This window comes from Ramlibacter montanisoli, from assembly GCF_013087525.1.
Classification (GTDB): domain Bacteria; phylum Pseudomonadota; class Gammaproteobacteria; order Burkholderiales; family Burkholderiaceae_C; genus Ramlibacter; species Ramlibacter montanisoli.
Window position 1 is genome coordinate 1,341,883 of record NZ_JABFCS010000001.1, and the last position, 57,671, is coordinate 1,399,553.

Sequence of the window (57,671 nt, forward strand, 5' to 3'; positions counted from 1 at the left end):
GCTGTTGCTCGTCCTGAACACGCTCTTCTGGTGCTTCCCCCTGCTGGTGGGAGCGCTGGTCAAACTCCTGCTGCCCTTCGAGCCCGTGCGCCGCCGCATCGACCCGCTGCTCAACGCGCTGGCCAACGGCTGGGTCGCCTGCAACAGCGGCTGGATGCGCCTCACGCAGCCCACCGTGTGGGACGTGGAAGGCGCCGAGGAACTGCGCCGCAGCGACTGGTACATGGTGAACTGCAACCACCAGTCCTGGGTGGACATCTTCGTGCTGCAGCACGTGCTGCGCGGCCGCATCCCGCTGCTGAAGTTCTTCCTGAAGCAGCAGCTGATCTACGTGCCGGTGATCGGCCTGGCCTGGTGGGCGCTCGACTTCCCGTTCATGCGCCGGCACGGCAAGGAGGCGCTGCGCCGCAATCCCGAGCTGCGAGCGCAGGACCATGAGGCGACGCTGCGCGCCTGCCGCAAGTTCCTGCAGATGCCCACCAGCGTGATGAACTTTGCCGAAGGCACCCGCTTCACGCCCGACAAGCACGACGCGCAGGGCTCGCCCTACCGCCACCTGCTCAAGCCCAAGGCCGGCGCGATGGCGCTCACGCTCAATGCCATGGGCGACCGCTTCCGCTCGCTGGTCGACGCGACCATCGTGTACCCGGCCGGCGCCCCCTCGTTCTGGGACTTCCTGTGCGGCCGCGTGCCGCGCATCGCGGTGCGGCTGCGGCAGCTGCCGATTCCCGAAGGATTCGCCACCAGCGACTACGCCAAGGACCCGGCCTTCCGCCGCGCGTTCACGCGCTGGCTCGCGGCGCTGTGGGAAGAGAAGGACCGGCAGGTCGAGGAAGTGCTGCAGTCGGCGGGCGTTGTCCCCAACCGGGCGGAAACCGCGGCAGCGGGCTAGGAGCCTGCAGCTTCCTGGGTCCCCATCGTGTGGATCGGCAGGTCCTTCTCGATCGCCAGGAAGTCGAGCTCGGCACGTGACTGTCCGGCGAAGAAGGCGGCGATCGCCGCATGCGTTTCACGCCGGAACATCGCCTTGATGTCGCTGCCCTGCACGCCGGCGGCTTCGCACAGGCGGGCGGCGAAATGCGGCTCCAGTGCGGCCACCGCAACGCGCCCATCCTTGCACGGGTAGACGCGGTAGCCCGCGTGCGCGCCGCCCACGGAGCCGGTGGGCTGCGTGAGGCCCCAGCGGCGCGGCATCGCGAGGTAGGCGGCGGCGTCGGACAGCGCCACTTCCAGGTACAGCCCTTCGGGATGCGGATCGCCGCCGCCGGCATAGCGTTCCTGCTTGCGCAGGGCGGCCTGCAGCACGGCCTCGGACGCCATCAGCGAGCCGCTCATGTCCGCGTACAGCGTGGCGGGCAGTTCCATTCCCGGCACCAGCCCGTTGTCGGCGAGGTAGGTGAGGTCGTGTCCCGGCTCCTCGGCACGGGCGCCGGGCGCGCCGACGATCGCGACCTGGCTCAATGAGGGGTAGCGGCCGTGCAGCTCCTTCCAGCCCAGTCCCAGTTTCTGCAGCGCGGAAGGACGGAAGGACGTGAGCAGCACGTCGGTGCGCGCGAGTTCCCGGTGCACCAGTTCCTGTCCCTGCGCCGTCTTCAGGTCGCCTTGCAGCACCCTGACGCCCTCGTGCATTTCGGCATAGGCCGGCGCGTTGTAGTGGCCCATGGGATCGCCCGAGGGCGGCTCCAGCTTGGTGCAGGTGGCACCCATGCGTCGGCAGCGCATCAGCGCCGCGGGGCCGGGCAGGTTGAGCGCGAGGCTGAGGATGCGCAGTCCGTGGAGAGGGGCGTGGGAGCGGCTCATGGAGCAAGGCTAGCAGACGCCGCGAACACGGCGGTGGCTCGCGCTGGGGTACTCCCCGATGCTGGACCGCGTGCGGGCGGCTACGCTCGCGGTCAATGCCGGCGCCCCTTCCGGCAGCCCCTCACAGGAGAGATAACGATGCAGTTCAAGCACTCGATGATCGCGCTGCTGGGTCTTGCGACCGCGGCGTTCGCGCAGGCGCAAGCCTGGCCCGCCAAGCCCGTGGCACTGGTGGTGCCCTTCGCCGCCGGCGGCCCGACCGACGTCGTCGCCCGCACCCTGGCCGCTTCCATGACCAAGTCTCTGGGCCAGACGGTGCTGGTGGAAAACAAGCTCGGTGCCGGCGGCAACGTGGCGGCGGCCTACGTCGCCAAGGCGCCCGCGGACGGCTACACCTTCTTCATCCACCACAACGGCATGGCGACCTCCACGGCGCTGTACCGCAAGCTGAATTACGACGCGATGAAGGACTTCGAGTTCGTCAGCCAGGCGGTCGAAGTGCCGATGACGCTGCTCGCGCGCAAGGACTTCCCGGCCAACAACTTCCAGGAGATGGTCAGCTACATCCGCGCGAACAAGGACAAGATCAACCTGGCCACCGCCGGCCTCGGCGCCGTGTCGCAGCTGTGCGGGATGATGTTCCAGCGCGCCATCGGCGTGCAGCTGACCGAAGTGCCCTTCCAGGGCACCGCGCCCGCGATGAACGCGCTGCTGGGCGGCCAGGTCGACGTGATGTGCGACCAGACCACGCAGACCGTGCCGCAGATCAAGGCCGGCACCGTGAAGCTCTATGGCGTGACCACCAAGAGCCGCGTGAAGGTGCTGCCGAACGCGCCGACGCTGCACGAGCAGGGCCTGAAGGACTTCGAGGTGGTGGTGTGGCACGGCATCTATGCCCCCAAGGGCACGCCGCGCCCCATCATCGACCGCATGAACCAGGCCGTGCGTGCCGCGCTGAAGGATCCCGACGTGGTCAAGCGCATGGACGACCTCGGCGCGGAGATCGTCGAGGACCGCACCAACACGCCGGACGCGCTGCAGGCGCACCTGAAGTCGGAGATCGACAAGTGGGGGCCGGTGATCCGCGCGGGCGGGAAGTTCGCCGACTGACCGGGAAGCGTCATCCCCGCGCAGGCGGGGACTCAAGGCGTTGAAGAAAAGCGGCCCTCGGCCGCTTTTTCATTTCACAGCGGCAAGCCCACGTAGTTCTCCGCCAGCGCCGTCGAAGCCGCCTGCGAATGCACCAGGTAGTCCAGCTCGGCCTCCTGCAGCTTCTGCCCGATCGGCCCTTCGCCCGGGAACTTGTGCATCAGCTGGGTGAACCACCAGGAGAAGCGCTCGGCCTTCCACACGCGCCGCAGCGCGCGGTCGGAGTAGTGGTCCAGGCCCGCGCTGCTGCGTTCGCGGTAGTGCTCGATGATCCCGGAGGACAGGTACTTCACGTCCGAGGCCGCGAGGTTCAGCCCCTTGGCGCCGGTCGGCGGCACGATGTGCGCGGCATCGCCGGCCAGGAACAGGCGGCCGAAGCGCATCGGCTCCGCGACGAAGCTGCGCAGCGGCGCGATGCTCTTTTCCAGCGAGGCGCCGGTCACCAGCCGGTCGCGCGCCTCCGGGTCCAGGCGCAGGCGCAGTTCCTTCCAGAAGGCCTCGTCCGACCACTCCTCCACCTTGTCCGTCAGCGGCACCTGCACGTAGTAGCGGCTGCGGGTCGGGCTGCGCATGGAGCACAGCGCGAAGCCGCGATCGGTGTTGGCGTAGATCAGTTCGTGGAACACCGGCGGCACGTCCGCCAGCAGGCCCAGCCAGCCGAAGGGATAGACCTTCTCGTATTCGCGGATCGCGCCCTTCGGCACGCTGGCGCGGCTGACGCCGTGGTAGCCGTCGCAACCGGCGATGAAGTCGCAGGCGAGCTCGTGTTGCTGGCCGTCCTTGCGGTAGCGCACCACCGGGCTGCTGCCGTCGAAGCCATTCAGGCCGACGCTGTCGCCCACCTCGTACACCGTCGGCAGGCCGGCGGCGGAGCGCGCCGCCATCAGGTCGCGCGTGACCTCGGTCTGGCCGTAGACCATCACGGTCTTGCCGCCGGTGAGGCCGGGGAAGTCGATGCGGTGCCGCTCGCCCTTGAACAGCAGCTCGATGCCGCGGTGCACCAGTCCCTCCTTGTGCATGCGTTCGCCGACACCGCACTCGTCCATCAGGTCCACGGCGATCTGTTCCAGCACGCCGGCGCGGATGCGGCCGAGCACGTAGTCCGGGCTCTGCCGCTCGATGATCACGTTGGCGATGCCGGCCTTGTGCAGCAGCTGGCCCAACAGAAGGCCCGAAGGGCCGGCGCCGATGATGGCGACCTGGGTACGCGTGGTCATGATGTCGTCTCCTGTCACCGCAGCTTAGGCCGCGCGGGCGGGTCCGAACAGGGGGAGGGCGCAGCCGCTGTGCGATGATTGCGCACGGTGCGCGATGATCGCGCAGGGAGCCGGGGCATGGCGATCGCGCGCGTGGATTTCATCGCCGGCATGGCCAAGGGGCTGGCCGTGCTGGAGAGCTTCGACACCCAGCGCCAGCGGCTGAACGCGACGCTGGCCGCCGAGCGCGCCGGCCTGACGCGCGCGGCGGCCCGCCGCCACCTGCTGACCCTGGCGCACCTGGGCTACCTGGAGACCGACGGCAGCTGGTTCTGGCTCGCGCCCAAGGTGCTGCGCTTTTCCGGCAGCTACCTGGCGTCCTCGCGGCTGCCGCGGGCGATCCAGCCGACGCTCAACCGGCTGGCGGGCCCGACGGGAGAGTCCTTCTCCGCCGTCGTGCTGGACGGCGACCACGTGGTGATCGTCGCGCGCAGCGGCTCGGCCCAGCTCGCCTACGGCCTGCACCTGGGCGCCCGGCTGCCGGCCCACGCCACGTCCACGGGCCGCGTGTTGCTGGCGGCCAAGCCGCGCAGCGAGTTCAGCGCCTGGCTCAAGGGGCGCGAGCTGCCGCGGCTGACCGGCCACACGACCACGGAGCCGCGGGCCTTCCGCGCCCTGATCGAGCAGGTCCGGCAGCAGGACTGGTGCGTGGCGAGCGAGGAGCACGAGCTCGGCGTGCACGCGCTGGCCGTACCCCTGCGCGACATGGACGGCCGCACCGTGGCGGCGCTCAACGTGGTCAGCACCCGGCAGCGGCTGGACGCCCGGGCGCTGCACAAGGAGTTCCTGCCTGTGCTGCAGGAGGCCGCGCGGGAGCTCCGGGCCCTGTTGTGATGGCTTCATATGCCATTCGGGCCATAAATTAACAACGAGATATTCGTTGGAGCTTTAAGGGGCCGTCCCCACAATGGTTCATCCTATGAACCAATTCAAGCTCCTCCTGGCCTCCGTGGCCCTGGCCGCCAGCGGCCTGGCCTCCGCGCAGCAGACGCTGCTGAACGTCTCCTATGACGTGGCGCGCGAGTTCTACAAGGACGTCAACGCCGCCTTCGTGCCCTGGTACAAGAAGACGGCGGGCAAGGACGTGAAGGTCGAACAGGCGCACGGCGGCTCCAGCGCGCAGGCGCGTGCCGTCGCCGACGGCCTGGACGCCGACGTGGTGACCATGAACACCACGACCGACATCGAGTTCCTCGCCGAAAAGGGCGTGGTCGCCAAGGACTGGGCCAAGCGCTTCCCGCACAACGCGGCGCCGACCACCTCCACCATGCTGTTCCTGGTGCGCAACGGCAACCCCAAGGGCATCAAGGACTGGGACGACCTGCTCAAGCCCGACGTGAAGGTCGTGGTGGTCAACCCGAAGACCGGCGGCAACGGCCGCTATGCCTACCTGGCCGCCTGGGGCTACGTGAAGAAGAAGGGCGGCACCGACGCGCAGGCGGCCGACTTCGTCGCCAAGCTGTACAAGAACGTGCCGGTGCTGGCGCGCGGCGGCCGCGACGCGACCACCGCCTTCCTGCAGCGCAACATCGGCGACGCGCTGGTCACCTTCGAGTCCGAAGTGGAGTCGGTCAACCGCGAGTTCGGCGACGCCAAGGTGGACGTGGTGTACCCGTCGACCAGCATCGTGGCCGAGAACCCGGTGGCCGTGGTCGAGCGCACGGTGGCCAAGAAGGGCACGGCGGACCTCGCCAAGGCCTACCTGGATTTCCTGTACACCCCCGAGGGCCAGGAGATCGCCGCGAAGCACAACATCCGCCCGACCGATCCCGCGGTGCTGAAGAAGCACACGAAGTTCAAGCCGATCAAGCTGTTCACCGTGCAGGAACTGTTCGGTTCGCTGTCGGAAGCGCAGAAGGTGCACTTCAACGACGGCGGGCAGTTCGACAAGATCTACACCGTCAAGTAAGAGTGACATGAGTGGCGCACTCGCGGCGCCGCTGCCGGTGACGGCGGCGGCGCCTTCCTCATCCTCGCGCGGCGGCAGCCGCAAGGTCCTGCCCGGGTTCAACCTGACCCTGGGCTACACGGTCTTCTATCTCTGCCTGATCGTGCTGATCCCGCTGTCGGCGCTGGTCCTGAAGACCTTCACGATGTCCTGGGACCAGTTCTGGGCGGCCGTGAGCTCGCCGCGCGTGCTGGCCTCGTACAAGCTGACCTTCGGCGCATCCTTCCTGGCCGCGCTGGTCAACGTGGTGTTCGGCCTGCTGGTCGCCTGGGTGCTGGTGCGCTACACCTTTCCCGGCAAGCGCATCGTCGACGCGCTGGTGGACCTGCCGTTCGCGCTGCCCACGGCCGTCGCCGGCATCTCGCTCACCGCCCTGCTGGCCGGCAACGGCTGGATCGGCCAGTACCTGGAGCCGCTGGGCATCCAGCTGGCCTTCAACCCGAACGGCGTGGTGATCGCGCTGATCTTCATCGGCCTGCCTTTCGTGGTGCGCACGGTGCAGCCCGTGCTGGAGGAGTCGGAGAAGGAACTGGAGGAGGCCGCGATGTGCCTCGGTGCCACCCGGCTGCAGACCTTCACCAAGGTGATCTTTCCCTCGATCGCGCCGGCGCTGCTGACCGGCTTCGCCATGGCCTTCGCGCGGGCGATCGGCGAGTACGGTTCGGTGATCTTCATCGCCGGCAACATGCCGATGGTTTCGGAGATCACGCCGCTGATCATCATCGGCAAGCTGGAACAGTACGACTACGCGGGCGCGACCGCCGTCGCCTCGGTGATGCTGCTGTTCTCCTTCGTCATGCTGCTGGTGATCAATGCCCTGCAGTCCTGGCAGCGCAAGCGCTCGGGAGGCCCGTGATGGCGGCCACCGACCTCACCCGCAAGCGCGTCAGCACCACGGAAGCACCGTGGGTGCGCTGGACGCTGATCGGCATCGCGCTGGCCTTCATCCTGCTGTTCCTGGTGCTGCCGCTGGCCGCCGTGGCCACCGAGGCACTGCGCAAGGGCTTCGGGGCCTACTTCGAGGCGCTGAAGGAGCCGGATGCCTGGTCGGCGATCCGCCTGACCCTGATCACCGCCGCCATCGCCGTGCCGCTGAACCTGGTGTTCGGCGTCGCCGCCGCCTGGGCGATCGCCAAGTACGACTTCCGCGGCAAGGCCTTCCTCACCACGCTGGTGGACCTGCCGTTCTCGGTCTCGCCGGTGGTCGCCGGCCTGATCTACGTGCTGGTGTTCGGGGCCCAGGGCTGGTTCGGCCCCTGGCTCGCGGAGCACGACATCAAGGTCGTGTTCGCGGTGCCGGGCATCGTGCTGGCGACCATCTTCGTCACCTTCCCCTTCATCGCGCGCGAGCTGATCCCGCTGATGCAGGCGCAGGGCAACGACGAGGAACAGGCCGCCATCGTGCTGGGCGCCAGCGGCTGGCAGACCTTCCGCCACGTGACGCTGCCCAACATCAAGTGGGGCCTGATCTACGGCGTGATCCTGTGCAATGCGCGGGCCATGGGCGAGTTCGGCGCGGTCTCGGTGGTCTCCGGCCACATCCGCGGCCAGACCAACACCATGCCGCTGCACGTGGAGATCCTCTACAACGAATACCAGTCGGTGGCCGCCTTCGCGGTGGCCTCGCTGCTGGCTCTGCTGGCCGTGGTCACGCTGGTGATCAAGTCGGTGGCCGAGTGGCAGCAGGAACGCGAGATGAAGGCGGCGGCGCAGGTGCCGCCGGAGCGACCGCTGGCGCTGCAAGGAAAGGCATCATGAGCATCGAGATCCGCAACGTCAGCAAGAACTTCGGCGACTTCCGTGCGTTGAAGGACGTCTCCCTGAACATCGATTCCGGCGAGCTGGTCGCGCTGCTGGGCCCGTCGGGCTGCGGCAAGACCACGCTGCTGCGCATCATCGCGGGACTGGAGACCGCCGACGCCGGCAGCATCCTGTTCGCCGGCGAGGACACCACCGAGGTGCACGTGCGCGAGCGCCAGGTCGGCTTCGTGTTCCAGCACTACGCGCTGTTCCGCCACATGACGGTGTTCGAGAACGTGGCCTTCGGCCTGCGCGTGAAGCCGCGCGGCCAGCGGCCCTCGGAGGCGCAGATCAAGCAGAAGGTGCACGACCTGCTGAACCTGGTGCAGCTGGACTGGCTGGCCGACCGCTTCCCCTCACAGCTGTCCGGCGGGCAGCGGCAGCGGATCGCGCTGGCGCGCGCGCTGGCGGTCGAACCCAAGGTGCTGCTGCTCGACGAGCCGTTCGGCGCATTGGATGCGAAGGTGCGCAAGCGAGCTGCGCCGCTGGCTGCGCCGCCTGCACGACGACCTGCACGTGACCTCGATCTTCGTCACGCACGACCAGGAGGAAGCGCTGGAAGTGGCCGACCGCGTGGTGCTGATGAACGCCGGCAACATCGAGCAGGTCGGTTCGCCGCAGGAGGTCTGGGACCACCCGGCCAGCCCCTTCGTGTACGGCTTCCTGGGCGACGTGAACCTGTTCCACGGCCGCGCCCACGAGGGCGAGGTGCACTTCGAGGGCATGCAGATGGCGTCGCCGGAACTGGGCGCCGCGCAGAACGAGAAGGCGTCCGCCTACGTCCGGCCGCACGACCTGGACGTGCAGCGTTACGTGCCCGGGGCCAGCGGTATCCCGGTCAGGCTGTCGCGGGCCATCGTGGTGGGCCCGATCGCGCGGCTGGAACTTCTGCCGCTGGACGGGGCCAAACAGGCGGACAATGCGGGTTCCGATCCCCTGATCGAAGCGCAGATCCCCGCGCAGCAGTTCCGGGAGATGGGATTCCGCGAGGGCGATACGCTGGTGGCGACACCGCGCCGCGCCCGTGTGTTTCTGGAGAGCGGCGCCGGCATCTGATCGCCCGGCGCCCCTGGGGGCGTAGAACGATGAGTGTCTTGACCGGGAATGTGCTGAACTGGTTCGACAGGGCGCCGCGCAGCGTGCTGGGCGCGGTGGCCGGGGTCTCCGTGGCCTTGCTGGCTTTCGGGCTGGTCCTGCAGCACGTGGTGGGGCTGGAGCCTTGCCCGATGTGCATCGTGCAGCGCTACGCGCTGGTGCTGATCGCGGTGGTGGCCGCCGCCGGTGCCGCGACGCGCTCCACGCGGGCGCACGTGGCCAGTTCCGCGCTGATGGTGCTGCTGGCGGGCTTCGGTGCCTTCGTGGCGGCCCGCCAGAGCTGGCTGCAGTGGAATCCGCCGGAGATCTCCGCCTGCGGCCGCGACTTCTACGGGATGATCGAAACCTTCCCGCTGCAGCGCGCCATCCCCATGATCTTCCGCGGCAGCGGCGACTGCGCCAAGATCGACTGGACCTTCCTGGGCGGCTCGATCGCGAACTGGTCCTTCGTCTGGTTCCTGGTCTTCGGCATCGTCGGCCTGGTGCTGCTGGCGCGCCAGCTGCGCCGCCGGCGCGAGGACCGCGGGGTCAGCGCGCCGATGGCCGCCTGACTTCCGGCGCCCCCTCAGAGTTCCGAGGGGTAGGTCTCCGCCGGCTCGCCGGCATGCCACGCCGGCTCCGCCACCAGCGGCTGCACGGCGCGCGTCTCGTCGATGTGGATCATCGCGTCGAACTGCGCCGGCAGCCGGGTGTGGAAGTAGTGGCTCGTGCGCTCCGATTGCGGCAGGTAGATGACGCCGATCGCGCGCTGCAGGCGCTTCTCCTTCAGCAAGTCCGCCAGCGCCGCGTTGCCGCGCAGGGGCAGCCAGAAGCGTTCCTCGCCGGCCTGGTGGAACAGCTCCTCGTAGCTGCCGGCCAGGCCGGGGCGCACCCGCTTGCGCTCCGCCGCCGCGGCCCATTCCGACGCTGCCGTGACCGTGCCGTGGTGCGTGCTGAAGCCCACCAGCATCGCCTGGTCGCCCCAGCGGTCGCGCGCGAGCTGGCCGACGTTCCATTCGCCGATGTCGCCCATTTCGGTGGCGCTGGCGTCGCCCAGGTGCGAGTTGTGCGCCCAGACCACCATCTTCGCCTTGCCGCCCAGGCCTTCCAGGTGCTTCTCCAGCGCCTGCAGCGTCTCGACCATGTGGCTGTCCCGCAGGTTCCATGAGGACACCCGCCCGTGGAACATGGTCCGGTAGTACTCCTCCGCGTTGCGCACCAGGCGCGCGTTCTGCTGCGCGTAGAACAGGTCGACGCGCTCCTCGGTGGAGCCGGCCAGGAAGTCGGCGGCGCGGCGGTTCATGTCGCGAAGCTGCTGGATCACCTCGTCCTCGCAGCTCGACTTCATGCCGAAGCTGGCCGCGTAGCCGTAGGCCTGGCTGTCCTCGCCGAAATGGTCGAAGCAGGCGTAGCGGCTGCGCGCGCGCTGGGCTGCCTCGGGGTCGGCGCGGTCCAGGTATTCGAGCACGGCGGCCATCGAGCTGTAGAGGCTGTACAGGTCCATGCCGTAGAAGCCCACCTGCTGCGACGCGGCCCGGCCGCGGTTGTGCTCGCGCAGCCACTCGACGAAGTCGCGCACCACGGTGTTGCGCCACATCCATGTGGGGAAGCGCTCGAAGCCGGAAAGCGCGTCTTCCGCGCTGCGGTCTTCCGCGCCGCCGCGGATGTAGCGGTTCACGCGCCAGGCGTCGGGCCAGTCGGCCTCCACCACGATGGCGTTGCAGCCATGCTCGCGGACCAGCCGCTGGGTCAAGGCCAGGCGCTCTGCGTAGAACTCGTGCGTGCCGTGGGAAGCCTCGCCCAGCAGTGCGAGCTTCGCGCGGGACAGCTGCTGGACCAGGAACTCGTCCGCGGCGGCGTCACCGGGCAGGGCGCGCAACTGCTGCCGCAAGCCTTGCAACAGCGGCTCGTTGCGCAGCGAGGACGGGGTCATGCGGAATCTCCTGATGCGAGGCGCTCACGCGGCCTGCGCGGCCGGCTGCAGGTGGCGTGTGAACCAGTCCGCCGCCAGGTCGCCCACGAGCTGCAGCGCGCCCCGCTCCTCGAACAGGTGGCCGGCACCGGGCACGATCTCCAGCCGGTGCGGGCAGCGCAGGTGGGGCAGGGCCTGTTCGTGGTGGCCGATCACGGCCTGGTCCGCCCCGCCGACGATCAGCAGCGTGGGGGCCCGGACGGCCGCCAGCGCCACCGGGCCGGCGAGGTCCGGCCGGCCGCCGCGCGACACGACGGCGCTCACCCGCCCGCCCAGCTGGGCGGCCGCGATCAGCGCGGCGGCGCTTCCCGTGCTGGCCCCGAACAGGCCCAGCGGCAAGTCGCGCAGGCGCGGCTCGGTGCGCGTCCATTCGGCCGCGGCCTCCACCCGGCGTGTGAGCAGCGCGATGTCGAAGCGGTGTTCGCTGGTGCGCAGGTCCACCTGTTCCTCTGCCAGCGTGAGCAGGTCGAACAGCAGGGTCGCGAGGCCGGCCTCCTGCAGCCGGCGCGCGACCTGGCGGTTGCGCGCGCTGTGCCGGCCGCTGCCGCTGCCGTGCGCGAACAGCACCAGCCCGCTCGCGTGCGCGGGCACGGCCAGGTCACCATGGAGCCAGGTGTGCCCGATCGGGATGCGGACTTCCTGCGGGACGGGAGTGGGGGTCGCCTCGGTCATCGCTGCCTCCTTGCGGAAGCCAGACGATAGGCCGCCCGGGCCGGCCTGTCACGCCTTTCAGGGCAGTTTCTTGACGAACACCATGCTGCGGCGGTCCCAGTTGTACTTGCGCTTGCGGGCTTCCGGCAGCCAGTCGGCGTCCACCTGCACGAAGCCGCGCTTGAGGAACCAGTGCATGGTGCGGGTCGTCAGCACGAAGATGCTCTCCAGGCCCATCGCCCGCGCCCGCTGCTCGATGCGGCGCAGCACCTTCTCGCCGTCGCCCTGGCCCTGGCTCTGCGGCGAGACGGTCAGCGCGGCCATTTCGCCGGTGCGCGCTTCCGGATAGGGGTAGAGCGCCGCGCAGGCGAAGATCACGCCGTCGTGGTCGATGATCGTGTAGTTGGCGATGTCGCGCTCGATTTCCGTGCGGTCGCGCTTGACCAGCGTGCCGTCCTTCTCGAAGGGCTCGATCAGCTGCAGGATGCCCCCGACGTCGTCGGCGGTCGCCTCGCGCAGCTCCTCCAGCTTCTCGTCCACGACCATGGTGCCGATGCCGTCATGCACGTAGACCTCCAGCAGCAGCGAGCCGTCCACCGCGAAGGGGATGATGTGGCTGCGCTCGACGCCGGCCTTGCACGCCTTGACGCAGTGCTGCAGGTAGAAGGCGGTGTCGCTCGGGTTCTGCGCCGGCGGCAGGCTGGCCAGCAGCTGCTCGGCGGCGGCCAGCGGCAGTTCGGTGTCGATCGGGTTGTCCTCGCCCTCGGGCTCCAGCGGCTTGATGCGCACGCCGGGGATCTCGGTCAGGAAGATCAGCTTGTCCGCCTGCAGCGCGATCGCCACGCTGGTGGCGACTTCCTCCATGGTGAGGTTGAAGGCCTCGCCGGTCGGCGAGAAGCCGAAGGGCGACAGCAGCACCATTGCGCCGAAATCGAGCGTGCGCTTGATGCCCGCCACGTCCACCTTGCGCACCAGCCCGGAATGCCGGAAGTCCACGCCGTCGACGATGCCCACCGGGCGCGCCGTGATGAAATTGCCCGAGATCATGCGCACCGTGGAGCCCGCCATCGGCGTGTTGGGCAGGCCCTGGCTGAAGGCGGCCTCGATCTCGTAGCGCAGCTGGCCGGCGGCTTCCTGCGCGGAATCCAGCGCCACTTCGTCGGTGATGCGCATGCCGTGCGAGTAGCGGGCCGCGTGCCCCTTGGCCTGGAGCTGCTCGTTCACCTGCGGCCGGAAACCGTGCACCAGCACCACCTTCACGCCCATGCTCTGGATCAGCGCCAGGTCCTGCGCGATGTGCTGCAGCTTGCCGGCGGCCACCGCCTCGCCCGCCATCCCGACCACGAAGGTCTTGCCCCGGTGCATGTGGATGTAGGGCGCCACCGAGCGGAACCAGGGCACGAAGGTGAAGTTGAAGATGGCGGACATTCGGCAGCGGGGCGGCTCGGTGAGGTATCAGCGCGACAGTGTAAGGGAGCGCCCTGGGGGAATGGGCGCCACATGCGCTATCGTTGCGCGCCATGGACCCACTCGCCGCCGGCTTCTGGGGCGCCTTTTTCGGAACGGCCGCCCTGATGTTCGCGATCTCGCTGGCCGCCTTCTTCCGCGCGCGCCGCCGCGTGGCGCTGCTGGCCGCGCTGTCGGCGGTGGTGTCGGCCGCCTTCGTCGTCGCCTACCTGGGCTGGCTGCCGGTCGAGGGGGCGCCCGAAGCGCGCCTGCTGGCGCACGTCGCCATCCTGGCGGCGGCCATCCTGGCGCCGCTCCTGCTCTCGCTCCTGGGCCTGCTGCGCGAGCGTTCCATCGTGGTGCGCACGGTCTGGCTGTTCACGGCGATCGCCGTGCTGGTGATCGGGGTCGGCTGGATCCTCGAGCCCACCGAGGCCCTGGTCGTCAGCTGGATCAGCACCTTCTCCATCGGCACGGTCATGATGGTGATCGCGCTGCGCGCCACCGCGCGCGGCAACCGGCTGGCCCGCACCACCGTCGCCGGCATGTCGCTGATGCTGCTGGCGCTGGGCGGCCTGAGCTGGATCGCGCTGGAGCGCTCCGGGTCCTGGCCGGTCCACGCGTTGAGCGCGCTGGCAGGGATGGGGTTCCTGAGCGTGATGGCCTATGCGACCTGGGAGCGCTTCTCCTACCTGCTGGAGCTGTCGGAGGTGATGGCGCACGGGCCCAGCTACGACCCGGTCACGCGCATGCGTTCGCACAGCGAGACCGGGCAGATGGTGGGCGACATCTTCTTCCACCGCGACGCGGAGGAGCGTCCGGTGGGCGTGCTGGCAGTGTGCATCGGCAACCTGTACGCGCTGGAGAACCTGCACGGTCGCGCCGCGTTCAACCACGCCCTGTTCATCTGCGCGGGCCGGCTGCGCCGCTGCGTGCCGCAGACCGTGGAGATGGGCCGCCTGGGCGAGGACGGCTTCCTGCTGCTCACGCGCAGCATGGAAGACCTGCGCGGCCTGGAGCAGCTGGCCCGCGACCTGCGCGACCAGCTCACGCGGCCGGTGAACCTCAGCATCGGACGCTCCCCGGGCCGGATCGATGCGCGCGCCACCGGCTGGGTCGCCGACGTCGGCATCGGCGTGCTCTCGACCACCACCAAGGTGCGGCCCGCGCAGGCCGTGGGCACGGTGCGCGCGATGGCCCGCACGGCGTGGACCTACGCGACGCGCATCGCCTTCTTCGACGACAAGGCGGGACAGATCGCCGAGCTCCCGGTGGAAGCGCCGCTGCGCGTGGCGTAAAGACAGCTGCCGCGTTTCTTATGGCGGTCAGCTCCGCCGTTTGTTATCGTGGCCCCATGGACACGGTGGCCGCGGGCTTCTGGGGGCATTCTTCTGCACGGCGGCGCTGATGCTGGTGATCTCCATGGTCGCCTTCCTGCGCTCGCACCGCCGCGTGGCGCTGATGGCCGGCCTGACGTCCGTGTTCTCCGCCGCCTTCGTGGTCGCCTACCTGGGCTGGCTGCCGCTCTCGTCGCGCGTGGAGGCCCGCGTGCTGGCGCACGTCGCCGTGCTCACCGCGGTCACGCTGGCCCTGATGCTGATGTCCACCATGGGCATGCTGCGCCAGACTTCCCTCGGCCGGCCGGCCGTGGCCTCGCTGGTCGGGTCCGGCGCCGTGGTGCTGGTGGCCGGCTGGCTGCTGGACCCGGCGGACGCGCTCGCGCTCAGCTCGCTGATGGCCTTCGGCGTCGGCAGCGCGATGCTGGTCGTGGCCACCCGTGGGGCGCTGCGCGGCGACCGGGCGGGCTGGACCGCCGTGTGCGGCATCCTGTGCATGCTGGTGGCCATCGGCGGCCTGAGCTGGATCGCGCTGAGCGGCACCAGGTCCTGGCCGGTGCACGCCGTGAGCGCCATGGCCGGCGTCGCCTACCTGTGCGTGATCGCGACGGTGCTCTGGGCGCGCTACTCCTACCTGCTGGAGCTGTCGGAGGTGCTGGCGCACGGCCCGAGCTACGACCCGGTGACGCGCATGCGTTCGCACAGCGAAACGGGGCAGATGATCGGCGACGTGTTCTTCCGCCGCGATGCCGAGGCGCGGCCGATCGGCGTGCTGGCCGTGTGCGTGGCCAACCTGTACGCACTGGAGAACCTGCACGGCCGCGCCGCCTTCAACCACGCCCTGTTCGTCTGCGCCGGGCGCCTGCGCCGCTGCGTGCCGCAGAACGTGGAAATGGGCCGCCTGGGCGAGGACGGTTTCCTGCTCCTCGTGCCCAATGCGCCGGACGTCGAGCGGCTGGAAGTGCTGGCGCGGCAGATCCGCGACCGGCTTGCGCGACCGGTGGCCCTGAGCACCAGCCGCGACCCGGCGGGACTGGAGGCGGCGGGGACGGCCTGGGTCGCCGACGTGGGCATCGGCGTGCTGGGCACCAGCACGCAGGTGCGGCCTTCGCAGGCGGTGTCCACCGCGCGCGCCATGGCACGCACCGCATGGAGCTACGGCAGCCGCATGGCCTTCTTCGACCAGAAGGCGGGCCAGATCGCGGAGCTCGGCGGGGGCAGCCGCGGGCTGCCCGCGAGCGTCGCGACCGCCTGAGCCCGGCCGGCCACCGATAATCACGGGTTTTGCCCCCGTGCCGTCTTGCCCGCTCCGCTGAACATCACATTCCCCGACAACCTGCCGGTCTCCGCCAAGCGCGAGGAGATCATGGCCGCGATCGCGGCCCACCAGGTGGTGATCGTCTGCGGCGAAACCGGCTCGGGCAAGACCACGCAGTTGCCGAAGATCGCCCTCGCCATGGGGCGCGGTCAGCGCCCCGTTTCCGATGACGGGCGGGGCAGGCCGAACGCGCCAGCGGGCAGGGGCCGCCTGATCGGCCACACCCAGCCGCGGCGCATCGCCGCGACCAGCGTCGCCAAGCGCATCGCGCAGGAGCTGGACACGCCGCTGGGCGAGGTGGTCGGCTACAAGGTGCGCTTCCAGGACCGGCTGGCGAAGGACGCTTCCGTCAAGCTGATGACCGACGGCATCCTGCTGGCGGAGACGCAATCCGATCCGCTGCTCAAGGCCTACGACACCATCATCATCGACGAGGCGCACGAGCGCAGCCTCAACATCGACTTCCTCCTGGGCTACCTGCGCCAGCTGCTGCCGCGCCGCCCGGACCTGAAGGTGGTGGTGACCTCGGCGACCATCGACGCCGAGCGCTTCGCGCAGCACTTCGCTTCGGCCCAGGGGCCGGCGCCAGTGATCTACGTCTCGGGGCGCACCTTCCCGGTGGAGCAGCGCTGGCACCCCTTCGAGGAATCGCGCGATTTCGACCTGAACGACGCGATCGCCGACGCGGTGGACGAGCTCTGGCGCGGCAACGCGCCCGGCGACATCCTGGTGTTCCTCCCGGGCGAACGCGAGATCCGCGAGGCGGCCGACCACCTGCGCAAGCACCTGGCGCACGATGTGCTCACGCGCAATGCGGAAGTGCTGCCGCTGTTCGCGCGCCTGTCGCAGGCGGAGCAGGACCGCGTGTTCGACTCCCACCCGGGCCGGCGCATCGTGCTGGCCACCAACGTGGCCGAGACCTCGCTCACCGTTCCGGGCATACGGTACGTCGTGGACACAGGAACGGCGCGGGTCAAGCGCTACAGTTTCCGAAGCAAGGTGGAGCAGCTGCTGGTCGAGCCGGTCAGCCAGGCCGCCGCCAACCAGCGCGCCGGCCGCTGCGGCCGCGTGGCCAACGGCATCTGCATCCGCCTGTACGGCGAGCAGGACTTCAGCGGCCGGCCGCGCTTCACCGATCCGGAAATCCTGCGCTCCTCGCTGGCCGGCGTGATCCTGCGCATGAAGTCGCTGCACCTGGGCGCGGTGGAGGAATTCCCCTTCATCGACCGGCCTTCCAGCCGCGCGATCTCCGACGGCTACCAGCTGCTCAACGAACTCGGGGCGGTGGACGACAACAACGAGCTCACGCCCATGGGCGCCGAGCTGGCACGGCTGCCGCTCGACCCGCGCGTGGGCCGCATGATCCTGGAGGCGCGCCAGCGCGGCGCGCTGCAGGAGGTGCTGGTGATCGCCTCGGCCCTGTCGCTGCAGGACGTGCGCGACCGGCCGATGGAGATGCAGGCGCAGGCCGACCAGCAGCATGCCAAGTTCGACGACGAGAAGAGCGAGTTCTCGGGCTACCTGCGGCTTTGGCAGTGGCTGGACGAGAGCCGGGGCGGCCACGGCAAGGACCACAAGCTGTCCAACCGCCAGTACGAGCAGCTGCTGCGGCAGAACTTCATCAACGTGCGGCGGGTGCGCGAATGGCGCGACGTGCACAGCCAGCTGCTGACGGTGGTGACCGAGCACAAGTGGCGCCTGAACGACCAGCCCGCGAGCTACGAGCAGTTGCACAAGGCCATGCTCTCCGGCCTGCTGGGCAACATCGGCTTCAAGCTGGAGGACGACGAGGCCTACCTCGGAGCACGCGGCATCAAGTTCTATCGCCATCCCGGCGCGCACCTGAAGAAGCGGCCCGGCCGCTGGGTCGTGGTGGCCGAACTGGTGGAGACCACCCGCCTGTTCGGCCGCGGCATCGCCAACATCGAGCCGCAGTGGGTGGAGGAGGTGGCGGGCCACCTGCTGAAGAAGCAGTTGCTCGATCCGCACTGGGAGAAGAAGGCGGCGGAAGTGCTGGCGCTGGAACGCGCCACGCTGTACGGGCTGGTGATCTACAGCGGCCGCCGCGTGCCTTTCGCCCGCGCCGACCTGCAGGGCGCGCGCGAGATCTTCATCCGCGAAGGCCTGGTCGACGGGCAGTGGGAAACGCGCCTGCCTTTCCTGGCGGCCAACCAGAAACTGGTCAAGCAGGTCGAGGAGCTGGAACACAAGTCGCGCCGGCAGGACGTGCTGGTGGACGAGGAGCTGATCTACGCCTTCTACGACCAGCAGGTCCCGAAGGACGTGTACAGCGGAGCGACCTTCGAAGGCTGGTACCGGACGGCGAGCCGCGGCCAGCCCGAGCTGCTGAAGCTCACGCGCGACGAGCTGATGCGGCACGAGGCCGCCGGCATCACCAGCAATGCCTTCCCCAAGGTCGTAAAGCTGGGCGGCGTGGACTGCTCGGCGAGCTACCTGCACGAACCCGGCGATCCGCGCGACGGCGTCACCGTCAGCGTGCCGCTGTTCGTGCTGAACCAGGTGAACGAGGACCGCGCCGAATGGCTGGTGCCCGGCATGCTGAAGGACAAGGTCCAGGCCCTGCTGAAAAGCCTGCCGCAGAAACCGCGCTCGCGCTTCGTGCCGCTGCCGGAGTCGGCCACGCGCCTGGCGGAAGTGCTGTCCGCGCCGGAGCGCTACGCGAACGGCAGCCTGACCGACGCACTGCTGAAACAGGTGCGCGACCAGACCAGCCTGGACGTGAAGCGCACCGACTTCAAGCTCGACATGGTGCCAGCCCACCTGTTCATGAACTTCCGCATCGTCGACGAACACGGGCGGCAGCTCGGGATGGGGCGCAACCTGGGTGCGCTGAAGGCGGAACTGGGGGCGAAGGCGCGCGGTGCATTTCAGGCACTGGCAGGCCTGAAGGTCGCGGCTGCTCCGGCTGTTCCTCCCTCCCCCTCCGGGGGAGGGAGGGGTGGGGGCGCTGGCGTCGGCGCAGCAAGGGCGAGCCCCCTCCCGACCTCCCCGGAGGGGGAGGGGAAAGAAGGTACACCGCCTGGACCTTCGGCGAACTGCCGGAACTCATGGAGATCCGCAAGGGCGGCACCAGCCTGGTCGGCTTCCCCGCGCTGGTCGACAGGCAGGACGCCGTCGTGATCGAGGTGTTCGACGAACCCGAGGTCGCGGCCGCGAAGCACCGCGGCGGCCTGCGTCGCCTGTTCGCGCTGCAGCTGCGAGACGCACTGAAGTACCTGGAAAAGAACATCCCCGACCTGCAGAAGATGGCGGTGGCGTACATGCCGCTGGGCACGCACGAGGAACTGCGCGCGCAGGTCATCGAGGTCGCGCTGGACCGCGCGCTGCTGCAGGACCCGCTGCCCACCGATGCCGCCGCGTTCCAGCGGCGCCTGGAAGAGGGGCGCGGGCGCCTGACGCTGATCGCCAACGAGGTCGCGCGCCTGGCCGCCACCATCCTGGCCGAGTACGCCGCGGCCGCACGCAAGATCAAGGACACGAAGATCCAGCCGGAAGCCACCGCCGATGCCGCCCAGCAGCTGCAACGGCTGGTACCCAAACGTTTCCTGGCCGCAACGCCCTGGGCGCGGCTGCAGCACCTTCCGCGTTACCTGAAGGGAATCGTGCTGCGGCTGGACAAGCTGCGGGCCGACCCCGAGCGCGACGCCGCCCGGCTGGCCGAGCTGCGGCCGCAGGAGCAGCGCTACTGGCGCCTCGTGGCCGAGCGCAAGGGCGCCACCGACGAGCGCATGGAGGATTTCCGCTGGCTGCTGGAGGAGCTGCGCGTCAGCTTCTTCGCGCAGGAACTGCGCACCCCAGCCCGTCAGCATCAAGCGATTGGAGAAAGTCTGGAGCCAGCTGAATAGTTGACGCCTGGAAACCGCGGTACGCGGTAGAACCCCCATAGGCGGCCGGGGCGCACCCGGCACACTCTGGCGAACTCACGGGGTCTTGCCCATGGATCGACGCAGCTTCATCGGGACGTGCACGGCGGGCGCCGCTGGCCTGTCCGCCGCCGCCACCTTCGCCGCCCTGGCCGCCAACGCGCGGCCCAAGGAGTACGCGAAGGCGCTGCTGGTGAACGAGAGGGGCGACGCGCTGAAGGCGTCCGAGCTCAAGGTGCAGGCGAACTACGTCTTCCACTATCCCTTCGAGGCCACGCCGGTCTTCCTGCTGGACCTGGGCAAGGCGGTGGCGCCCAACACCTTGAGCACGCAGGACCGGAATGCCTACAGCTGGCCGGGCGGGGTGGGGCGCAACCGCAGCATCGTGGCCTTCTCGGCGATCTGCGCCCACCAGCTGGTGTACCCCACGCGCGACGTGAGCTTCATCAGCTTTCGCAAGACGCGCGCAGCGCGGCGTGCAGGACGGCCTGATCCACTGCTGCGCGGAGCACAGCCAGTACGATCCCGCGCGCGGCGCGGAGGTGCTCGGGCCCGGCCAAGCAGCCGCTGTGCGCGGTGCTGCTGTCGCACGATGCGAAGGCGGACACGCTGACGGCCTACGCCACGCTGGGCGGCGAGATGTTCGACGAGTTCTTCCGCAAATACGAGATGAAGCTCAGCCTGGACGTGGGCCCCAAGGCGAAAAACGCCGTGGCGGGCCAGAGCATAGTGCGCGAGCTGGAACGGTTCTGCAAGAACCCCATCCAGTGCTGAGGGTGCTGGGGTTCGCTGCGCTCACCGCCAGCCTACGATTTCCGTCGGGGTAGGCTGGCGGTGAGGCGCAGCCGAACCCCAGCGCTTCAAAGCTTCGCCAGCCGCTCCAGCGCCGCCTTCAGGGTCTCGTCCTTCTTTGCGAAGCAGAACCGAACCACCCGCTGGTCGAAGCCGTTGCCGTAGAACGCCGACAGCGGGATGGCCGCCACGCCGATCTCGCTGGTGAGCCACTTGCAGAACTCGTCTTCCTTCAGCGCGCTGACCTTGGAGATCTCCACGCACTGGAAGTACGTGCCTTCGCTGGGCAACAGCTGGAAGCGCGTGCGCGCCAGGCCTTCGCGGAACAGGTCGCGCTTGCGCTGGTAGAAGGCCGGCAGCTGCAGGTAGGGCTCGGGCGAGGCCATGTAGCTGGCCAGGCCGAACTGCATCGGCGTGTTCACCGTGAACACGTTGAACTGGTGCACCTTGCGGAACTCGGCGGAGAGCACGGCCGGTGCCGCCACGTAGCCGACCTTCCAGCCGGTGACGTGGTAGGTCTTGCCGAAGCTGGAGACGATCAGCGAGCGCGCGGCCAGGCCGGGGAAGCGCGCCGCGCTCTGGTGCAGCTGGCCGTCGAACACCATGTGCTCGTAGACCTCGTCGCTGATCACGAAGACGTCGGTGGGCGCCAGCAGGTCCTGCAGCTGCAGCATCTCCGCGCGCGTCCACACCGTGCCGCTCGGGTTGTGCGGCGAGTTGATCATGATCGCGCGCGTCTTCGGCGACAACGCGGCCGCGATCTTGACGAAGTCCGGCCGGAAGGTGCCGGGGGTAAGCGGCACGCGCACCACGGTGCCGCCGGCCAGCTCGATGTTGGGCACGTAGCTGTCGTAGCAGGGCTCCAGCACGATCACCTCGTCGCCCGGCTTCACGATGGCCAGCACCGCCGTGATGATCGCCTGCGTCGCGCCGGCGGTGATGGTGATCTCGCTGGCCGAGTCGTACTTGCGGCCGTAGAGCGCCTCCACCTTGGACGCCACCGCCTCGCGCAGCGGCGCGATGCCGGTCATCGGCGGGTACTGGTTCAGCCCCTTCTTCATGGCCTCGGTGACCGCGTCGACCAGCTTCGGGTCGCACTCGAAGTCGGGGAAGCCCTGGCCCAAATTCACGGCGCCCTTCTCGGTCGCCAGCGCGGACATCACCGTGAAGATGGTGGTGCCCATGGTCGGGAACTTGGTCTGGATCGGCGGGGTGCGTTCGGTGACAGGAGCCATGGTCATCAAAGTTCGTAGTCGTTGCCGTGGCCGCTCATGGCCTTCGCGATCAGGTTGCGGTCCAGGCGGTCGGAAAGCAGTTCGGCGAAGCGGTAGACGAAGTTTCGCAGGTATGCGCCGCGCTTGAACGCCACGCGGGCGACGTTCTGCCCGAACAGGTGGCCCAGGGGGCGGGCGGCGAGGTCGGAGTTGGTGCTGCCGACGTCGTCGCGCACCGCCATCTCGGCGACGATGCCGATGCCCAGGCCGAGGCGCACGTAGGTCTTGATCACGTCGGAGTCGATCGCCTCCAGGGCGATGCGCGGCGGCTGCTTCTTCTGCGCGAAGGCGCTGTCGATGCGGGTGCGGCCGGTGAAGCTGGGGTGGTAGGTGACCAGCGGCTCGGCGGCGATGTCCTCCAGCGACACCCGTTCCTTCTTCGCCAGGGGTGCCCCTGTGGCAGCACCAGCACGTGCTGCCACTCGTAGCAGGGCATGGTGACCAGCTCCGGGTATTCGCCCAGCGATTCCGTCGCGATGCCGATCTCCGCCACTTCGTCCAGCACCATGCGCGCCACCTGGTCGGGCGAGCCCTGGTGCAGGCTGACGCTCACCTTGGGATAGGCCTCGCGCAGCTTCGCCACCGGGATGGGCAGCACGTAGCGCGCCTGCGTGTGGGTGGTGGCGATCGAGAGCGTGCCGCTGTCCTGGGCGCTGAACTGCTCGCCGATGCGCTTGAGGTTGCTCACCTCGCGCATGATCAGCTCGATGCTCTTGAGCACGTGCTGGCCGGGTTCGGTGACGCGCTTGAGGCGCTTGCCGTGGCGCGCGAAGATCTCGACGCCCAGCTCTTCTTCCAGCTCGATGATGGCCTTGGACACGCCCGGCTGGGAGGTGTGCAGGGCCTTGGCCGCTTCCGTCAGGTTCAGGTTGCGCCGCACCGCTTCCTGGACGAAGCGAAACTGATGCAGGTTCATGCCGATTTTCTTCTAAGAGAGACAGGCATTATGCCTGCAGCCCTTATTCCAACGCAATCTGAGCGAGCAGTTCGACGACCCGGCCGTCCTCCCCACGGGCTTCTGCAGCACGAAGGCAACAGAGGGGAAACGGGCGCGCAGGCCGTCCACCAGCAGCGGCAGGTCCTCGCGGGCGTGCCGCCCGGTGCCGAGAAACATGGGGACGATCGTGACCTGGCCGGCGCCGGCGGCCACCAGTTCGGCCGCGGCATCCGGCAGGCCCGGGGTGTCCAGCTCAGGAAGGCGCACCGCACCGGGGTGTCGGGCGTCATGGCGCGCAGCCGCGCCGCCACCGTTTCCATGGACAGGCGCCACAGCGGGTCGCGCGAGCCGTGGCCGAACAGGACGATCGCCTTGCCCATGTCAGCGCCGCAGCACCAGCCAGCTGAAGGCCGCCAGCGAGAAGAAGGTGTAGATGATGCCCGGCGCCCCCGCCGCCACCCAGGGCACCCAGTTCTGCAGGTTGCCGATGTAGCCGAACACGTTGTTCAGCAGGAAGAAGCTGATGCCGATCAGCACGCCACCGAACACGTAGCTGGTGATTCCGCCCGAGCGGAAGTGCAGGTAGGCAAAGGGCAGGGCCAGCACCACCATCACCATGCAGGACAGCGGATAGAACACCTTGCGCCAGAACTCGATCTCGTAGCGCTGCGATGTCTGCGAGTTCGCCTCCAGGTGCCGGATGTACTGGAACAGGGCGATGGTGCTCATGCGCTCGGGCTTCAGGAGCGCCACCGACACCATCTCCTGCGTGATCTCGCTGGGCCAGCGCATCGTCGGCAGCTTCAGGCGCTCCACGCGCGAGGCGCCTTCGTTGGTGTTGAACTCGGTGCGTTCCACGTCCCTCAGGGTCCAGGCGCCTTCGCCGAAGCTGGCCTGGCCGGCCTGCGTGATCGACACCAGGAAGCCGCGCGAATCGGCCTCGAAGATCCGCACCTTCTCCATCTGGCCCTCGGGCGTGAGGCGGAACACGTTCACGTTGTACGAGAGGTAGCGCTGCCGCTCCTTCAGCCAGGCGCCGGTGGTGCCGATCGACAGGCCGCCGCCCAGCCGCGACTTGAGCAGCTGCGCCGTGCGGTCCGACAGCGGCGCCAGGTAGTCGCCGGTGGCGAAGGTCAGGATGGTGAAGGCCAGGCCCAGGCCGAACAGCGCCCGCAGCGCGCGCCAGGGACCGAGGCCGCTGGTGCGCAGGATGGTGTATTCGGAGCTTTGCGCCAGCCGCGCCATCACGAAGATGGTTCCGATCAGCACGGCGATCGGCAGCAGCTCGTACAGGTGGCTGGGCATGCGCAGCGCCACGTAGATCAGCGCCTGCGTCAGCCGGTAGGGCTGCATGCCGCGGCCCAGGTTGCCCAGCTCGTCGACGAAGTCGAAGAAGAAGAACAGGGCCAGAAAGCCGACGCTCACGAAGGCGACGGCATACAGGACCTCGACGTAGATCAGGCGGCGGATCGTCCTCACGCGGCCTTCCCCCCGCGCGCAGCAGCAGCGGCCGGACCGTCCAGTTGTTGTGCTGCTTGGCCAGCCAGAGCGAGGCCGCCGTGAAGGTGCCGCCGTGCACGATCAGCAGGAAGGCCAGGAAGCCGGCGCGCTCGCGCGAGATCCAGTTCTGCCCCAGGTTCAGCAGGTTGAAATACACGACGAAGGCGAACAGCGCGAACACCAGGTTGCCGCTGCGGCCCACGCGCGGGTTGACGCTGGAGACTGTGACCGCCAGCAGCACGAAGTTGATGCCGGCCAGCGCCAGACCCAGGCGCCAGGCCAGCTCGCCCTTGTTCGCCGGGGTCGGGTTGAGCACCAGGTCGAGGGTCGAACGCGCCTTGGCCGGGCTTTCGTCGCCGCCGATCAGGTTGTTCTCGCGCACGCGGGTGCCATGCTGCTCGAACTCGCTGATGCGCAGGCCCTCGCCCTTGAGCGACGTCTCCAGCCGCTGGCCGTTGGACAGCAGCAGGAACTGCTCGTCGCCGATGGTTTCCACCCGGCCGCTGCGCGCGGAGGTGACCGTCTCCTTGTCCTTCTCCACGGTGGAAATGAAGATGTTGCGGCCCGACTTGTTGTCCGGCGTGTCCTTGTCCAGGAAGAACACGCGCCGGCCGCTGGCCGACTCCTGGAACTGCCCGGGCGCGACCCGCTCGAGGTCGCCGCGGCGGCCATACCGGTCCTTCAGCTCCTGCGTCTGCTGGTTCGCCCAGGGCCAGATCACCAGGGCCAGCAGGGCGATCACCAGCAGCACCGGCCAGGAGAAACCGAACAGCGGCCGCACCAGCGAGGACAGGCCGCGGCCCGCCGAGAACCAGATCACCATCTCGCTGTCGCGGTACATGCGCGAGAGCGTGCCGACGATGGCGATGAACAGCGACAGCGTGAGGATGGTGGGCAGGTAGCCCAGGACGGTGTAGCCCATCACCATCATCACTTCCTCGGGGTTGATGCTGCCGCGGCTGGCAAGGCTCAGGGTACGGATCAGGGTCATCGTCATCACGATGGTGACCAGCACCACGAGCGAGGCCCCGAAACTGCGGGCCAGCTCCTTGCGAACGGTTGAATGGAATAACATCGGCGGGCGCATCCGGCGCTATGAACAACAAGGGATTATGGACTTCGAACTCAAGACCCTCGACCTTGCAGGTGCGGCCAACGAGAAGACCGACGTGCTGCTGGTGCTGGTCACGGAAGGTTTCCAGGCGGGCAAGGATCCCGTCTCCAGGCTGGTCGCCGCCGCGCTCGCCGCGCGCGACCTCGAACCCAAGCCCGGCAAGATGCTGCACGCCTACCGGGCCGAGGGGATCGCCGCCTCCCGGGTGATCCTGGCCGGTGCCGGCGACGGCTCGGGCAAGAAGCTGCACGCCGCGGTGCAGGCCGCCACCGGCGCGCTGCGCTCCACCACCGCGCGCAAGCTCACCATCGTGCTGCCGCGCCGCAGCGGCGCCGAGGCGGTGCGCGCGGCCGTCTGCGGCACGGCGGAAAGCAGCTACGTGTACGTGGCCACCAAGTCCAAGCCGGAAGCGCGCGAGCTGAAGAAGGTCGTGGTCGGCGTCGACGACGCCGGTGCCCACAAGGCTGCCTTCCTGCGCGCCAAGGCCACCGCCATCGGCATCGAGTTCGCGCGCGAGCTGGGCAACCTGCCGCCGAACTACGCGACGCCCACGCGCCTGGGCGAGGAGGCCGCCCGCCTGGGCAAGGCCCACGGCTTCCCGGTGGAAGTGATGGGGCCCAAGGAGGTCGCGCGCGTCGGCATGGGGTCCTTCATGAGCGTGGCCAAGGGTTCGGCCGAGCCGCTGCGCTTCATCGTCCTGCGCTACGAAGGCGCGGGCAAGGGGCGGCGCCGGTGGTGCTGGTGGGCAAGGGCATCACCTTCGACACCGGCGGCATCTCCATCAAGCCCTCGGCCGAGATGGACGAGATGAAGTACGACATGGGTGGCGCGGCCAGCGTTCTGGGCACCTTCCGCGCGCTCGCGGAACTCAAGCCGAAGCTGAACGTGGTCGGCCTGATTCCCGCCTGCGAGAACATGCCCGATGGCGCCTCCTACAAGCCGGGCGACATCCTCACCAGCATGAGCGGCCAGACCATCGAGGTGCTGAACACCGATGCGGAAGGCCGCCTGATCCTGTGCGACGCGCTGACCTATGCCGAGCGCTTCAAGCCGCGCGCCGTGATCGACATCGCCACCCTCACGGGGGCCTGCGTGGTGGCGCTGGGCGGGGTGCGCAGCGGCCTGTTCGCCACCGACGACGAACTGGCGCAGCAGCTGCTGGACGCCGGCGAGGCCGCGCTCGATCCATGCTGGCGCCTGCCGCTGGACGACGAATACGCCGAAGGGCTGAAGACGAATTTCGCCGACGTGGCGAACGTCGCCGGACGCGCGGGCGGCGCCGTGGTGGCGGCGAAGTTCCTGCATCGCTTCACGCAGAACTATCCCTGGGCGCACCTGGACATCGCCGGCACCGCCTGGAAGGGCGGCGCGTCCAAGGGTTCCACCGGGCGGCCGGTGGGCCTGCTGCTGGAATACCTGCTGACGCAAGAGGCTGCGGGCTCCGGCGGCAAGCGCGCCCCGGCGGCCAAGGGCAAGCCCGCCCCGGCGAAGCCCAGGCGGCGCGCCGCCGCCTGACCGCGACGATGACCGAGGTCGCCTTCCACTTCAACGTGCCGGACAAGCTGGGCTACGCCTGCCGGCTGCTGCGCAAGGCCGCCGGCAGCGGCGCGAAGGTGGTGGTGACCGGCGAAGCGGACCTGCTGCGGGCGCTGGACACCGAGCTGTGGACCTTCTCGGCGCTGGAGTTCCTGCCCCACTGCCATGCCGCGTCGGCCGACGCGCAGGTGCTGGCCGCGTCGCCGATCGTGCTGGCCGACGCGCCGCGCGCCACGCCGCACCAGGAGGTGCTGGTGAACCTGGGCACGCGCGTCCCCGACGGCTTCGAGCGCTTCGAGCGCCTGATCGAGGTGGTGACGCAGGACGACGAGGACCGGCAGCAGGCGCGCACGCGCTGGAAGCACTACGCCGACCGGGGCTATGCGATCAAGCGGCACGACCTGGCCGCCAAGGAGGGCACCTGATGGCCACACGCACACCGCCGCGTTTCGTGCCGACCCTGACCGAAGTGGTGCAGTCCGGGCCGGTGCCCCTGGCGGCGGCGCCCGGGCTGTCCGCCGACCAGCTCGCCCAGCGCGTGCTGCAGCGCGTGGACCTCGCCCTGGACCGGCGGCTGCGCGAAGCCATCGCCACGGTGGTGCTGGAACAGAGCAGCGCGATGGTGCCGCTGTTGCGCGAGCGCCTCGAAAGCGTGATCCACGAACTGGTGGCCGAAGCTGTCGCCGAAGAGATGCAGGCGCGTCAACGCGCCGACGCCGGGGACGTTTGACACCCGGCAACGAAGTTCGCGTTTCGCTGACGACCCCGGCCTAACCCTATGGTTCGGGTCCGGAAATTGCGCTAACGTGCCGCCCGTTGAGCAAGAACAACGGACTCAACCCATTTCCCAACCCGGAGGTTTCTACATGCAATTCCAACTGAAATTGACGGCCGCCATGGCCATCGCCGCCGCTTGCGGCGTTGCGGGCGCCCAGGAGCAGGTCGTCAAGATCGGTCACGTCGCGCCGCTGTCCGGCGCGCAGGCCCACTACGGCAAGGACAACGAGAACGGCGTCCGCATGGCCATCGAGGACCTGAACGCGCAGAAGATCAAGATCGGCGGCAAGACGATCAAGTTCGAGATCCAGGCCGAAGACGACGCCGCCGACCCGAAGCAGGGCACGGCCGCCGCCCAGAAGCTGTGCGACGCCAAGGTTTCCGGCGTCGTGGGGCACCTGAACTCCGGCACGACCATCCCCGCTTCCAAGGTCTACAACGACTGCGGCATCCCGCACGTCACGGGCGCGGCCACCAACCCCAACCTGACCAAGCCGGCCTACAAGACCACCTACCGCATCATCGCCAACGACAACGCCCTGGGCGCTGCGCTGGCCCTGCATGCCGCGGACAAGCTGAAGCTGAAGAAGGTCGCGATCATCGACGACCGCACCGCCTACGGCCAGGGCGTCGCCGAAGTGTTCAAGAAGACCGCCGTGTCCAAGGGCATGACGGTCGTCGACGAGCAGTTCACCAACGACAAGGCCACCGACTTCATGGCCATCCTGACCGCCATCAAGGCCAAGAATCCCGACGCCATCTTCTTCGGCGGCATGGATCCCCAGGCCGGCCCGATGCTGCGCCAGATGGAGCAGCTGGGCATGGGCAACGTCAAGTACTTCGGCGGCGACGGCATCTGCACGGCGGAAATCGCCAAGCTGTCGGCCGGCGCCAAGACGCTGGGCAACGTGGTCTGCGCCGAAGGCGGTGCCTCGCTGGCCAAGATGCCCGGCGGCACGGCCTGGAAGGACAAGTACGACAAGAAGTACCCCAACCAGTTCCAGGTCTACAGCCCGTACACCTACGACGCGACCTTCGTGCTGGTCGACGCGATGAAGCGCGCCAACTCCGTGGACCCCAAGGTCTACACCAAGGAACTCGCCAAGACCAACTACAAGGGCGTGACCTCCACGATCGCCTTCGAAGCCAACGGCGAGCTGAAGAACGCGGCGACGACCCTGTACACGTACAAGGAAGGCAAGAAGACGCCGATGTGATCAGCTGATCCACGGTAACTCCGTGTATCCGAAGGCCGCCCACGGGCGGCCTTCTTCGTTTTCGCCTCGTGCCGGCAGCCCCGTTGCAGGCTTGCTGCGTCACTGTAGTCTCGGGGAGCTTTTGACGTGGGAGCCTTCCTACAGTCCGCGCCAGTACTGGCTTTGCAGCCCATTCCGGGTTCCTGTCGTGTTGAAGGGTGATGCGTAAGCCGGTACCCTCCTCCTTCCTGTTGGCGTGCCAACAGTTGCTTACCAATGGGGGATCACATGGAAGTTCTGGCGAAACTGCCTGCCGCTGAGCATCGAGACGGGGACTTGAAGTTGGTGCTGAAGGCCCTGTCGGCCTTCCGACGCGGCGAGCAAGGCGTGACGCTGCCCACGGAGTGGGATGGTCTGTTCGGGAAGATCGCCGCGGAATTCAACGAGCTGTCGTCGCAGACCGGCCGCACCTGCACGCGGCTGAAGTCGGTCGCGGCCGGCCCCCATACCGGCGCCAAGGCGGGCCGCCGGGTGTCCGACGACAAGCTCACCGGTTTCTGGCAGGAGAACGTCGCCAGCGTCAACAGCCTGCTGGACGAAGTGGAACTCACCGGCGAGCGCACGCGCACGCTGCTGGGCGGACTCACCGAACTGAAGAAGGGCAACTCGGGCGCGGAACTGCCGCACGACTGGACCGGCCTGTTCGGCAAGGTGGCCGACGCCTTCAACGACGTCGTGGCGCAGAACGTGCGCATGTCGCAGGAGCTTTCGCGCCTGTCGCGCGTGGTCGGCAAGGAGGGCAAGCTGAAGGAGCGGGCGAGCATGCCCAGCACCGACGGCTTCTGGCGGGACTCCGCCGAATCGATCAACTCCCTGATCTCCGACCTGGTGCACCCGACGTCCGAAGTGGCGCGGGTGATCGGTGCGGTGGCCCAGGGCGACCTGTCCAAGTCCATGGCCCTGGAGGCCGACGGGCGCGCGCTGGAAGGCGAATTCCTGCGCACCGCCATGACCATCAACAAGATGGTGCAGCAGCTGGGCACCTTCTCCGCCGAAGTGACGCGGGTGGCGCGCGAAGTGGGTACCGAAGGGAAGCTGGGTGGACAGGCGGAAGTGCAGGGCGTGGCCGGAACCTGGAAGGACCTGACCGACTCCGTGAACTCCATGGCCGGCAACCTGACGGCCCAGGTTCGGAACATCGCGGAAGTGACCAAGGCCGTGGCGGCCGGTGACCTGTCCAAGAAGATCACGGTGGACGTGAAAGGCGAGATCCTGGAACTGAAGAACACCATCAACACGATGGTGGACCAGCTGCGAAGCTTCGCTTCGGAAGTGACGCGCGTGGCGCGCGAAGTGGGCACCGAAGGCAAGCTGGGCGGCCAGGCCGACGTGCAGGGCGTGGCCGGGACCTGGAAGGACCTGACCGAGTCGGTGAACTTCATGGCCGGCAACCTGACCTCGCAGGTGCGCAACATCGCCGACGTGACCAAGGCGGTGGCGGCCGGCGACCTGTCCAAGAAGATCACGGTGGACGTGAAGGGCGAGATCCTGGAGCTGAAGAACACCATCAACACCATGGTGGACCAGCTGCGATCCTTCGCCTCGGAAGTGACGCGGGTGGCGCGCGAGGTGGGTACCGAAGGCAAGCTGGGCGGCCAGGCCGACGTGCAGGGCGTGGCCGGTACCTGGAAGGACCTGACCGACTCGGTGAACTCCATGGCCGGCAACCTGACGGCCCAGGTGCGCAACATCGCGGACGTGACCAAGGCGGTGGCGGCCGGCGACCTGTCCAAGAAGATCACCGTGGACGTGAAGGGCGAGATCCTGGAGCTGAAGAACACCATCAACACCATGGTGGACCAGCTGCGATCCTTCGCCTCGGAAGTGACGCGGGTGGCGCGCGAGGTGGGTACCGAAGGCAAGCTGGGCGGCCAGGCCGACGTGCAGGGCGTGGCCGGCACCTGGAAGGACCTGACCGACTCCGTGAACTCGATGGCCGGCAACCTCACGGCCCAGGTGCGGAACATCGCGGAAGTGACGACCGCCGTGGCAGCCGGTGACCTGTCCAAGAAGATCACGGTGGACGTGAAGGGCGAGATCCTGAGCTGAAGAACACCATCAACACGATGGTGGACCAGCTCTCCTCCTTCGCTTCGGAAGTGACCCGCGTGGCGCGCGAAGTGGGTACCGAAGGAAAACTGGGAGGGCAGGCCGACGTGCAGGGCGTGGCCGGTACCTGGAAGGACCTGACCGAGTCGGTGAACTTCATGGCCGGCAACCTGACCTCGCAGGTGCGCAACATCGCGGACGTGACCAAGGCGGTGGCGGCCGGCGACCTGTCCAAGAAGATCACCGTGGACGTGAAGGGCGAGATCCTGGAGCTGAAGAACACCATCAACACCATGGTGGACCAGCTCTCCTCGTTCGCGTCGGAAGTGACGCGGGTGGCGCGGGAGGTGGGTACCGAAGGCAAGCTGGGTGGCCAGGCCGACGTGCAGGGCGTGGCCGGTACCTGGAAGGACCTGACCGATTCGGTGAACTCGATGGCCGGCAACCTGACGGCCCAGGTGCGCAACATCGCCGACGTGACCAAGGCGGTGGCGGCCGGCGACCTGTCCAAGAAGATCACGGTGGACGTGAAGGGCGAGATCCTGGAGCTGAAGAACACCATCAACACCATGGTGGACCAGCTGCGATCCTTCGCCTCGGAAGTGACGCGGGTGGCGCGCGAGGTGGGTACCGAAGGCAAGCTGGGCGGCCAGGCGGAAGTGCAGGGCGTGGCCGGCACCTGGAAAGACCTGACCGACAACGTGAACTCCATGGCCGGCAACCTGACGGCCCAGGTGCGCAACATCGCCGACGTGACCAAGGCGGTGGCGGCCGGCGACCTGTCCAAGAAGATCACCGTGGACGTGAAGGGCGAGATCCTGGAGCTGAAGAACACCATCAACACCATGGTGGACCAGCTGCGTTCCTTCGCCTCGGAAGTGACCCGGGTGGCGCGGGAAGTGGGTACCGAAGGCAAGCTGGGCGGCCAGGCCGACGTGCAGGGCGTGGCCGGCACCTGGAAGGACCTGACCGATTCGGTGAACTCCATGGCCGGCAACCTGACGGCCCAGGTGCGGAACATCGCGGAGGTGACGACCGCCGTGGCGGCCGGCGACCTGTCCAAGAAGATCACGGTGGACGTGAAGGGCGAGATCCTGAGCTGAAGAACACCATCAACACGATGGTGGACCAGCTGCGTTCCTTCGCCTCGGAAGTGACGCGGGTGGCGCGGGAGGTGGGCACCGAAGGCAAGCTGGGCGGCCAGGCCTACGTGCAGGGCGTGGCCGGCACCTGGAAGGACCTCACGGACAACGTGAACTTCATGGCCGGCAACCTGACCTCGCAGGTGCGCAACATCGCCGACGTGACCAAGGCGGTGGCGGCCGGCGACCTGTCCAAGAAGATCACGGTGGACGTGAAGGGCGAGATCTCGGAGCTGAAGATCACCATCAACACCATGGTGGACCAGCTCTCCTCCTTCGCCTCGGAAGTGACACGGGTGGCGCGCGAAGTGGGTACCGAAGGCAAGCTGGGCGGCCAGGCCTACGTGCAGGGCGTGGCCGGCACCTGGAAGGACCTCACCGACAACGTGAACTTCATGGCCGGCAACCTGACCTCGCAGGTGCGCGGCATCGCCAAGGTGGTGACCGCGGTGGCCAACGGCGACCTGGAACAGAAGCTGACCGTGGAAGCCAAGGGCGAGATCGCCTCGCTGGCCGACACCATCAACTCCATGACCGACACGCTCGCGACCTTCGCCGACCAGGTGACGACCGTGGCGCGCGAAGTGGGCGTGGAAGGCAAGCTGGGGGCCAGGCCAAGGTGCCGGGCGCCGCGGGCACCTGGAAGGGCCTGACGGAGAACGTGAACCAGCTGGCCGCCAACCTCACCACCCAGGTGCGGGCGATCGCCGAGGTGGCGACTGCCGTGACGCAGGGTGACCTGACCCGCTCCATCACGGTGGAAGCGCAGGGCGAAGTGGCCGCGCTCAAGGACACCATCAACGAGATGATCCGCAACCTGCGCGACACCACGCAGGTGAACACCGAGCAGGACTGGCTGAAGACCAACCTGGCCAAGTTCTCGCGGATGCTGCAGGGCCAGCGCGACCTGGTCGCGGTGGGCCACCTGATCCTGTCCGAGCTGGCGCCCGTGGTGGGCGCCCAGCAGGCGGAGTTCTACGTGCTGCGCTACACGGCGGAACAGCCCAAGCTGCGCCTGATGGCGTCGTATGCCTCGGACGGCCACGGCGCCTACGGCAAGGAGGTCGACCTGGGGCAGGGCCTCGTGGGCCAGGCGGCCTTTGACAAGAAGAAGATCATGCTGACCTCCAGCTTCCCGGAGACCCTGAAGATCGTCTCGGGCCTGACGGAGACCGCGCCGCTGAACGTGCTGGTGCTGCCCATCATCTTCGAAGGCCAGGTGCGGGGCGTGATCGAGCTGGCCTCGGTCGAGCGCTTCAACCCGACCCACCAGGCCTTCCTGGACCAGCTGACGGAATCGATCGGCATCGTGATCAACACGATCGAGGCCAACATGCGGACCGAAGACCTGCTGGCGCAGTCGCAGTCGCTGGCGCAGGAACTGCAGTCCCGCCAGGAAGAACTGCAGCAGACCAACGAGGAACTGCAGGAGAAGGCCCGCCTGCTGGCGCACCAGAACCAGGAGGTGGAGCGCAAGAACGCGGAAGTGGAACAGGCCCGCCAGGCGCTGGAGGAAAAGGCCAAGCAGCTGGCCCTGACCTCCAAGTACAAGTCGGAGTTCCTGGCCAACATGTCCCACGAGCTGCGCACGCCGCTGAACTCGCTGCTGATCCTGTCGGACCAGCTGTGCAAGAACCCCGAAGGCAACCTCACGCCCAAGCAGGTGGAGTTCGCCAAGACGATCCACTCGTCCGGCAACGACCTGCTGATGCTGATCAACGACATCCTGGACCTGTCCAAGATCGAGTCCGGCACGGTGGTGGTGGACGTCAACGAGCTGCGCCTTTCGGACCTGCAGCTGTACGTGGAGCGCACCTTCCGCCACGTGGCAGAGGCCAAGAACGTGGACTTCACCGTGCGCACCGGCCTGAACCTGCCGGCGTCGATGGTCACGGACGCCAAGCGCCTGCAGCAGATCCTGAAGAACCTGCTGTCCAACGCCTTCAAGTTCACGCACCAGGGCCACGTCACGCTGACGGTGGAGGAGGTGTTCGCGGGCTGGAGCAACGACAACGAGGACCTGAACCGCGCCCAGCAGGTGATCGCCTTCTCGGTGTCGGACACCGGCATCGGCATCTCGCCCGACAAGCAGCAGATCATCTTCGAGGCCTTCCAGCAGGCCGACGGTTCCACCAGCCGCAAGTACGGCGGCACCGGCCTGGGCCTGGCGATTTCCCGCGAGCTGTCCAAGCTGCTCGGTGGCGAGATCCGCCTGGTGTCCGCGCCGGGGCAGGGCTCCACCTTCACCCTGTACCTGCCGCTGGTCTACATGGCCACGCGCACGGCCCGCCGCATCAGCTCGGACTTCCGCGGCGACCCGACCGTCTCGCCCATGCCCAAGCGCCTGCCCGCCCCGCCGCAGCAGCAGTCCGCGGCCGTCGCCGAGGAGCAGCTGGTGGAGGACGCCGAGGACGTGCCGGCGGAAGGCGAGGAGGCCGTGGCCGCCGACAACCTGGCGAATGACGACCGCGAGAACATCCACCAGGGCGACCTGGTGCTGCTGATCGTGGAGAACGACCTGGCCTTCGCGCGCTTCCTGCTCGATGCCGCCCGCAACAAGGGCTTCAAGGGCCTGGTGACCACGGTGGGCGCCGGGGCGCTGACGCTGGCGAACCAGCACAAGCCCTCGGCGGTGACGCTGGACATGCACCTGCCGGACATGGCCGGCTGGCGCGTGCTCGACCGCATGAAGCACGACCTGGCCCTGCGCCACGTGCCGGTGTGCGTGATCTCCACCGACGACAGCAAGGACCGCGCCTTCAAGTCCGGAGCGCTGGCCTTCCTCGAGAAGCCGATCCGCTCCAAGGAGGTGCTGGACGGGATGCTCGAGAGGCTGCACGACTACGTCTCGCGCAACGAGAAGAGCCTGCTGGTGGCGCTGGAGGACCAGGTCGCCCGCATCGAACTGCTGGCCCAGGTCGAAGGCGAGCAGATCGACGTGACCGTGGTGGCGTCCGCCCAGCAACTGCAGCAGGCGCTGGACGAGGGCCGCTTCGACGCCGTCGTGCTGGAGGACGGCTTCGGCGGCGTCGACCCGCGCGAATACCGCCGCGCCATCGCGGGGCAGGCGAGCATCGGCCCGGTGCCGCTGGTCCTCTACCGCGGCGAGGAGGGCGCCCGCCACACCTGGCATTCGGACGAGGGCATCACGGTGCAGGAAGTGCACGGCGGCGCGCGCCTGTTCGACGCGGCGCTGATCGCGCTGCACCGCAGCCTGGCCCGGCTGCCCGAGGTCAAGCGCAACGTGATCGACAACGTCTACGAGTCCGCCAAGCCGCTCGCCGGCAAGCGCGTGCTCATCGTTGACGACGACATGCGCAACATCTTCGCGCTGGCGACCGTGCTGGAAGAGCACGGCATGGACATCGTCTGGGCCGACAACGGCCGCGAAGCCATCAACCGGGTGGCCAACGACCCGGGCATCCAGGTCGTGCTCATGGACATCATGATGCCGGAGATGGACGGCATGGCGACCATGAAGGAGATCCGCAAGCTCCCGCAAGGCCGCAACCTGCCTATGATTGCGGTCACCGCGAAGGCGATGAAGGGAGACCGCGAGAAGTGCATCGAGGCAGGGGCCTGGGATTACCTGGCCAAGCCGGTGAACACGCCGGACCTGCTCGCAGTGCTGCGCGCGTGGCTGCATCAGTAGGCAGGAAAAAAGCAGTAAGGAGAATTGGTGACGAGCACTGCGACGACGCAGGAGGCCCCGGAAAAGGTCAACATCCTGGTGGTGGACGACTTGCCGGAGAAGCATGTCGTCTTCCGCACGGTCCTGGACGAACTGGACCAGAACATCGTCAGCGCCCGGTCCGGGCAGGAAGCCCTGAAGTTCATCCTCGAGATGGAGTTCGCGGTGATCCTGCTCGACGTCAACATGCCCGACATCGACGGCCTGGAGACGGCCAGCCTGATCCGGCAGTACAAGAAATCGGCCCAGACGCCGATCGTCTTCATCACCGCCTACGTGGACGAACTCCAGGCGCGGCGCGGCTACGCGCTGGGCGCGGTGGACTACATCCCCTCGCCGGTGGTGCCGGAGGTGCTGCGCTCCAAGGTGCGCGTGTTCGTGGAGCTGTTCCGCATGAACCGCCAGCTGCAGAAGCAGGCGGCGCAGCGGGAGGCGCTGGCGCGCTCGGAAGCGGCGCGGGCGGCGGCCGAAGACGCGATCCACCGCGCGGACTTCCTGGCCGATGCCAGCCAGGTGCTGTCCAAGTCGCTGCACATGGACGACACCATCGCGGCCATCCTGTCGCTGTGCGTGCCCATGCTGGGCGACCGCGCCATCCTGGGCATCCCCGACAAGGAAGGCGGCGTGCGGCGGCTGGAGATGCATCCGGCCCCGCGGGCGGACGACGAAGAAGTCTTCACGGCGGAACTGCGCAGCGCGGCCGACCAGGTGATCCGCCACAAGCAGTTCAACCTCGTGAGCCTGGGCAGCCGGGTCGCGGCGATCTGCCCGCTGATGGCCGGCGACGAGATCCGCGGCGCGCTCGCGCTGCTGGCCGACGCCAGCCATTTCGACTCGCCCCGCATCGCGCTGATCCGCGAATTCGCCGGCCGCGCCTCCATCGCCATGGAGAACGCGCGCCTGTATTCGGCGGTGCAGGAAGCGGATCGCCGCAAGAACGAATTCCTGGCCATGCTGGCGCATGAACTGCGCAACCCCTGGCTCCCATCCGCAACGCGGTGCACATCCTGGCCAGCGCCGAGTCGCTGCCGCCCAAGCTGGGTTGGGCGCGGGACGTGATCGGGCGGCAGGCCGACCACATGTCTCGGCTGATCGACGACCTGCTGGATGTCTCGCGCATCGTGCAGGGCAAGGTGGCCGTCAAGCCGGAGAAACTGCAGCTGACGACGCTGATCGAGCGGTCGGTGGAGGCGAGCGCCCCGCGGCTGGCCGCGCGCGACCAGGTGCTGGACGTCGTGCTGCCCCAGGAGTGCATCGAGCTCGATGGCGATTCGGTGCGGCTGTCGCAGGTGCTGTCCAACCTGATCAACAACGCCTGCAAGTTCTCCCCGGTCAAGAGCCGGATCCGGCTGGAGGCGCAGTACGGGGAAGGCGAGCTCACGATCCGCGTCAAGGACGAGGGTGCCGGCATCTCGCCCGAATTCCTGCCCCACATGTTCGACCTGTTCGCGCAGGCCGACCAGTCGCTGGACCGCTCCCAGGGCGGCCTGGGCATCGGCCTGACGCTCGTCAAGCACCTGGTGGAACTGCACGGCGGCCGGGTCTGGGCCAGCAGCGAAGGCCTGGGGAAGGGCGCCGAGGTCAACCTCGCGCTGCCGGCGCACGTGGGAACGGCGGCTCCCGAGCCGCTGCCCAGCGTCACGCACAGGCCGGTGCCCTCGCAGGGTGCGGCCTCGCGCATCCTGGTGGTGGACGACCTGCAGGCTTCGGCCGAGACGCTGATGACGCTGCTGGAGATGGAGGGCTTCCAGGTGCGCGTGGCGCACGAGGGGCAGGAGGCGCTGGCCATCGCGCGCGAGTTCAAGCCGCACGTGGTGCTGCTGGACATCGGGCTGCCGGGCATGAACGGCTTCGAGGTCGCCCACGGCCTGCGCCGGCAGCCGGAATCGCAGGACGCGCTGCTGATCGCGCTCACCGGCTACGGCGAGGCGGAGAGCCGCTCGCGTTCCGCGCAGGCGGGCTTCGACTTCCACATGGTCAAGCCCGCGGACGTGAACCTGCTGCTGTCGATGCTGGCCGATCCGGACGAGGCCCGCAAGGCCGCGGTGACGGCCTGAGCTACAATCGCAGGCTTGCTGGAGAGGTGGATGAGCGGTTTAAGTCGCACGCCTGGAAAGCGTGTGAGGGTTAATAGCCCTCCGCGGGTTCGAATCCCGCCCTCTCCGCCAGAAAAGAACATGACCCGCATTGCGCGGGTCTTGTTTTTTCAGCCGGCCTTGGTCCACACGGCGAGTGCCAGCACCACCAGCCCGATCGCCGCTGCAGCGGCGTGACCCAGGATCAGCGGGATCGGCAGTTCCAGCCGTTCCCAGTGGTAGCGCAGGTTCAGCACCAGCCCTCCCAGCACCGCCGCGAGCAGCAGCACCAGGCCGATCCAGCCGCTTCCCGGCAGGCCGGCGGTGAAGGCCACGTACAGGACCAGCGTCAGGCCCGACGCGGCCAGCAGGCCGTGGACCATGGTGATCAGGGTCGGCGGATGCGGCCGGCCGCTGAAGCGCATGCCGGCCATCAGCAGGCCGCCCAGCGCCGTGACGGCGAGCAGGATGACGGCGGTGCGAAGCATGGTTTGCACATCCATGGTGTTTCTCCTTGTTGTCGACGGTGTGGACCTTGCCATAGACGCCGCGGCCGGGCAGGGCGTTCCCGCCGGACGGGGACCGTCCTACCGGCGCGCGCCCGGCCACTGCCTAGCATGGGAAAGGCAGCGCGCGAACCACCATGTCCGACGAACTCGAACCGCCCCTGACCGAGGAAGCCCTCTGCCGGCTCAGCGCCCTGGTGGCGCCGCTGCCTGCGACGCTGCCGCGTCCGGAGGACCATGCCGGCAACCCGGCGCGCTGGATGTTCGAGCGGCTGGCCACCTACATCCGCCAGTTCGAGAGCCGGCTGGACGAGGAGCACGAGATCGGTGCCCGGCTGGTGTCCTTCGGCGCGAACCTCACCTTCCACATCGAGGACATGGGCTACTTCGGCCCGGACATGATCGTGTTCTACGGCAAGAACGACAAGGGCGAGCCGGTGCAGCTGATCCAGCACACCTCGCAGCTGAACGTGCTGCTGGTGGCCGTGCGCAAGCAGGAACTGCGGGCCCGCCGGATCGGGTTCATCCTCGACGAGGGCGACAAGGGCATCGTCAAGACGGAGCCGCAACAACTGTCCAAGCATATTTAGACAGTTAGTTGGACAGTTGGCAGATTTAGACAATTAGCGCAATCAATTGGACAGACGCCGAGACACTGTCTACGGACGGCTGGGCCAGCTGCTCTCCTCCGAACGCCAACCAAAGCTTAGGTGTTTACCCGGCTTTATGTTGTTCTGTCCAAACTATCGTCGTCTGGACTGTTGACACCCTGTCCAGGCAGAGCTACCTTCTGTCTATACAGTTACACAGAGGTGCTCTTGCTCACAAGCAAGGAGATCATCGAGAGGACCGGCATCTCGCGTGCCACTCTCAACAACTACATCGCCAGCGGCCTCGTGCCGCGGCCCCAGGTCCTGCCGCCCGGACCGGAGCATGGCGCTGCGCCTCGCATCGGCTACTTCCCCGATGACACCATCGCCCGCGTGGAGGCGATCCAGCGCCTCAAGCGCGAAGGCTGGAGCATCGCCCGCATCGTGGAGCACCTGGCCGCGCACCCGCCGGCACAAGGGCCGGCGCCGGCACCGACTCCCGCGCCCGCGCCGCCGCCCCACGTAGCCCCGGCCCCGGAGCCCGCCGCCAGCGCCGCGCGCGTCCCCACCACGCTGCAGGACTCCCTGAGCCTGCCGGTGGCGCAGCTTGCGCATCCGGCCTTCCTGGTCAACGATTCCTTCCGCATCGTCTGGGCCAACGGGCTGGCGCGCACCGATGCGCTGTCGCCGCTGGCGCACCGCTCCGCCGTGGAGGGCAGCAGCGTCTTCAGCCAGCTGCTCGGCGTGGACGAGGCCCGCGGCGGCGATGCCATCCTGCGCTTCCTGCTGCGCGTCGCGCAGGGCCGCGGCGTCCCGCCCTCCAGCCTGTTCCGCGACCTTCCGCCCAGCGACGCGGCGCGCCTGCAACGCCTGTTCGACGAGGCTCGGCAGGCCGAACCGGGCCTGGTCATGCAGGCGAGCATCCCGGCCGGCGGCGGGCTGCCGGCGCGCTGGGTCTATGCCGTGCAGTTCCGCGAAGGCGTGCTGTTCGCGTTCGCGCCGCAGCAGCCTGGCGATGCCCAGGCGCCTCTCGCATCGGCGCGCCCCGCGCCGGTGGTCACGCCGGTCGCCGTGCTGGTGGGCACGCTGCAGGACGCCAGCGGGCTGTGGGTCAAGCTCACCGCCCAGGAATATTTCGAGCTGCTCAACGAGATCTGGGCCGAGCTCGATCGGATCTTCCGCCGCCATCGCGGCCGCGCCGGCGCGCAGGGCGGCGAACTGCTGGTCTGCTACTTCCTGCCGCAGGCGGACAGCAGCTACCTGTGGAACGCCCTGGCCGCCGCGCACCAGACGCGCGACGCGATGCGCCAGGTGTCGCACCGCTGGCAGGTGCGCAAGGGCTGGGACGTCGAGCTGTGCGTCAACACGGGCATCGACGAAGGACAGGAGTGGATGGGCGTCGTGGGAGCGACGGGGGAGGGGCGCTCCGCGTGGTCGGCGACACCGCCGATCACGCGGAGCAGCTTTCTCGCGTCAGCCGCATGGGCGCCATCCTGGTCACCCGCAGCCTGCTCGGCAAGCTGCCGCCGGACGACCGGCACCGCCTGAAATTCGGTGTGCCGCGCCTGGAAGGTGCGCGCGGCGAAGCGCCGGTGCTCTTCACCTTCGCCAGGCTCGGCGACATGGCTGCACCCCACCCGGTTCCGGCGCGCTTCGCCGAACTGGCGGTCGCCGAGCTCCTGGACCTGAACAACCCCACGAACGCGAACCCCAGCCCCCGAGATGCCGGCTGATCGAAAAAGGATTCCCCCATGCGCTGGTTCAAGACCAAAGACCTGAGGAGCAGCATCTACGCGATGTTCAGCGTCAGCACGGCCAGGCCGCGGGTGGACGACCCGGCGACCATGGACCAGATCCGGGAGGCCATGCTGGCGCTGACGGAGCACGACCCGGGGAGCGTGCCGCCGGCCTGGCGCGCCGCATCCGCTATGCGACGGAGCTGCAGGCGCTGTGGTTCATGCGGGGGAGATCATGCAACTGCTGTCACGCACGCACGGGGAGATGGGCGCGCGCGAGCGGATCGACGAGCTCAGTTTCCTGTTCGCCGACCTGCTGCCCAGCGGGCTGCGCTCGCGTCCCAGCCCCTGAACGCCCCTTACCGCAACTCGCGGCCCCACTCCGACGACACCTGAGGCGCCGGTGCGGGCGCGGCGGCCGGCGTGACCGGGTTGCCCCGCACGCTCGAAATCATCTTCATCGCCGAAGCGATCAGCCCCGAGACCTCGCTCATGTTGGCCGGGATCACCAGGGTGGTGGTCGCGTCCTCCGCCACCTTGCCGAAGGCATCCACGGCGCGTTCCGCCACCTTCAGTTGCACGGCCTGCTCGCCGCCCGGCTGGCGGATCGCCTCCGCCACCTTGCGGATGGCCTCGGCGGTGGCGTCGGCCACGGCGATGATTGCCGCCGCCTCGCCCTGGGCCTTGTTGATCTCGGCCTGCTTCTCGCCTTCCGAACGGGCGATGAAGGCCTCGCGCTCGCCGGTGGCGATGTTGATCTGCTCCTGGCGGCGGCCTTCGGAGGCCGCGATCAGGGCGCGCTTTTCCCGCTCCGCGGTGATCTGCGCCTGCATGGCATGCAGGATCTCCTTGGGCGGGGTCAGGTCCTTGATCTCGTAGCGCAGCACCTTCACGCCCCAGTTCAGCGCCGCCTCGTCGATGGCCTGCACGACCTGCGCGTTGATGATGTCGCGTTCCTCGAAGGTCTTGTCCAGTTCCAGCTTGCCGATCACGCTGCGCAGCGAAGTCTGGGCCAGCTGGGTGACGGCCACGATGTAATTAGAGCTTCCGTAGCTGGCGCGCGTCGGATCCGTGACCTGAAAATACAAAATTCCATCAACCTGCAAGCTGGGTGTTGTCGCGCGTGATGCAGACCTGGCTGGGCACGTCCAGCGGGATCTCCTTCAGGCTGTGCTTGTAGGCGACGCGGTCGATGAAGGGGATGATGATGCTCAGGCCCGGGGTGAGGGTGGCGTGGTATTTCCCCAGCCGCTCCACCACCCAGGCGTTCTGCTGCGGCACCACCCGGATGCCCTTGGCGATGAAGATGCCGACGATGACGACCAGGACCAGCGCGATTTCCATTTCTTCTTCCTCCTCAGATCTTTTCCAGCACCAGCCGGCTGCCGTCCACCTGGCGCACCCGGTGCGTTCCGGTGCCTTGGGGCGTGCCTTCGGCCGGCACGGCCGTCCAGGTCGTGCCGCGGTAGCGGACGGTGCAGGTGTTGTCGGCGCTCCACGCTTCCACGTGGACATGCTCGCCGGCGTCGAAGTCCAGGTTCGCGCCGGCGGCAGCGGCTCCCTTGCCGCGCCCGCGCAGCACGTGCCAGCCGGCGACGGCCCCGCCGCCGATGACGGCGGCCACCACCAGCTGGGTGGCCAGCGAGGCGCCCGCGTGCGCGGCCAGCGCCGCCGCGGCCAGCCCGATGGCGAACATCAGCAGGTAAAAGGTGCCGGTCAGCAGTTCGGTAGCCACGGCCGCGCCGGCGAGCAGCCACCAGAGTGTGGAGTCAGCCATAAGTCCCCTTTGGGCGCATTGTGGGCGAAAAGTGCTGCAGTGCACGAACCGGGCGCTGCGGATTTCATACACTTCGCGCTTCGTTCGCGTTTATCGCCCCTGGACCGACCCGCATGAAGTTCCGCTTCCCCATCGTCATCATCGACGAAGACTACCGCTCGGAGAACACCTCCGGACTCGGCATCCGCGCGCTCGCGCAGGCCATCGAGGCCGAGGGCTTCGAGGTGCTGGGGGTCACCAGCTACGGCGACCTGTCGCAGTTCGCGCAGCAGCAAAGCCGCGCCAGCGCCTTCATCCTGTCGATCGACGACGAGGAGTTCACGCCCGGCCCCGACCTGGACCCGGCGGTCGTCCACCTGCGCGCCTTCATCACCGAGGTGCGGCGCAAGAACGCGGACGTGCCGCTCTATATCTACGGCGAAACCAAGACCTCGCAGCACCTGCCCAACGACATTCTGCGGGAGCTGCACGGCTTCATCCACATGTACGAGGACACGCCGGAGTTCATGGCGCGCCACATCATCCGGGAGGCCCGCGCCTACCTGGAAGGCATCCAGCCGCCGTTCTTCAAGGCGCTGCTCGATTACGCCGAGGACGGCTCCTACTCCTGGCACTGCCCCGGGCACTCCGGCGGCGTCGCCTTCCTGAAGTCGCCGGTGGGGCAGATGTTCCACCAGTTCTTCGGCGAGAACATGCTGCGGGCGGACGTCTGCAACGCGGTGGACGAACTGGGGCAGCTGCTGGACCACACCGGCCCGGTGGCGGCGTCCGAGCGCAACGCGGCGCGGATCTTCAACGCCGACCACTGCTTCTTCGTCACCAACGGCACCAGCACCTCCAACAAGATGGTCTGGCACCACGAGGTGGCGCCGGGCGACGTGGTGGTGGTGGACCGCAACTGCCACAAGTCCATCCTGCACTCGATCATCATGACCGGGGCCATCCCCGTGTTCCTGAAGCCGACGCGCAACCACTTCGGCATCATCGGCCCGATCCCGCAGAGCGAGTTCACGCCGGAAGCGATCAAGGCCAAGATCAAGGCCAACCCGCTGCTGGCGGGCGTGGACCCGGAGACGGTCAAGCCGCGCATCCTGACCCTGACCCAGTCGACCTACGACGGCGTCCTGTACAACACGGAAACCATCAAGGGCATGCTGGACGGCTACGTCGAGGCCCTGCACTTCGACGAGGCCTGGCTGCCGCACGCCTGCTTCCACCCCTTCTACGGCAGCTTCCACGCCATGGGCAAGAAGCGGGTGCGGCCGCAGAAGTCGCTGGTGTATTCCACCCAGTCGATCCACAAGCTGCTGGCGGGCATCAGCCAGGCCAGCCACGTGCTGGTGCAGGACGCCGAGGAGAACAAGCTGGACCGCCACCTGTTCAACGAGGCCTTCCTGATGCACACCTCCACCAGCCCGCAGTACGCCATCATCGCCAGCTGCGACGTGGCGGCGGCCATGATGGAGCCGCCCGGCGGCACCGCGCTGGTGGAAGAGTCCATCGTCGAGGCCCTGGACTTCCGCCGCGCCATGCGCAAGGTGGACCAGGAGTACGGCAAGGACTGGTGGTTCAAGGTCTGGGGCCCGGACAAGCTGGTGGACACGGGCATCGGCCGCGCCGACGACTGGATCATCAAGGGCGAGGCGCGCACCGCCAAGTGGCATGGCTTCGGCAACCTCGCCGAGGGCTTCAACATGCTGGACCCGATCAAGTCCACCATCGTCACGCCCGGCCTGGACCTGAACGGCAAGTTCGCCAAGACCGGCATCCCGGCCTCGATCGTCACCAAGTTCCTGGCGGAGCATGGCGTGATCGTGGAGAAGACCGGCCTCTACAGCTTCTTCATCCTGTTCACCATCGGCATCACCAAGGGCCGCTGGAACACGCTGCTGTCGGCGCTGCAGCAGTTCAAGGACGAATACGCCAAGAACCAGCCGATGTGGAAGATCCTGCCGGAGTTCTGCCAGCAGTTCCCGCGCTACGAACGCATGGGGCTGGCCGACCTGTGCCAGTATGTCCACGAGCTGTATGCCAAGTACGACATCGCGCGCCTGTCCACCGAGATCTACCTGAGCGACCTGCAGCCGGCCATGAAGCCGAGCGACGCCTTCGCGCACATCGCCCACCGCAAGACCGACCGGGTGGAGATCGACCACCTGGAAGGCCGCATCACCACCGCGCTGATCACGCCTTACCCGCCCGGCATCCCGCTGCTGATCCCCGGCGAGGTCTTCAACAAGAAGATCGTGGACTACCTGAAGTTCGCGCGGGCCTTCAACGAGGAGTGCCCGGGCTTCGAGACCGACATCCACGGCCTGGTGGCGGAGGAGGGGCCGGACGGCAAGCGGCGCTACTACGCCGATTGCGTGAAGGCATGAAGAAGGGGCCCGCGGGCCCCTTTTCCTTATTCCTCGACCGCGATCGCCGTCTGGCTGAAACCGCCGTCCACGTAGGTGATCTCGGCGGTCACCCCGCCGGCGAGGTCGCTCAGCAGGAAGGCGGCCACGTTGCCGACGTCCTCGATCGTGACGTTGCGGCGCAGGGGCGAGCCCTTCTCCACGATGGCCAGCAGCTTGCCGAAGTCCTTGATGCCGCTGGCCGCCAGGGTCTTGATCGGGCCGGCGCTGATGCCGTTGACCCGGATCCCCTTGGGACCGAGGTTGCCCGCCAGGTAGCGCACGGACGCCTCCAGGGCCGCCTTGGCCAGTCCCATGGTGTTGTAGTGCGGCACGATGCGCACGGCGCCCAGGTAGGACAGGGTCAGCAGGGCCGCCTTCTCGTTCAGGTAGGGCAGCGAGGCCTTGGCCATGGCCGGGAAGCTGTAGGCGCTGATGTCCTGGGCGATCCGGAAGGACTCGCGGGACAGGCCGTCCAGGAATTCCCCGGCGATCGCCTCCCGCGGGGCGAAGCCGATGCTGTGGACGAAGCCGTCGAACTTCGGCCAGGTGGCCGAGAGGTCCTTGAACAGCTTGTCGATCTGTGCGTCGTCGCCGACGTCGCAGTCGAACACGAGGGTGGAGCCGAACTCGGCGGCGAATTCGACGATGCGGTCCTTGAACCGCTCGCCCACGTAGCTGAAGGCCAGCTCGCGCCTTGCTCGTGGCAAGCCCGGGCTATGCCGTAGGCGATGGAACGGTTCGACAGCACGCCGGTGATCAACAATTTCTTGCCAGACAGGAAGCCCATGGGTCTCTCATTTGAAAAAACTCGGCAGAATTGTCTCATGCGAGGTTTGCCGATATTGCTGGCCTGTGCCTTCTTCAGCCCGGCCGCCTGGGCTGCACACGGCTATGCGCTGTGGGGGGACATGAAATATCCCCCGGTTTCCCCAATTTCGCCTACGTGAACCCGCAGGCGCCCAGGGGGAGAGCTGCGCCTGGTGAGCAACCTGCGGGTGTCCACCTTCGACAAGTACAACCCGTTCACCATCAAGGGCAACGCCCCGGCCTACCTGTCCGGCCTGATGTTCGACAGCCTGCTGGCCGGCGCGCTGGACGAGGTCGGCTCCGGCTACGGCCTGCTGGCCGAGGACGTCGAGGTGCCGCCCGACGGCCTGTCCGCCACCTTCCGCCTGCGCCGGGAGGCGCGTTTCCACAATGGCGACCCGGTGCTGGCCGCCGACGTCAAGCACTCCTTCGACATGCTGCTGGGGCCGCACGCCTCGCCCGGCTACAAGACGGCGCTGGAGGACCTGGCGGGCATCGACGTGGTGGACGAACGGACCATCCGCTTCCGCTTCAAGAAGCCGAACCGCGAGTTGCCCCTCACCGTGGGCGGCTTCCCGGTCTTCAGCCGCAAGTGGGGCATGGAGAACGGCAAGGCCAAGTCCTTCGACCAGGTGGTGATGGACCTGCCGATCGGCAGCGGCCCCTACAAGATCGGGCCGGTCAGCTTCGGCAAGGACATCACCTACGTGCGCGACCCGAACTACTGGGGGCGCGAGCTGAACGTGCGCCGGGGCAGTTCGAACTTCGACCGCATCACGGTCAAGATCTACAAGGACAACACCGCCAAGCTGGAAGCCCTGAAGGCTGGCGAGTTCGACCTGATGCGCTTCTTCTCCGCCGGTGACTGGGCGCGGCGCGTCAACGGCAAGCGCTTCAAGACCGGCGAGCTGGTCAAGGGCGAGTTCCGCCACAAGCTGCCCGCCGGCTTCCAGAGCTACACCCTGAACCTGCGCAACCCGAAGCTGCAGGACCTGCGGGTGCGGGAAGCGCTCGGCCTGGCGATGGACTACGAGTGGATGAACCGGCAGATGTTCTACAACTCGTACCAGCGGGTGCGCGGCCTGTTCATGAACACCGACTGCCAGGCCAACGGCATGCCCTCGCCGGAGGAACTGGCGTTGCTGGAGCCCTGGCGCGGCAAGATCCCGGATGCGGCCTTCGGCCCCATGTACGAGCCGCCGCGCACCGACCGCGAGGCGACTTTGCGCGACAACCTGCGCCGCGCGCGCGAGCTCTGAAGCAGGCCGGCTGGGAGGTACGCGACGGCGCGCTGCGCAACGCCAAGGGCGAGCCGCTGGTGATCGAATACCTCGATAGCAACGAAGGCGGCGCGCGAGTGGTCACGCCCTGGGCCCGCAACCTGGAGAAACTGGGCGTCACGCTCAGGTACCGGGCGGTGGACTTCGCGCTGTACCAGCAACGGCTGCAGAAGTTCGAGTTCGAGATCGTCACGCTGGCCTACCAGGGTACGCACACGCCGGGGCAGGACTACGTGGACCTGTTCGGCAGCAAGTCGGCGGACGTCGAGGCTTCCGGCAACCTCACCGGCGTGAAGAGCCCGGCGCTGGACGACCTGCTGGTGAAGATGACCAGCGCGAAGACCAAGGCCGAACTGCTGCCCGCCTGCCGCGCGCTCGAGCGCGTCGTGTCGCACATGCACATCCTGATCCCGCAGTGGACGGCGGGCACGCACCGCATCGCGTACAACGCCTGGCGGCTGCAGCCCACCGGCAGCATGCCGCCTTATGCTTCGGGCGAGGCCTGGGCCATCGACACCTGGTGGGCCCGCCCGCAGCAAGCAAACCACTGAATGGCTTCCTACATCCTCAAGCGGCTGCTGTTGATGCTGCCCACGCTGCTGGGCGTGCTGCTGATCACCTTCCTGGTCACCCAGTTCGTTCCGGGCGGGCCGGTGGAGCAGTACCTGGCCGAATCGCGCGCCGGCACCGGTGGCGAGGGCGGGGCCTTCAGCTACCGGGGCGGGCAGGGCGTCGACCCGAAGAAGCTGGAGCAGATCAAGGCGCTCTACGGCTTCGACAAGCCGGCGCACGAGCGCTTCTTCCAGATGCTGGGCCAGTACGCACGCTTCGACCTCGGGCGCAGTTTCTTCCAGAACAAGGACGTGTGGCAGTTGATCCGCGAGAAGCTGCCGGTGTCGATCACGCTGGGCCTGTGGACCTTCTTCATCAGCTACCTGATCGCGGTGCCGCTGGGCGTGGCCAAGGCGGTGCGGGCCGGCTCGCGCTTCGACCTGGTGACGACGCTGATCGTGCTCGTGGGCTATGCCATCCCCGGCTTCGTGCTGGGCGTGGCGCTGCTGGTGATCTTCGGCGGCCAGCTCGGATGGTTCCCGCTGCGCGGCCTGACCTCCGGCAACTTCGCGGAGCTGAGCGTCGCCGGCAAGGTGGTGGACTACCTCTGGCACATCGCGCTGCCGGTGCTGGCCATGGTGGTCGGCAGCTTCGCCGTGACCACCATGCTGACCAAGAACTCCTTCCTGGAGGAGATCCGCAAGCAATACGTGCTGACCGCCCGCGCCAAGGGCCTGGACGAGCGCCGGGTGCTGTGGAAGCACGTGTTCCGCAACGCGCTGATGCCGATCATCGCGGGCTTTCCGGCGGCCTTCCTGGGTGCCTTCTTCACGGGTTCACTGCTGATCGAGACGCTCTTTTCCCTCGACGGGCTCGGGCTCCTCAGTTACGAAAGCGTGATCCGACGGGACTATCCGGTGGTGCTTGGAACTCTCTATCTCTTCACTCTGATCGGCCTCCTGACCAAGCTGATGAGCGACCTCATGTACGTCTGGGTGGATCCGCGTGTCAAATTTGACTAGCCCCCGAAGCGGCCCTTGGCCGCCTCCCCTCCGAGGGGGCGCACCCAGCGGCCCGGCAAAGCCGGTTCCCCGGGTGCCCGCGAAGGGGGTCGATGGCTTGCCGGTCCACGTGTCGCCACGCGTGCGCGCCTGGCGCCGTTTCCGCAAGAACAGGCTCGGCTACTGGAGCCTGGTCCTGTTCCTGACGATGGTGATCCTCAGCCTGTTCGCCGAGGTGATCTCCAACGAGCGGCCGCTGGTGGTGCGCTACGACGGCCAGCTCTATTTCCCGATGGTGACCAGCTACCCGGAGACCACCTTCGGCGGCGACTTCCTGACCGAGACCGACTACCTCGACCCCTTTATCCGCCAGCAACTGGGCAAGGAGGGCAACTGGGCGCTCTACGCACCCAACCCCTATGGTCCCAAGACCCTGAACTACTTCGCCAAGGAGCCGAATCCCTCGAAGCCCACCCGCGACAACCTGCTCGGCACCGACGACCGCGGGCGCGACATGCTGGCGCAGTTGATCTACGGCTTCCGCCTGAGCGTGCTGTTCGCCCTGGCGCTGACCGCGGTGGGCGTTCTGATCGGCGTCATCACCGGCGCGATCCAGGGCTTCTTCGCCGGCAAGACCGACCTGGCCTTCCAGCGCTTCATCGAGATCTGGGACTCGATGCCGGAGCTGTACCTGCTGATCATCTTCAGCGCGGTGTTCGCGCCCAGCGTGGCGCTGCTGCTGATCCTGCTGTCCCTCTTCGGGTGGATGGGCCTGTCGCAGTACGTGCGCGCCGAGTTCCTGAAGAACCGGCAGATGGACTACGTGCGGGCAGCCAAGGCCCTGGGAGTGGGCAACGGCCGGATCATGTGGAAGCACATCCTGCCCAACAGCATGACCCCGGTCATCACCTTCCTGCCCTTCCGCATGAGCGCATCCATCCTGGCACTGACCTCGCTGGACTTCCTCGGCCTGGGCGTGCCGCCCGGGACACCCTCGCTCGGCGAGCTCCTGAGCCAGGGCAAGAACAACATCGACGCCTGGTGGATCTCGCTGTCCACCTTCGGCGTGCTGGTGATCACGCTGCTGCTCCTGACCTTCATGGGCGACGCGCTGCGCGATGCACTGGATCCGCGGAAGGCGGACACCTGATGAACGAACCCAACGTCGCCCTGCCGCCGCTGCTGGAGGTCAAGGACCTCCGGGTTTCCTTCGGCGGCAAGGAAGTGGTGCATGGCGCGGACTTCTCGATCGCCCCGGGCGAAAAGCTGGCGCTGGTGGGCGAGTCGGGCTCCGGCAAGACCGTCACGGCCCTGAGCCTCGTGCGCCTGGTCCACAACGCCCACATCACCGGTTCCGCGCGGCTGGCGCCGGCCAACGGCGGCGCGCCCATCGAGCTGCTGCAGGCTTCCGAACGCGAGCTGCTGGGCATCCGCGGCCGCGACATCGCGATGATCTTCCAGGAGCCGATGACGGCCCTGAACCCGGTCTACACCATCGGCGACCAGATCGCCGAGGTGCTGCAGGTCAAGCAAGGCCTGACGGCCAAGCAGGCCTGGGACGGCGCGGTCGAGGCGCTGGCGGCCACCGGCATCCCCGAACCCGCGCGGCGCGCCGCCACCTATCCGCACCAGCTTTCCGGCGGCCAGCGCCAGCGCGCCATGATCGCCATGGCACTGGCCTGCCGGCCGCGCCTGCTGCTCGCCGACGAGCCCACGACGGCGCTGGACGTGACCCTGCGCGGCCAGATCCTGGACCTGCTGGCCGACCTGCAGCGGCAGACCGGCATGGCCGTGCTGCTGATCACGCACGACCTGAACCTGGTGCGCCGCTTCGCCGACCGCGTCGCGGTGATGGAGGGCGGGCACCTGGTGGAGCAGGGCTCCGTGACCTCCGTGTTCCAGCAGCCGCAGCATCCCTACACCCGCAAGCTGATCGACAGCCGGCCGGCACGCGACGTGGACGATCCGCGCGGCACCGAGCCGGTGATGCGGGCCGAGGCGATGCGCGTGATCTACCCGGTACCGATTCCCGGCTTCAAGGGCTGGTTCCGCAAGGGCGAGTTCGTGGCGGTTCAGGGCGCGCAGTTCGAGGTGCCCCCGGGCGGCACGCTGGGCATCGTCGGCGAGTCCGGCTCGGGCAAGTCGACGATGGCACTGGCGGCGCTGGGACTGATCCCGCACAAGGGCCAGCTGGAGGTCGTCGTCGGCAAGCAGTGGGGACCGGACACCGCGTCCAACCGCGGCATCCGCCGGCTGGTGCAGGTGGTGTTCCAGGACCCCTTCTCCTCGCTGTCGCCGCGCATGACGGTGGAAGAGATCGTGGGCGAGGGCCTGCTGGTGCACGAACCGGCGCTCACCATGGACCAGCGCCGCGACCGCGTGCACCGCACGCTGGAGGAGGTGGGCCTGACCGAGGCCCAGTTCCCCGGCCTGCTGGGACGCTATCCGCACGAGTTCTCCGGCGGCCAGCGCCAGCGCCTGGCGATCGCGCGCGCGCTGATCGTCGAGCCGCAGTTGCTGGTGCTGGACGAACCCACCAGCGCGCTGGACGTCACCATCCAGCAGCAGGTGCTCAAGCTGCTGCAGCGGCTGCAGCGCGAACGCGGCCTGTCCTACCTCCTCATCACGCACGACGTCGATGTCATCTGGGCGATGGCGCATCGGGTGCTGGTGATGAAGGACGGCCGGGTGCTGGAATCGGGCACGGTCGAACAGGTGCTGCAACACCCGCAGGACCCGTACACGCGCACGCTGGTGGCGGCCGCCGCCTGAGCGGCCTCACAGTGCCATTGCGATGCCGGCCGCGCCGGCGACGACCAGGCTGGCGGCCCACAACCGGTCCAGGTTGAACCAGGCGCGCCGCAGGAACTGCAAGCCCAGCCAGCGGTAGACCGCCCAGGCCATCGCACCGCCGGCCAGCAGCATGGCCAGCGTGTGCGCCAGTGCGACGGCCAGCGCCGTTGCCAGGCTCGAACGGGCCAGCAGGTCCATGACGCCGGCGTGCGCGCGGGCCACTGCGCCTGCGCTGTCTTCGGGCGCGCACAGTCCCAGCATGAAGGGCACCAGCATCAGGCCGGCCCCGTGCGCGGTCGCCATCAGGAAGGACCACCAGGCCAGCCGCGCCGGCGGGATGCGCGCCAGCGCGCGGGGATGGCGCGGCGCCAGCAGCTTCAGCAGGCCGAACAGCAGCACCAGCGCCCCTGCACCGAGCCGGATCGCGTCGCTCCAGGCCACGTACCAGCCGAGCGCGGCCAGCGGCAGCAGCACCACCGCCATCGCCGCCAGGTGACCGCCGCCCAGCGGCAGCATGGTGGCCAGGACGGCGCCGGTGCGCCGCTCGGTCAGCCCGCTGGCCACCGCCAGCGGCCAGCCCATCGCCGGGTTGAGCCCATGGTAGAGGCCCAGGGCGACGATGGTCAGCCAGAGCGCCGCGGTGGCGCTCAAGCGGAGGGGTAGCAGAAGGAGTCGGTGGAGCAGTCGCCGCCCTGCAGCCGCACCTGGTGGGCGCCGTAGTCCCGCCCGAAGTCGACGAAGAACTCGCGATCCAGCTCCAGCCCGCCGTTGGCGCCGACCTTGCACATCGCCTGCACGCCGGGGATGCCGTCCGGGTAGAACTGCGCGTCCCAGCTGCTGTACAGCGAGTTGGTGAAGAACACCCGCTTGCCGTCGCGGCTGATCTCGGTCATCTGCGGCCCGCCGCCCGAAGGGCCGGCCGGTGGGGTGCGGCGCATGCTGCACGATGCCGCCGATGCGCACGCTGCCGGCCAGCTTGGGCTCCATCGGGTCGGTCACGTCGTACTGGCGCAGCTCGCCGGTGCCCCAGCAGGCCACGTAGAGGAAGCGGTCGTCCAGCGACAGGTCGATGTCGCTCACCAGCGGCGGCACCGCGCCGAAGCCCTTGAGCAGCGGCGGCAGCTTGTTGGCGGCGGCCGGCTCGGGCGGGATGGTCGCGGTCTTGCGCGCGTGGAAGCGCCCGTTCTCGCGGTACCAGGTCCAGACCGAGGCCTCCAGGTTGGTGGTGTCCACCACCACGCCGACGAAGCCGTACTCGCGCGTCGGGTCGTGGGCCGGCCGGATCTCCAGCGCCATCTGGTGGTTGGCGCCGAGGTCGATGGTCTGCACGTGCCGGCGCTCGCGCAGGTTCCAGAAGTGCAGGGCGTGGCCGTACTTGTTGGCCAGCAGGTCCTCGGCGACGATGCCGTTTTCGAACTGCGGCGGCAGCGCCCATTCGCTGGACACCATGTAGTCGCGCGGCAGGTTCCACCAGAAGTCGTAGTGCTTCTTCTGCGGGCCGCGGTCGATCTCCCAGCGCCCCAGCACCTCGAAGGTCTGGCAGTCCATGATGAAGATGCCGGGCGGCCCCTGGGTGCCGTCGGGCCCGGCTCCGCCGAGGGTGCTGACGTAGATGCCCTCCGGCCCGCAGTGCACGGTGTGCGGCCGGGAGTAGCCGGTCTTGCGCAGGATCTCCTCCGGCTCGATCGTCTTGATGAGCTTGGGGTCCGCCGGGTCGGGCTGGGTGTCGAACACGTAGACGCGCGAGGAGCGCATGCCGGGCACGACCAGGTAGCGGCGCTGCAGGAAGGCATGGCCGGTCAAGGGCGACAAGGCCGAGCTGCACGCGTTCCAGCCGAAGTGGTGCAGCTCGTCGCCGCGCTCGGGCAGGTCCACGCGCCGCAGCACGGAGGCATAGCGCGGCGACGAGGGATCGACGTCCACCACCGCCAGGGCATCGGGGCGGGAGCGGTCCGGCGACAGCAGCGCGGTGTAGGCGAGGCGTTCGGGTTCCGCCTCCATCGCCAGCCGCGGCGAGGGGTGGAAGGTCGGGTCGGGACGCAGGGTTTCGATCATGGGAGCTCCTCCGGCGCCGCATGCGCGGCGGGTGCTTCATAGTCGTCGCGCGCGCCGTAACTTCAAGCGCGGGATTGTGTGATTCCCTCGATTGCGCCGCGGCGGCAATCGGAGTAGCTTTGCTTCCCCCGTGAAGACCTGCCCCTTCAGCGCCGAGCCGCCCGCGCCTTCCAGCTCCTGGCTGTACCTGCTGGAACGCTTCGACGTGGGCGTGGTGCACATCGACCGCGAGCTGCGCGTGGTCGGCATGAACGACTTCGCCCGCCGCAGCCTGCCGGTGCAGGAGAAGCTGCCTTTCGGGAAGATCGTTACCACTTTCCATCCGGAGGCTGCGCGCGCCAAGCTGAAGTTCCTGCTCGGCCAGGCGGAGTGCCCGGTGAACAACGCGCCGCCCATGACGCTGATGATCAACATCCCGGACCGGGTGCTGCTCATCAAGGTGTCGAAGATGGGCGACGCGCAGGCGGCCACCATCGGCTACACGCTGGTGTTCTATGACATCACGGACGTCGTGAGCCACAAGGTCGAGGGCGCGCCCGCGCTCGGTGCGGAAGGCGTGGAGCGCCGGCGCCTGCGCAAGATCCCCACCATCAAGAAGAACCGGGTGCTGCTGGTGGACGTGCCCAGCGTGTCCTTCATCCGCTCCGAGGGCCACTACACCTGGGTGCACACCTCGCAGGGCAGCCAGTTCTGCAACCTGAACATCGGCGACCTGGAAAGCCGGCTCGACCCGCAGCTGTTCCTGCGGGTGCACCGCAGCTACATCGTCAACCTGTCGCAGGTGGACGAGATCGTGCGGGACGACGGCCGGATGACCCTGCGCATGATGGGGACCACGCCGGTGGACATCCCGGTGTCCCGCACCAGCGCGCCCCACTTGATGGAGCAGCTGGGGCTGGGCGACGGCGTGGCCCTTCCCACGCGCCCGTAAAGCGCCCTTTCGTGCAGCCCTGACGCCGTTCGTGCAGCCGGACGGCCGTTGGTTGCGCCAGCCGCTCGCGCCTTGCGGCTTTCCCTACAGTCCACCGCCCGGGCCCGTCCGGCCGAAGGAGACGCGCGTGATCCCCAGTGCCTTCGAATACCACGCCCCCACCAGCCTGCCCGACGCCATCGCGCTGCTCGGGCGCTACGGCGACGAGGCCAAGCTGCTGGCCGGCGGCCACAGCCTGCTGCCCATGATGAAGCTGCGCTTCGCCGCGCCTGCACACCTGATCGACCTGGGGCGCATCCCGGACCTGCGCGGAATCGACGAACACGGCGGCGAGGTCCACATCGGCGCCATGACCACCGAGAACGACATCGTCTGGTCGAAGCTGCTGGCCGAGAAGATTCCCTTGCTGGTGGAGGGCGCGCGCTGGATCGCCGACCCGCAGGTGCGCTACCGCGGCACGATCGGCGGCGACATCTCGCACGGCGACCCGGCCAACGACCACCCGGCCCTGATGCTGGCGCTGGACGCGTCCTTCGCGCTGCGCGGGCCGGGCGGCGAACGCATCGTCAAGGCGCAGGATTTCTTCCACGGGCTGTATGCCACCGAGTTGCTGCCGGGCGAGGTGCTGACGCGCATCCAGGTGCCGATCCCGGCGGCCGGCACCGGCTGGGCCTATGAAAAGCTCAAGCGAAAGATCGGCGACTTCGCCACCGCGGCGGCCGCCGTGCTGCTGGCCCTGGACCGCGGCCGCGTCGCTCGCGTGAGCATCGCGCTGACCAACGTCGGCGCCACGCCGCTGAGGGCGCGCGCGGCGGAGGCGGCACTGATCGGCCGCCCGCTCGACGAAGCGGCGCTGGCCGAGGCCGCGCGGCTGGCCATGGACATCTGCGATCCCGTCGCCGACCAGCGCGGCGACGCCGACTACAAGCGGGCGATGGCCGGGGAGATGACCCGGCGCGCCCTCCTCAAGGCGCAATCGCGCGCGGCCTGAGCCCGCGGAAACAAGGAGCGGACATGGCGAACAAGCAACTGGTGGCCTTCAGCCTCAACGGCAAGGACGTGGACGTGGCGGTGGAGCCGCGCGAACTGCTGATCCACACGCTGCGCGAGCGGCTGCTGCACACGGGCCCGCACATCGGCTGCGAGACCTCGCATTGCGGGGCCTGCACCGTGGACGTGAACGGCATGTCCGTCAAGTCCTGCACCATGCTCACCGTGCAGTGCGAGGGCGCGCGCATGGTGACGGTGGAAGGGCTGGAGCAGAACGGCGTGCTGCACGCCCTGCAGCAAGCCTTCCACGAGGAACACGGACTGCAATGCGGCTACTGCACGCCCGGCATGCTGACGCGCGCGTACCGGCTGCTGCAGGAGAACCCCAACCCGAACGAGGAGGAGATCCGCTACTGGATCTCCGGCAACCTGTGCCGCTGCACCGGCTACCAGAACATCGTCAAGGCGGTCCAGTCGGCCGCCCAGAAGCTGGCCACGGCGCAGCTCGAAGGAGCATGACCATGGACTTATCGGAAATCCGGCAACGCGAAGACGCCCTGCAGGGCATGGGCACCTCCCTCCTGCGCAAGGAGGACGCGCGCTTCATCCGCGGTCAGGGCAGCTACGTGGACGACATCAAGCTGCCGGGCATGCTGTTCGGCGCCCTGGTGCGCAGCCCCTACGCGCACGCCCGCATCAAGGGCATCGTCAAGGACAAGGCACTGGCCTCGCCCGGCGTGGTCGCCGTGCTCACCGCCGACGACCTCAAGCCGGTGAACCTGCACTGGATGCCCACGCTGGGCGGCGACGTGCAGGCGGTGCTGGCCGACAAGAAGGTGTGCTTCCAGTTGCAGGAGGTGGCCATGGTGCTGGCCACCGACCGCTATGCCGCGGCCGACGGCGCGGCGCTGGTGGAAGTGGATTACGAGGAGTTGCCGGCGATCGTCGACCCGAAGAAGTCCATGGCGGCCGACGCGCCGGTGATCCGCGAGGACATCGCCGAGAAGAAGGACGTGGGCCACGGCCCGCGCACCCACCCCAACCACATCTTCACCTGGGAAGCGGGCGACAAGGCGGCGGCCGACGCGGCCTTCGCCGGCGCCGCGATCACGGTGCGCGAGGAGATCCTCAACCCGCGCGTGCACCCGTGCCCGCTGGAGACCTGTGGCTGCGTCGCCTCCTTCAGCAAGGCCACGGGCAACCTCACCGTCTACCTCACCAGCCAGGCGCCGCACCTGGTGCGCACTGTGCTGGCCATGCTGTCCGGCATCGCGGAAAGCAAGATCCGCGTGGTCGGCGGCGACATCGGCGGCGGCTTCGGCAACAAGGTGCCGGTGTACCCGGGCTACGTGGTGGCGATCGTCGCCTCCATCGTCACCGGCGTGCCGGTCAAGTGGATCGAATCGCGCATCGACAACATCTCCACCACCGGTTTCGCCCGCGACTACCACGGCATCGGCGAGCTGGCGGCCGACGCCGACGGGCGCATCAAGGGCCTGCGCTTCACCGCGCTGGCCGACCACGGGGCCTTCAATTCGCACGTTTCGGCCACCAAGTTCCCGGCCGGCCTGTTCTCGATCTGCACCGGCTCCTACGCGATTCCCAACGCCTATTGCCGGGTGGATGCGGTCTACACCAACAAGGCGCCCGGCGGGGTGGCCTACCGCTGTTCGCTGCGCGTGACCGAGGCGGTGTACCTGATCGAACGCATGATCGACGTGCTGGCGCAGAAGCGGGCATCGACAAGGCCGAGATCCGCCGGCGCAACTTCGTGCAGAAGGAGCAGTTCCCGTACACCACCTCGCTGGGCTGGACGCTGGACAGCGGCGACTACGTCCCGGCGCTGGAGAAGGTGCTCAAGGCGGTCGACTACGAAGGGCTGCGGCGGCGCGAGCAGGCCGAAAAGCGGGCGAAGGGCGAGCTGATGGGCATCGGCATCTCCACCTTCACCGAGATCGTCGGCGCCGGGCCGACCAAGGCCTGCGACATCCTGGGCATCGGCCTGTTCGACAGCTGCGAGATCCGCGTCCATCCCACCGGCGGCGTGATCGCGCGCCTGGGCACCATGAGCCAGGGCCAGGGCCACGCGACGACCTATGCGCAGATCATCGCCACCGAGCTGGGGCTGCCGGCCAGCGACATCGTGGTGGAAGAGGGCGACACCGACAAGGCGCCCTATGGCGCGGGCACCTGGGGTTCGCGCTCCACGCCGGTGTCGGGCGCGGCCACCGCCAAGGCGGCGCGCAAGATCAGGGAGAAGGCCAGGCAGATCGCGGCCCACCTGCTGGAAGTGGGCGAGGGCGACCTGGAATGGGAAGTGGACCGCTTCACCGTCAAGGGCAACCCCGGCGCGGCCAAGACCATGAAGGAGATCTGCATGGCGGCCCACACCGGCAACCTGCCGGAGGGCATGGAGCAGGGCCTCAACGCGGTGGCCTACTACGACCCGCCCAACCTCACCTATCCCTTCGGCGCC

Annotated in this window: 42 protein-coding genes, 1 tRNA gene and 11 pseudogenes (2 of these 54 only partly in view); 38 read left to right on the top strand and 16 right to left on the bottom strand. The window is 68.3% G+C overall.

Going from position 1 to position 57,671, the window contains the following annotated elements; translation table 11 throughout:
- On the top strand, positions 1-892 hold the 3' portion of the coding sequence (yihG, locus tag HK415_RS06905; RefSeq protein WP_171557623.1) for a 1-acylglycerol-3-phosphate O-acyltransferase, YihG family. The gene continues 32 nt to the left of window position 1, outside the view; only the last 892 of its 924 coding nucleotides appear in the window; its start codon lies off the left edge, out of view; the stop codon is at positions 890-892.
- On the opposite strand, the gene HK415_RS06910 is transcribed toward yihG, so the two are convergent.
- On the bottom strand, positions 889-1,800 hold the full coding sequence (locus HK415_RS06910; RefSeq protein WP_171557626.1) for a CoA transferase: 912 nt from the start codon (positions 1,798-1,800) through the stop codon (positions 889-891). The genes yihG and HK415_RS06910 overlap by 4 nt on opposite strands.
- A gap of 138 nt (positions 1,801-1,938) precedes the next feature.
- Between HK415_RS06910 and HK415_RS06915 the strand changes: the two genes are divergently transcribed.
- Positions 1,939-2,910 carry a tripartite tricarboxylate transporter substrate-binding protein gene (locus HK415_RS06915; protein ID WP_171557628.1) on the top strand — a complete coding sequence of 324 codons (972 nt, stop codon included), beginning with the start codon at positions 1,939-1,941 and terminating at the stop codon, positions 2,908-2,910.
- 74 nt (positions 2,911-2,984) lie between these two features.
- Here the strand turns inward: HK415_RS06915 and pobA are convergent, their stop codons facing one another.
- Positions 2,985-4,166 (bottom strand): 4-hydroxybenzoate 3-monooxygenase, encoded by a 1,182-nt coding sequence (gene pobA / locus HK415_RS06920; RefSeq protein ID WP_171557630.1) that lies wholly within the window; start codon positions 4,164-4,166, stop codon positions 2,985-2,987.
- Between the two features lie 117 nt (positions 4,167-4,283).
- Here pobA and HK415_RS06925 point away from each other — a divergent pair, with 117 nt between their 5' ends.
- The 6 genes and pseudogenes from HK415_RS06925 to HK415_RS06950 form a co-directional block, all read left to right on the top strand.
- Positions 4,284-5,039: an IclR family transcriptional regulator domain-containing protein gene (locus tag HK415_RS06925; protein WP_171557633.1), complete on the top strand. Its 756-nt coding sequence runs from the start codon at positions 4,284-4,286 to the stop codon at positions 5,037-5,039.
- Positions 5,040-5,124: 85 nt separating this feature from the next.
- Positions 5,125-6,114 (top strand): sulfate ABC transporter substrate-binding protein, encoded by a 990-nt coding sequence (locus HK415_RS06930; protein WP_253261795.1) that lies wholly within the window; start codon positions 5,125-5,127, stop codon positions 6,112-6,114.
- Between the two features lie 7 nt (positions 6,115-6,121).
- Positions 6,122-7,009, top strand: coding sequence for a sulfate ABC transporter permease subunit CysT (cysT, locus tag HK415_RS06935; protein ID WP_171557637.1), 888 nt, complete (start codon positions 6,122-6,124; stop codon positions 7,007-7,009).
- Positions 7,009-7,911: a sulfate ABC transporter permease subunit CysW gene (gene cysW / locus HK415_RS06940; protein WP_171557640.1), complete on the top strand. Its 903-nt coding sequence runs from the start codon at positions 7,009-7,011 to the stop codon at positions 7,909-7,911. Before cysT ends, cysW begins: the two co-directional genes overlap by 1 nt.
- A pseudogene (locus tag HK415_RS06945) lies at positions 7,908-9,009 on the top strand (sulfate/molybdate ABC transporter ATP-binding protein). Before cysW ends, HK415_RS06945 begins: the two are co-directional and overlap by 4 nt.
- A gap of 89 nt (positions 9,010-9,098) precedes the next feature.
- Positions 9,099-9,599: pseudogene (locus tag HK415_RS06950) on the top strand (disulfide bond formation protein B); the annotation flags it as partial.
- Between the two features lie 14 nt (positions 9,600-9,613).
- Here the strand turns inward: HK415_RS06950 and HK415_RS06955 are convergent.
- From HK415_RS06955 to argA, 3 genes are read right to left on the bottom strand one after another with little or no spacing between them, the layout of a single operon-like run.
- Positions 9,614-10,960: an erythromycin esterase family protein gene (locus HK415_RS06955; protein ID WP_171557645.1), complete on the bottom strand. Its 1,347-nt coding sequence runs from the start codon at positions 10,958-10,960 to the stop codon at positions 9,614-9,616.
- Positions 10,961-10,984: 24 nt separating this feature from the next.
- Positions 10,985-11,671 (bottom strand): dienelactone hydrolase family protein, encoded by a 687-nt coding sequence (locus HK415_RS06960; RefSeq protein ID WP_171557647.1) that lies wholly within the window; start codon positions 11,669-11,671, stop codon positions 10,985-10,987.
- 57 nt (positions 11,672-11,728) lie between these two features.
- Positions 11,729-13,078, bottom strand: coding sequence for an amino-acid N-acetyltransferase (gene argA, locus HK415_RS06965; protein ID WP_171557650.1), 1,350 nt, complete (start codon positions 13,076-13,078; stop codon positions 11,729-11,731).
- 92 nt (positions 13,079-13,170) lie between these two features.
- On the opposite strand from argA, the gene HK415_RS06970 reads away from it, so the two are divergent.
- From HK415_RS06970 to HK415_RS24660, 6 genes and pseudogenes are all read left to right on the top strand, one after another.
- Positions 13,171-14,394: a 7TM diverse intracellular signaling domain-containing protein gene (locus tag HK415_RS06970; protein WP_171557658.1), complete on the top strand. Its 1,224-nt coding sequence runs from the start codon at positions 13,171-13,173 to the stop codon at positions 14,392-14,394.
- Positions 14,395-14,503: 109 nt separating this feature from the next.
- Positions 14,504-15,688 (top strand): GGDEF domain-containing protein, encoded by a 1,185-nt coding sequence (locus HK415_RS06975; RefSeq protein WP_253261796.1) that lies wholly within the window; start codon positions 14,504-14,506, stop codon positions 15,686-15,688.
- A gap of 111 nt (positions 15,689-15,799) precedes the next feature.
- Complete coding sequence (gene hrpA / locus HK415_RS06980; RefSeq protein ID WP_373684635.1) at positions 15,800-18,892, top strand: ATP-dependent RNA helicase HrpA; 3,093 nt, start codon at positions 15,800-15,802, stop codon at positions 18,890-18,892.
- Positions 18,781-19,621 (top strand): annotated as a pseudogene (locus HK415_RS26910) (DUF3418 domain-containing protein); the annotation flags it as partial. The gene hrpA and the pseudogene HK415_RS26910, both read left to right, overlap by 112 nt.
- A gap of 87 nt (positions 19,622-19,708) precedes the next feature.
- Positions 19,709-20,248 carry a Rieske (2Fe-2S) protein gene (locus HK415_RS06985; protein ID WP_253261797.1) on the top strand — a complete coding sequence of 180 codons (540 nt, stop codon included), beginning with the start codon at positions 19,709-19,711 and terminating at the stop codon, positions 20,246-20,248.
- Entirely contained in the window at positions 20,212-20,409 is a 198-nt protein-coding gene (locus tag HK415_RS24660) for a hypothetical protein (protein ID WP_253261798.1), read from the top strand. Before HK415_RS06985 ends, HK415_RS24660 begins: the two co-directional genes overlap by 37 nt.
- A gap of 86 nt (positions 20,410-20,495) precedes the next feature.
- On the opposite strand, the gene HK415_RS06990 is transcribed toward HK415_RS24660, so the two are convergent.
- From HK415_RS06990 to lptF, 5 genes and pseudogenes are all read right to left on the bottom strand, one after another.
- Entirely contained in the window at positions 20,496-21,662 is a 1,167-nt protein-coding gene (locus HK415_RS06990; RefSeq protein WP_373684539.1) for a pyridoxal phosphate-dependent aminotransferase, read from the bottom strand.
- 5 nt (positions 21,663-21,667) lie between these two features.
- A pseudogene (locus tag HK415_RS06995) lies at positions 21,668-22,617 on the bottom strand (CysB family HTH-type transcriptional regulator).
- A gap of 12 nt (positions 22,618-22,629) precedes the next feature.
- Positions 22,630-23,018 (bottom strand): annotated as a pseudogene (locus HK415_RS07000) (sirohydrochlorin chelatase).
- 1 nt (position 23,019) lies between these two features.
- Positions 23,020-24,117, bottom strand: a complete 1,098-nt coding sequence (lptG, locus tag HK415_RS07005; protein ID WP_171557663.1) for an LPS export ABC transporter permease LptG — start codon at positions 24,115-24,117, stop codon at positions 23,020-23,022.
- Between the two features lie 115 nt (positions 24,118-24,232).
- Positions 24,233-25,225: pseudogene (gene lptF / locus HK415_RS07010) on the bottom strand (LPS export ABC transporter permease LptF); the annotation flags it as partial.
- Between the two features lie 25 nt (positions 25,226-25,250).
- On the opposite strand from lptF, the pseudogene HK415_RS07015 reads away from it, so the two are divergent.
- The 11 genes and pseudogenes from HK415_RS07015 to HK415_RS07050 all read left to right on the top strand — a co-directional run bounded on the left by HK415_RS07015 (position 25,251) and on the right by HK415_RS07050 (position 37,871).
- Positions 25,251-26,767 (top strand): annotated as a pseudogene (locus HK415_RS07015) (leucyl aminopeptidase).
- 8 nt (positions 26,768-26,775) lie between these two features.
- Positions 26,776-27,213 carry a DNA polymerase III subunit chi gene (locus HK415_RS07020; RefSeq protein ID WP_171557665.1) on the top strand — a complete coding sequence of 146 codons (438 nt, stop codon included), beginning with the start codon at positions 26,776-26,778 and terminating at the stop codon, positions 27,211-27,213.
- Entirely contained in the window at positions 27,213-27,518 is a 306-nt protein-coding gene (locus HK415_RS07025; RefSeq protein ID WP_171557668.1) for a hypothetical protein, read from the top strand. The genes HK415_RS07020 and HK415_RS07025 overlap by 1 nt, the downstream gene beginning before the upstream one ends.
- Positions 27,519-27,654: 136 nt before the next feature.
- Entirely contained in the window at positions 27,655-28,782 is a 1,128-nt protein-coding gene (locus HK415_RS07030; RefSeq protein ID WP_171557670.1) for a branched-chain amino acid ABC transporter substrate-binding protein, read from the top strand.
- Between the two features lie 267 nt (positions 28,783-29,049).
- Positions 29,050-30,870 carry a HAMP domain-containing protein gene (locus HK415_RS27415; RefSeq protein ID WP_444965404.1) on the top strand — a complete coding sequence of 607 codons (1,821 nt, stop codon included), beginning with the start codon at positions 29,050-29,052 and terminating at the stop codon, positions 30,868-30,870.
- Positions 30,871-30,887: 17 nt separating this feature from the next.
- On the top strand, positions 30,888-31,973 hold the full coding sequence (locus HK415_RS27420) for a HAMP domain-containing protein (RefSeq protein WP_444965405.1): 1,086 nt from the start codon (positions 30,888-30,890) through the stop codon (positions 31,971-31,973).
- Positions 31,974-31,990: 17 nt separating this feature from the next.
- Positions 31,991-32,665 carry a HAMP domain-containing protein gene (locus HK415_RS27425; RefSeq protein ID WP_216370073.1) on the top strand — a complete coding sequence of 225 codons (675 nt, stop codon included), beginning with the start codon at positions 31,991-31,993 and terminating at the stop codon, positions 32,663-32,665.
- The gene (locus tag HK415_RS27430; RefSeq protein WP_216370074.1) at positions 32,632-35,664 is read left to right on the top strand and encodes a response regulator; all 3,033 of its coding nucleotides are present in this window, start codon (positions 32,632-32,634) and stop codon (positions 35,662-35,664) included. Before HK415_RS27425 ends, HK415_RS27430 begins: the two co-directional genes overlap by 34 nt.
- Positions 35,665-35,691: 27 nt before the next feature.
- A complete protein-coding gene (locus HK415_RS07040) occupies positions 35,692-36,762 on the top strand; it encodes a response regulator (RefSeq protein WP_171557673.1) in 1,071 nt (356 codons plus the stop codon).
- Positions 36,702-37,760 carry a hybrid sensor histidine kinase/response regulator gene (locus HK415_RS07045; RefSeq protein WP_171557676.1) on the top strand — a complete coding sequence of 353 codons (1,059 nt, stop codon included), beginning with the start codon at positions 36,702-36,704 and terminating at the stop codon, positions 37,758-37,760. The genes HK415_RS07040 and HK415_RS07045 overlap by 61 nt, the downstream gene beginning before the upstream one ends.
- A gap of 20 nt (positions 37,761-37,780) precedes the next feature.
- Positions 37,781-37,871: transfer RNA gene (locus HK415_RS07050), tRNA-Ser, on the top strand.
- Between the two features lie 38 nt (positions 37,872-37,909).
- Here HK415_RS07050 and HK415_RS07055 read toward each other — a convergent pair.
- Positions 37,910-38,281 carry a hypothetical protein gene (locus HK415_RS07055; protein ID WP_171557678.1) on the bottom strand — a complete coding sequence of 124 codons (372 nt, stop codon included), beginning with the start codon at positions 38,279-38,281 and terminating at the stop codon, positions 37,910-37,912.
- Between the two features lie 140 nt (positions 38,282-38,421).
- On the opposite strand from HK415_RS07055, the gene HK415_RS07060 reads away from it, so the two are divergent.
- The 3 genes from HK415_RS07060 (at position 38,422) to HK415_RS07070 (ending at position 40,607) form a co-directional block, all read left to right on the top strand.
- Positions 38,422-38,874, top strand: a complete 453-nt coding sequence (locus HK415_RS07060; protein ID WP_171557680.1) for a DUF6173 family protein — start codon at positions 38,422-38,424, stop codon at positions 38,872-38,874.
- Between the two features lie 222 nt (positions 38,875-39,096).
- Positions 39,097-40,422, top strand: coding sequence for a MerR family transcriptional regulator (locus tag HK415_RS07065; protein WP_216369748.1), 1,326 nt, complete (start codon positions 39,097-39,099; stop codon positions 40,420-40,422).
- Positions 40,356-40,607, top strand: a complete 252-nt coding sequence (locus HK415_RS07070; protein WP_171557685.1) for a hypothetical protein — start codon at positions 40,356-40,358, stop codon at positions 40,605-40,607. Before HK415_RS07065 ends, HK415_RS07070 begins: the two co-directional genes overlap by 67 nt.
- Before the next feature lie 362 nt (positions 40,608-40,969).
- Here the strand turns inward: HK415_RS07070 and HK415_RS07075 are convergent.
- Positions 40,970-41,954: pseudogene (locus HK415_RS07075) on the bottom strand (SPFH domain-containing protein).
- A gap of 13 nt (positions 41,955-41,967) precedes the next feature.
- Positions 41,968-42,387 (bottom strand): NfeD family protein, encoded by a 420-nt coding sequence (locus HK415_RS07080; RefSeq protein WP_171557688.1) that lies wholly within the window; start codon positions 42,385-42,387, stop codon positions 41,968-41,970.
- A 113-nt stretch (positions 42,388-42,500) separates the two neighbouring features.
- Between HK415_RS07080 and HK415_RS07085 the strand changes: the two genes are divergently transcribed.
- Positions 42,501-44,765 carry an arginine/lysine/ornithine decarboxylase gene (locus HK415_RS07085; RefSeq protein ID WP_171557690.1) on the top strand — a complete coding sequence of 755 codons (2,265 nt, stop codon included), beginning with the start codon at positions 42,501-42,503 and terminating at the stop codon, positions 44,763-44,765.
- 26 nt (positions 44,766-44,791) lie between these two features.
- Here the strand turns inward: HK415_RS07085 and fabI are convergent.
- Positions 44,792-45,573: pseudogene (gene fabI / locus HK415_RS07090) on the bottom strand (enoyl-ACP reductase FabI).
- Positions 45,574-45,610: 37 nt separating this feature from the next.
- Here fabI and HK415_RS07095 point away from each other — a divergent pair.
- The 4 genes and pseudogenes from HK415_RS07095 (at position 45,611) to HK415_RS07110 (ending at position 51,198) form a co-directional block, all read left to right on the top strand.
- A pseudogene (locus HK415_RS07095) lies at positions 45,611-47,424 on the top strand (extracellular solute-binding protein).
- The gene (locus HK415_RS07100; RefSeq protein WP_171557692.1) at positions 47,425-48,447 is read left to right on the top strand and encodes a microcin C ABC transporter permease YejB; all 1,023 of its coding nucleotides are present in this window, start codon (positions 47,425-47,427) and stop codon (positions 48,445-48,447) included.
- A 97-nt stretch (positions 48,448-48,544) separates the two neighbouring features.
- Entirely contained in the window at positions 48,545-49,576 is a 1,032-nt protein-coding gene (locus HK415_RS07105) for an ABC transporter permease (RefSeq protein ID WP_171557694.1), read from the top strand.
- The gene (locus HK415_RS07110) at positions 49,576-51,198 is read left to right on the top strand and encodes an ABC transporter ATP-binding protein (protein WP_171557696.1); all 1,623 of its coding nucleotides are present in this window, start codon (positions 49,576-49,578) and stop codon (positions 51,196-51,198) included. Before HK415_RS07105 ends, HK415_RS07110 begins: the two co-directional genes overlap by 1 nt.
- A gap of 6 nt (positions 51,199-51,204) precedes the next feature.
- On the opposite strand, the gene HK415_RS07115 is transcribed toward HK415_RS07110, so the two are convergent.
- On the bottom strand, positions 51,205-51,870 hold the full coding sequence (locus HK415_RS07115; RefSeq protein WP_171557698.1) for a hypothetical protein: 666 nt from the start codon (positions 51,868-51,870) through the stop codon (positions 51,205-51,207).
- Positions 51,867-53,274: pseudogene (locus tag HK415_RS07120) on the bottom strand (selenium-binding protein SBP56-related protein). Before HK415_RS07120 ends, HK415_RS07115 begins: the two are co-directional and overlap by 4 nt.
- A 130-nt stretch (positions 53,275-53,404) precedes the next feature.
- Between HK415_RS07120 and HK415_RS26200 the strand changes: the two are divergent.
- From HK415_RS26200 to HK415_RS26210, 5 genes are all read left to right on the top strand, one after another.
- The gene (locus tag HK415_RS26200) at positions 53,405-54,205 is read left to right on the top strand and encodes a LytTR family transcriptional regulator (RefSeq protein WP_171557700.1); all 801 of its coding nucleotides are present in this window, start codon (positions 53,405-53,407) and stop codon (positions 54,203-54,205) included.
- A 127-nt stretch (positions 54,206-54,332) separates the two neighbouring features.
- Positions 54,333-55,196: an FAD binding domain-containing protein gene (locus HK415_RS07130; RefSeq protein ID WP_171557703.1), complete on the top strand. Its 864-nt coding sequence runs from the start codon at positions 54,333-54,335 to the stop codon at positions 55,194-55,196.
- Between the two features lie 23 nt (positions 55,197-55,219).
- Positions 55,220-55,714: a (2Fe-2S)-binding protein gene (locus HK415_RS07135; RefSeq protein ID WP_171557705.1), complete on the top strand. Its 495-nt coding sequence runs from the start codon at positions 55,220-55,222 to the stop codon at positions 55,712-55,714.
- A gap of 2 nt (positions 55,715-55,716) precedes the next feature.
- The gene (locus HK415_RS26205) at positions 55,717-57,120 is read left to right on the top strand and encodes a molybdopterin cofactor-binding domain-containing protein (protein ID WP_309246610.1); all 1,404 of its coding nucleotides are present in this window, start codon (positions 55,717-55,719) and stop codon (positions 57,118-57,120) included.
- Positions 57,048-57,671 carry the 5' portion of a molybdopterin cofactor-binding domain-containing protein gene (locus HK415_RS26210; protein WP_309246812.1) on the top strand. The gene runs 450 nt beyond the window's last position, so the window shows 624 of its 1,074 coding nt (coding positions 1-624); its start codon is at positions 57,048-57,050; the stop codon falls past the right edge of the window. Before HK415_RS26205 ends, HK415_RS26210 begins: the two co-directional genes overlap by 73 nt.

Bases quoted from the DNA above. Each gene is read 5' to 3' on its own strand.
- HK415_RS06910 (WP_171557626.1), bottom strand. From the start codon at position 1,800: ATGAGCCGCTCCCACGCCCCTCTCCACGGACTGCGCATCCTCAGCCTC.
- HK415_RS06915 (WP_171557628.1), top strand. From the start codon at position 1,939: ATGCAGTTCAAGCACTCGATGATCGCGCTGCTGGGTCTTGCGACCGCG.
- pobA (WP_171557630.1), bottom strand. From the start codon at position 4,166: ATGACCACGCGTACCCAGGTCGCCATCATCGGCGCCGGCCCTTCGGGC.
- HK415_RS06925 (WP_171557633.1), top strand. From the start codon at position 4,284: ATGGCGATCGCGCGCGTGGATTTCATCGCCGGCATGGCCAAGGGGCTG.
- HK415_RS06930 (WP_253261795.1), top strand. From the start codon at position 5,125: ATGAACCAATTCAAGCTCCTCCTGGCCTCCGTGGCCCTGGCCGCCAGC.
- cysT (WP_171557637.1), top strand. From the start codon at position 6,122: ATGAGTGGCGCACTCGCGGCGCCGCTGCCGGTGACGGCGGCGGCGCCT.
- cysW (WP_171557640.1), top strand. From the start codon at position 7,009: ATGGCGGCCACCGACCTCACCCGCAAGCGCGTCAGCACCACGGAAGCA.
- HK415_RS06955 (WP_171557645.1), bottom strand. From the start codon at position 10,960: ATGACCCCGTCCTCGCTGCGCAACGAGCCGCTGTTGCAAGGCTTGCGG.
- HK415_RS06960 (WP_171557647.1), bottom strand. From the start codon at position 11,671: ATGACCGAGGCGACCCCCACTCCCGTCCCGCAGGAAGTCCGCATCCCG.
- argA (WP_171557650.1), bottom strand. From the start codon at position 13,078: ATGTCCGCCATCTTCAACTTCACCTTCGTGCCCTGGTTCCGCTCGGTG.
- HK415_RS06970 (WP_171557658.1), top strand. From the start codon at position 13,171: ATGGACCCACTCGCCGCCGGCTTCTGGGGCGCCTTTTTCGGAACGGCC.
- HK415_RS06975 (WP_253261796.1), top strand. From the start codon at position 14,504: ATGCTGGTGATCTCCATGGTCGCCTTCCTGCGCTCGCACCGCCGCGTG.
- hrpA (WP_373684635.1), top strand. From the start codon at position 15,800: ATGGCCGCGATCGCGGCCCACCAGGTGGTGATCGTCTGCGGCGAAACC.
- HK415_RS06985 (WP_253261797.1), top strand. From the start codon at position 19,709: ATGGATCGACGCAGCTTCATCGGGACGTGCACGGCGGGCGCCGCTGGC.
- HK415_RS06990 (WP_373684539.1), bottom strand. From the start codon at position 21,662: ATGGCTCCTGTCACCGAACGCACCCCGCCGATCCAGACCAAGTTCCCG.
- HK415_RS07020 (WP_171557665.1), top strand. From the start codon at position 26,776: ATGACCGAGGTCGCCTTCCACTTCAACGTGCCGGACAAGCTGGGCTAC.
- HK415_RS07025 (WP_171557668.1), top strand. From the start codon at position 27,213: ATGGCCACACGCACACCGCCGCGTTTCGTGCCGACCCTGACCGAAGTG.
- HK415_RS07030 (WP_171557670.1), top strand. From the start codon at position 27,655: ATGCAATTCCAACTGAAATTGACGGCCGCCATGGCCATCGCCGCCGCT.
- HK415_RS27415 (WP_444965404.1), top strand. From the start codon at position 29,050: ATGGAAGTTCTGGCGAAACTGCCTGCCGCTGAGCATCGAGACGGGGAC.
- HK415_RS27420 (WP_444965405.1), top strand. From the start codon at position 30,888: ATGGTGGACCAGCTCTCCTCCTTCGCTTCGGAAGTGACCCGCGTGGCG.
- HK415_RS27425 (WP_216370073.1), top strand. From the start codon at position 31,991: ATGGTGGACCAGCTGCGTTCCTTCGCCTCGGAAGTGACGCGGGTGGCG.
- HK415_RS07055 (WP_171557678.1), bottom strand. From the start codon at position 38,281: ATGGATGTGCAAACCATGCTTCGCACCGCCGTCATCCTGCTCGCCGTC.
- HK415_RS07060 (WP_171557680.1), top strand. From the start codon at position 38,422: ATGTCCGACGAACTCGAACCGCCCCTGACCGAGGAAGCCCTCTGCCGG.
- HK415_RS07070 (WP_171557685.1), top strand. From the start codon at position 40,356: ATGGGCGCCATCCTGGTCACCCGCAGCCTGCTCGGCAAGCTGCCGCCG.
- HK415_RS07080 (WP_171557688.1), bottom strand. From the start codon at position 42,387: ATGGCTGACTCCACACTCTGGTGGCTGCTCGCCGGCGCGGCCGTGGCT.
- HK415_RS07085 (WP_171557690.1), top strand. From the start codon at position 42,501: ATGAAGTTCCGCTTCCCCATCGTCATCATCGACGAAGACTACCGCTCG.
- HK415_RS07100 (WP_171557692.1), top strand. From the start codon at position 47,425: ATGGCTTCCTACATCCTCAAGCGGCTGCTGTTGATGCTGCCCACGCTG.
- HK415_RS07110 (WP_171557696.1), top strand. From the start codon at position 49,576: ATGAACGAACCCAACGTCGCCCTGCCGCCGCTGCTGGAGGTCAAGGAC.
- HK415_RS07135 (WP_171557705.1), top strand. From the start codon at position 55,220: ATGGCGAACAAGCAACTGGTGGCCTTCAGCCTCAACGGCAAGGACGTG.
- HK415_RS26205 (WP_309246610.1), top strand. From the start codon at position 55,717: ATGGACTTATCGGAAATCCGGCAACGCGAAGACGCCCTGCAGGGCATG.